This window comes from Dendronalium sp. ChiSLP03b, from assembly GCF_034531165.2.
GTDB lineage: Bacteria > Cyanobacteriota > Cyanobacteriia > Cyanobacteriales > Nostocaceae > Dendronalium > Dendronalium minutum.
The window spans coordinates 1-44,459 of record NZ_JAVRBR020000094.1 but is presented as its reverse complement, the minus strand read 5'-3'; the positions used below and the strand labels follow the sequence as shown (position 1 = coordinate 44,459).

Here is a 44,459-nt window from a genome sequence, read left to right as displayed (position 1 = left end):
CCGTCTCTTGGGCACTTATCCAATATAGCTAACCTAACCTTCAGTGTCAACTCTTTTTCCAATTTTCTTTGGAAAGTTTTTTTCGACCCCTCAAATAGCCCACTGTCCTGGGTTGTAAGCAACAATGGTGTATGCACTTTGCTGAGTTAGGAGGGGATAGCGTGAATTTTCAGTCGGTTATTGCCACACTCCATCTTTTCTGGGGCAACCAAGGTTGTTTTATCGCCCAGCCCTACGACATTGAAAAGGGAGCTGGCACCAAGAATCCTCATACCTTTTTAAGAGCATTAGGACCCGAACCTTGGGCTGTTGCTTATGTTGAACCGTGTCGTCGTCCTACGGATGGACGTTATGGCGAAAACCCAAATCGTTTTCAACACTATTATCAGTACCAAGTCCTGATTAAGCCATCACCAGATAATATTCAAGAAATTTATCTCAATTCTTTAAGAGCTTTAGGCATTCGTCCTGAAGACCATGATGTTCGCTTTGTGGAAGACAACTGGGAAGATGCGACGGTAGGCGCTTGGGGTACTGGTTGGGAAGTATGGTTGGATGGAATGGAAATTACTCAATTTACCTATTTCCAACAGTGTGGAGGAATCGATTGCCGTCCGGTATCTATTGAGATTACATACGGGTTAGAGCGCCTGACGATGTACCTCCAGCAAGTGGAAGCAATTACAAAAATTCATTGGACAGACAATATTACCTATGGAGATGTTTTCCTGCAAAATGAGATTGAGCAGAGTACCTACAACTTTGAAGCATCGAATCCTGAGTTACTGCTTACACTATTTAACTTGTATGAGCAAGAAGCCACGCAATTGACAGAGCGAGGATTGGTTTTACCAAGCCTAGATTATGTGATGAAGTGTTCGCACACGTTCAATTTACTGGATGCTAGAGGTGTAATTTCAGTGACAGAGAGAACTCGTTACATTGCTAGGATTCGTCATCTGGCACGAAAGGTGGCTCATTCATACGTTGAGCAAAGGGAAAAGTTAGGTTTTCCGTTGTTGAAGAAGGCAACAGTGTGAGTAGCGTTGTACGCTGCCAACACTAGAAAGGACAATGAGAAAGATAAGGGCTTTTTTACCTTATCTACTCTCTGTTTCCTAGGTTTTTGAACTTGAACACTATAAAAAGCTAATTGAGAATAGTATCAATAAGCTACAAGTTGATGATTAGCATTTAATGTTTGAGATGCGATCGCATCCCGAGATAAATGCCTAAAAGCCTTGCTATGCAATAATTTAAAAAATGTTGAAAAGTTTTTGTCTGCCTGCGGAATATGGACTAAGTACGATTATCTCAACGACTTAAGGTCATTAAAATTGAACTTGCTGCTTTGACTAAACTAAAAATTAGACCTCTTGCTATAAATATTTGTTTGCTTCACGCAAAGTCATAGAGGTGCAGAGAAAAAATTTAAAATCAGAAAGCCTGCTGATGCGGGCTTTTTTGTATAAACTCAATGAACTATACTTCACCACAAGCATGAAGATTTTTCTTTACTGCTCCCCCAACCATTCTTAAGTCAGCTGCAAATTCTTTTTGCCAGGTGCTTTTACCAGAAGTTTTATGATTCAAACGATTGGTGTGATTATTTGTCTTGGCTACATTCTAGGTTTACTTTTTACAGCAGTTCCTTGGGGCGGTGTGTGGATTTTGGTTTTAGGGATAGTGGGAGCTGTTCTGTTTAGAAGAAGCCATACTACATTACGGCAACTTCCACAGAAACCACCAGAAAACACTAGCAGTAAAACCAAGACAGTACCTAACACTAGGCAAATTATTCTCTATCCTCGAGTATGGATAGCTGCTGGTTTAGTTGGTTTGTTGGCAACTGTATATTTTCAATGGCGGATGCCACAGCCAGGAACAAAAGACATTAGTACATTCGTCCCCGCAGACAATAACACTAATCAAGAACAATTGGTGATTGTTCGTGGTGAAGTGGGTAGTAGTCCTCGCTTGACTCGCAGCCAACGGGGACAATTTTGGTTAGAAGCAACTCAACTGGATGAGGTGAAAAATGATAAAGATCCAGCAGATATCCCAAAGGGTGTAACGGGTAAATTGTATGTGACTGTGCCGATACTTCAGGCTACTGGGTTATATCCTGGTCAACAAATTGCTGTAACTGGGATTTTGTATAAACCGAAGACTGCGTCCAACCCTGGTGCTTTTGACTTTCAGAAGTTTCTCAAGCAACAAGGGTCATTTGCTGGTCTAAGTGGACGGCAAATCAATGTTCTGGATACGGATGAGAAACGTCAATGGGGATGGTGGCAAATTCGTGAGCGAATTGTGCAATCGCAAGTTCGGTGGTTGGGTATTCCTGAAGGACCGCTTGTCAGTGCAATGGTTTTGGGTAGCAAAGCTGTTGATTTACCCTATGATATCCGCGATTTATTTGTGCAAGCAGGATTGGCTCATGCTTTAGCAGCTTCTGGGTTTCAAACTTCCTTGATTTTGGGTGTGATATTACAGTTGGCAAGGCGGATAAAAAAGGGAACGCAATTTACTTTGGGTTTTTTGGCTTTAATTATTTTTCTGAGTTTAACAGGTTTTCAGCCTGCGGTTCTTAGAGCTGTAATTATGGGTGTTGCGGCTTTAATTGGCTTGGTTTTAGATAGAAAAGTCCAACAGTTGGGATCTCTGCTATTAGCAGCAACTTTGTTATTAATATTTAATCCTCTGTGGATTTGGGATTTAGGTTTTCAATTGAGTTTTTTAGCAACTCTGGGTTTAATCGTGACAGCATCTAGGATTGTGCAACTTTTAGCATGGCTGCCACCTGCGATCGCTTCTTTGATTGCTGTCCCTCTTGCTGCCACTATTTGGACTTTACCTTTACAACTTTTCGTTTTTGGAGTTGTGCCTGCTTACAGTTTATTCCTAAATATTATTACTACACCTTTAATTTCAATTATTAGTATAGGTGGGATTATTAGTGCCTTAGCAGCATTAATTTGGCCTGCCGCCGGAAGTGCTTTAGCTGGAGTATTGCATTACCCTACAGATTGGCTAATTAAGTTAGTTGAGTTTTTTAGCAATTTACCAGGAAATGCTGTAGCTTTAGGCAGTATATCTACTTGGCAGTTACTAGCAATTTATGTACTGATTATATTTACTTGGCTGGTGCGTTGGTGGAGAAAGCGCTGGTGGTTTGCGGGTTTAATAGCTTTCGGTATTGTACTTGTCCCAGTTTGGCATTCTGCAAATACATTATTTAGGATAACTTTATTAGAAGCTGGAGCAGAACCAGTGTTAGTTGTTCAAGACCGGGGAAAATTGACTTTGATTAATAGTGGAGATGAGGGTATAGGACGCTTTACAATTTTACCATTTTTACAACAGCAGGGTGTGAACAAAATAGATTGGGCGATCGCTAGTGGTTTCCAAAGTAAGGAAAGTGAGGCTTGGTTGGAAGTACTGCAACATTTACCAATTAAAAATTTTTATACCTATTCTAATAAAACAGAAAATACTATTATCGACCAAGCAATTCAACAGGTATTGCAAAAACAGCAAGGAATCTATCAGTCTTTAGCAATTGGTCAAACAGTAAATACTGGTGCAGTAGTCGCACAATTAGTTAATGACCAGCCAATTTTACAGTTGCAAATATTAGGTCAAAGTTGGTTAATCGTGGGAAATGTCAAGTCACAAGAGGCGTTAAAGCTAGTTAAAACGGTTGGTTTGTCTAATCCGCAGGTGCTGTGGTGTACTCCTGATTCTTTAAAAGATTTAGTCATAGCATTAAAACCACAGGTAGCGATCGCTTCTTCTAGCAACCTTGACTCCAAAACTTTATCCGATCTGAGTAAAAGTCAGACCAAACTATTTTTCACAGGGCGAGATGGGGCTATCCAATGGACACCCAACGGTCAGTTTGAGACTTTTATCCAAGCAACAGAAAACAAATCTTCAGTTTTGTGAAACAACTTATAAACCTGATTCAGCCAAAGCTACAGCACCCCACAGAGGTGCATCATCTCCCAGTGCAGCAGACACGATATCAAAATCAATTTCAGGTAATGCTGTCTCACGCGCTGTTTTTTGTACGACATTCCACCAATTTTCTCCTGATTTAGTGACGCTGCCACCTAAAATAAAACGTTGTGGATTAATTAGATTCGCAGCATTACCAATAGCTATACCTAAAGCCCAGGCACTACGCTGCAAAATAATTATTGCTCTTTCATCTCCTTTTGCCGCAGCTTCACTTACCACTTTGCCTGTAATTAAATCCAAATTATTATTCACCAACTCTCTCAATATTTTTCCTCGCTGTCCTCGAAGTTGATCTGGTTCCTTCAATAAATTTTCCCTAACCTCTTGTGCCATGTAAGGCCCTGAGGCGAAACGTTCCACACACCCCTGCTTACCACACAAACATATTGGGCCAGCAGGATCTACAACTATGTGTCCAATTTCACCAGCCATTCCTGACGCACCCCGCCAAGGTTTGCCATTGAGTATCCAACCACCACCTACGCCAGTGCTAATGGTGATATAAAACAGGCTATCGTATCCCTGCCCTGCACCAAAGCGATGTTCTCCTAAAGCCGCAACATTGGCATCGTTGTCTACACTAGCAAGAATACCAAACTCTTGCTCTAGCAACTTTTTGAGAGGAATATTTTCCCATCCGGCGACATGATGGGATAGTCGCACCGTCCCTGTTACAGCATCTACTGGTCCGCCAAAGCTGACACCAATAGCAGTGGGTTTTATGTTTTGCAGTAAAGAATAAATGAGCGATCGCATAATTTCTAAGTCAGTTTTAGCATCTGTATTTGCTGGTGAAAGGCGACGTTCATAACGCAACCATTCCCTAGAACCAAGATTTGCTATTGCTGCTGCCAACTTAGTTCCGCCAAAATCCAGTGCTAAGATTAATGCCATAATTTTTAATTAATACATACACATAAACCTAATTACCATTACTTAGTACCGATTCCACAAACTGTTGTAAACGTTCATAATGCGAACCTTTCCAATAAACTTGACCGCAGTCTTGACAACGATGAAATTCATCAATTTGCAATTGTACAGTTTCTGGTAGTTGGTGAACAATAAATTCTTTAGCTATAGGTTCTAATAATCCATTGCAACGCAAACATCGTTGAAACGGTGAGACTGCATTAAACAAATCAAAGCGCCGCAGAACTTCTACTATTTGCTGCTGGGGGTTCGTACTTCTGACATAATAGCCATGGGTAACTAAACTACGCATTAAAAGACCTTTATCGCGAGTCAAAAGAATCCTTGATTGCTCGTGTGAGATAATTGCTAATTCCTCATCCTCATAGTCATTGCGATATAAAGTATCAAAGCCTAGCAATCTTAAAGATGTCGCTAATTTTCCTAAATGAATATCTAGAACAAAAGAGATAATGTTGAGCCGTTTTGGTCGAAGGTTGATTTTTGATTGAATTAAATTTGTGGCAGAAATTGGATAGATATTGATATTGTCTTCATCTTGGACAATATAAGTAAAATCCACATTTTTACCGTTAACTTTAATGCAATCAACTTCTGTATGGGGGACACCAAAAGATTCAATCACATCTTTAATTGAGGCTCTTTCTGTAAAAGAATATGATATTTTTACCTGTTTTTTAGGTCTTGGTAGAAAATCATTTAACTCTGCATTAAATTGGAAATAAGCTACAGCCATAACCGTATCTAATTAAATAGTTAATAGTCTAAATGCATCAATATCCGCTACTCTCTTTAGATACCGATACCAAACTATACGCAACAATTGTAATTAATTGATAAAGCTTATCTATTATATTGAAAGTAGTAATGCCTACTCCCACAAGTTTTTTAGTGATTATCTACTTGGAAACTTTAATCTGATTAGCATCTAGGGGAAATATATATTAGCAAAAGTCATAAAAATTATCAAATACTTGCATTCCTTATTGACTTCAGTTAGAGTCAAAGCATGAACCTCAAGAACTCCTAATCTACCCTACAGGAGCTTAGATGAGGTCACAAGGTGGATACCAGATTTACTAATATTGGTGCATTATTGCTAATAGCTATGATTAGTTACTGACTTTGCTCATGAAATCCCCACACTGAAAATCTAGGGTATGAGAACAACTAACCTTGAGCTAGCTGTCCTGACTTTTGAACTAATTGAGAATAATTAGCAATATTCTTAAAAATCTATTATTGTAGTTATGGAAGTTTATCTCCAAAGATTGCCTGACTCCTTCTTAGAGATTTTATTAACCGGAAAGACGTTTATTGGAAATAATGTTATAAAGTGGCTACCTTGTTGTAACCAAGAAATGCAAAAGGATACTTTTTTACCTTTTTGAGTCGAAGATATTGTAGCCAAGAACACAACTACAATTTGTTATTCCCTTTGCCTAGAATATCAATTTCATGAGTACGCGCAATGAATACTTTTTTTTGTTCTGACTATGCAAAACAAGTAGGAGAGGATGTTATTGGTAGTGCTACTAATTATCAAGCTTATATTCTAGTGGAATGTCCTCCACCCTGGTTCTCAGAAACTTTTAATTCCAAATGGGTGCCAAAGAATTTACAGCTTTTGGTACAAGAAGTACATCATGCTAAATTACCAATAAGATTTCTTTTGATTGCAAATGATGCGTCACATAAGATAGACCAGACAACTTTGTTGATTTATCAAAGACAAGACGGATTAAGCAACGGATATCGCAAGCACGAGTTTAAACTACCAAATATTGAACTAGTAGCTACAGTAGTTAGAAAATGGTTATTGGGCAGAACTTCTGAGTATGAAATAGAAACAAGTGTAACCAGAGATATTTTAGTATGTACCCACGGTAGCCACGATCTTTGCTGTGCTAGATATGGTAATCCTTTTTATTTTTATGCTAACGCTACTATTGCTGATTTATGTTTGGGCAATATTCGGATTTGGAAATCTAGCCACTTCGGTGGACATCGATTTGCACCAACAGCTATAGACTTGCCAGAAGGAAGATATTATGGCATTCTCGACCAAAAGTCATTCCAGTCAATTTTGACTCGCACTGGTGACATTCAATGTTTAAATAAAGTTTATAGAGGCTGGGGAATTTTACCACCTGCGCTGCAAATTTTAGAAAGAGAACTAATTCTTGCTAACGGATGGAATTGGTTTGCTTACAAAGCAGTAGGTAAAATTATTGAGCAAAGTTTAGACAACAATACCATCCTAAGTGAGTTAACTTTTGAAGATAGTTCTGGTCTCTACACTTACCAGGCTAAACTTGTTAAAGATGCAACAAAAACGCTACAGGTGAAAAGTTCTTGCAATGCAACCAAAAAATCGGTATTCGTGAAATATGCTGTAGATAGTCTTTGGCTGGCTTCTCAAAAAGTCGTAACTTATAGTAATTAGAAGCAAAATAGCATATATAGTCAATGAAAGGGTTTGTCATCTACTACTAACCTGATTAGATAATTCTACAGACGTATTCTTAATTAATTTCTATTAACTTATACTAAAATATCTCCAGAAAAGCACAATCCTAAATTAACTAAGTTCCTAACATTTGCAAGTTGTGCAAAGTTGCATACATTCCCCCTTGTTGCAACAATTCCTCATGGCTTCCCTGTTCTATTAATTCACCTCGTTTTAACACAAAAATTCGATCCACATTACGAATTGTAGACAAACGGTGGGCGATGATTATAGCAGTACGTTCCGCCAAAAGCTGGTTTAATGCCTGCTGAATTAAAGCTTCTGTGCCCACATCCAAGCTAGCGGTTGCTTCATCAAGTACTAAAATTTGGGGATTGCGAATGGCTGCACGGGCAAAAGCTAAAAGTTGCTTTTCTCCACTAGAAAGATTTGTTCCTCGTTCTCGCAGTTGAGTATCGTAGCTTAAAGGCAATTGTTCAATAAATCGATCGATGTTTGTTTTCTGTGCTGCTTCTTGGATTTCCTCAAAGCTGTAGCGATCGCCTAGTGTAATATTGCTTTTAACGTTGCCAGCAAACAAAAAGCCTTCTTGTAAAATTACCGCCATATAGCGTCGCAGTTCTGCCTGGGGTAACTCGCGAATATCTACACCATCTACTAAAATGCGTCCTTGGGTAGGTTCGTAGAGACGGCACAAAAGACGAATAATGGAACTTTTACCCGCACCAGTGGGGCCTACTAGTGCTACTTTTTCACCCGGATGAATGATGAAATCCAAGTCTTTAATCACATAATCATCATCTTTGTAAGCAAACCAGACGTGTTCAAAGCGAATTTCTCCCAATTCAGGGGTAGTATTCTGGTCTTGCAATTCTAGATTTGCTTCAATCTCGTCTATGTAGCCGAATGTCGCATCATATATGGAAAAGCGTGGATTGGCGCGATCGCGTATTTCGATTGGTTCATCTAAAATATCACTTACGCGCTCCATAGCGGTGAACCCAGCTTGAATTACAGTAAATTTTTCAGCAAAATTCCGAAGAGGGTCGAATAATTGCTGGGCATATAAAATGAATGCTGATAAATTACCAAAAGTGAGATTTTTGCCCAAAAGTAATCCACTACCCATCCACAGCACACCTGCAATGGCAATTAAGCCAATCCATTCTAGAGTTGCTGAAACGGCTGAATCATAAAAAATGGTTTGATCCACCACTTGGGTATAGCGTTGGTTAGTGTTCCGAAATACTTCCGCGTTAAATTTTTCTCGTCGGAACAACTGCACTACATTAATACCGAGTATATTTTCTTGTAGCTGAGAATTCAAAATAGAAAGTTCTTCTCGGGCTTTGTAGTTTGCCTTACGATATTGCTGCTGAAAGTAAATAATCGTCCAGGTGACTGGTAACAGCATTAATAGCAGCAAGCAAGCAAGTTGCCATTGAATAGAAAACATCAAGCTAGCGATCGCTAGCATGGTGAACAAATCAGATATGATGCCAATAGCCCCAGTGGAAAAGACATCTCCTAAGACTTCCACATCACTGGTTAGTCTAGTAATTATTTTACCTACAGGTGTCCGATCAAAAAAACGTACTGCGAGAGATGTGACATGGTGAAATAAGTCTTGGCGAATTGCTGCTGTGATTTGTTGCCCTATTTTCTGAAGTAAATAACCTTGAAAACCAGTTAATACCAGTCTGATAATAATCGCGGTGAGCAATGCTGCTTGGAGTATATTTAGCCCTTGCCACAAGGAACGATTCTTGAGAAACTCGTATGTACTAGGTTCCTTGCGAATTAAAGAAATAACCTGTCCAATTAACAATGGTTGTACCGCATTAGCTAGTGCTAGCAGCACAAGTAGAAACACTGCTAGTGCTAATAGTCGTCCACTCTTGCGGGTATAAGGTACTAACCGCAGGAATAACCGCCAGTCATTGTTACGCCAACGGTCTTGTCTGTAAGATTTTTTGACGGATTGGTAAACGCTCATAGTAAGAGCATTATATTAATTTTTGCAATAGGAGAAACACGTTTTTTCAACGTAACATTCGCACCTTTGCTTTAATACCATGCCTGAGATAGAAACCGCAAGACTGCGACTAAGACATTTCACTCTAGAAGAGTTCGATGTACTATATCGCCTTTATAGCAATGCAGAAGTTATGAGGTATCTGTCACCCAGAACCAGAGAACAGACACAGGCAAGTTTACGCAAACATATTCAACATTGGCAAGAAAACAACTTTGGCATGTGGGCAGTTATACACAAAGATAGCGACAAAATGATTGGTCGCTGTGGACTGGGTTTCTTGGAAAATACACCAGAAGTTGAGCTTGGCTATGTTTTTGACAAATCTTATTGGCAAATGGGACTAGCTACAGAAGCTTCTATAGCTACTTTGAAATATGGGTTTTTAGAAGTAAAGCTGGATCGGATAGTAGCGATCGCTCATCCCCAAAACGTTGCTTCAGTGCGTGTGATTCAGAAAGTCGGGATGAAGTATCAGAAAAATGCCCGCTTTTATAACTCAGATGTAGTGTATTATGCTGTAACACGGAAAGAATGGCATCCGGACGATTCTCTGTATATTTTGCAAACTGAAATTGCCTAAAATAATATTAAGTTTGGATGATTAATTATTATTAAGTTGCCCTAGTTTTTCATCTTTAGTAATACTAAATTTTCTACTGATACTTGCGATCGCTAAATCTCTCATACTGTTGTATGACAAGTTTGCAAAATTCAACAGGCGAATGGAATTATGCTCCATTCGCCCAGCGTCTATGTTTTAGCTCGTCAAACCTATTAAATGTTTGCTTGCTGCCGTTGATAGAGCGACCAGTACAATCCTTTTTGTTGCAACAACTGTGCGTGAGTACCACGTTCAGCGATAATGCCTTGCTCTAAAACTAAAATTAAATCCGCACGTTTGAGGGGGGCAAAGCGGTGAGCAATCAGGAACACAGTGCGGTTAGTGGAGATTTGTTGCAAGTTTTGTAATACTTGCTGTTCAGTTTCACTATCCAAAGCGCTGGTAGCTTCATCTAACACTAAAATCGGTGCTTGGGTAAGAAACAACCGTGCAAGGGCAATGCGTTGCCGTTGTCCCCCAGATAAAGCTGTACCGCGTTCGCCAACATTGGTCTCGTAACCGTAGGGTAATTGACTGATGAAGTCATGTGCTACAGCTAGTCTTGCAGCTTGTACTACTTGCTCTGCTGTGATGTCTGGATTACCGAGAGTGATATTTTCCAAGACGGAACCGTTGAATAAAAAGTCTTCTTGGAGAACTACACCAGTTTGTTGTCGCAGTGAAGCTAAATCGGCGCTTTTAATATCAAAACCATCAATGAGGATACGTCCTGATTCTATTTGATAGAGGCGTTGCAATAGCTTCGAGAGGGTACTTTTACCAGAACCACTACGTCCGACAATGCCTACAAACTGCCCTGGTTCGACGTTAAAGGAAATGCCTCGCAGTACTGGTTCGGTATGCACTTGGTAGCGAAAAAAGACTTGCTCGAAGGTAACTTGACCTTTAAGGGGTGGTAAAACTAAACCAGTTCCCGATTCAGCTTCTGGGGCAACGTTAAGAATGTCTCCAATGCGGTCTACAGAAAGTAGGACTTGTTGCAGATTTTGCCACAACTGTACTAAACGCAGAAGTGGCCCTGTAACTCTTCCAGAGAGCATTTGAAATGCTACAAGCTGACCGATTGTGAGTTTCTGTTCTATAACTAACTTCGCACCAAACCATAGAATCAATAAGGCGGAAAGATTTGTGAGAAAGTCACCAATATTACTGCTAATGTTGGAGGTAGTAGAAGCTTTGAAGCCGGTACGGATGAAGCGAGCAAATAAGCCTTCCCAGCGATCGCGGGCTACTGGTTCTGCTGCATGGGCTTTGACTGAGTGAATGCCCGTGACTGTCTCAACTAGAAAAGATTGACTATCAGCACTACGGTTAAAAGTTTCGTTTAGCCAATTGCGAAGAATTGGTGTAGCAACTATTGTCAAGGTGGCAAACAGTGGTAGTACTGCCAAAGCCACAAAGGTGAGCGCAATATTATAGTAAAACATCAATGCCAGGTAAACCACGGCAAAGAAGCTGTCTAAAATTACGGTTAATGCTGTACCTGTAAGAAAGGAGCGGATTTGTTCGAGTTCTTGGACTCTGGCTACTGTGTCTCCAACGCGCCGTGACTCAAAATAAGCTAAAGGCAGACGCATCAGATGGCGAAATAGTTGTGCTGATAAGCTCAAATCCAAGCGCCGGGCTGTGTGGGTAAAGATGAATAGCCGCAGAATTCCGAGTATCGCTTCAAATAAAGCTACCAATAAAAGTGCGATCGCCATGACATCAAGAGTCGGCAAACTCTCTTGCACCATGACTTTGTCAATGACGACTTGTGTAATCAGCGGTGTACCTAACCCCAAAAGCTGCAACGTAAAAGATGCTAGCAATACTTCTCCTAGCAATTTTCGGTACTTCCAAACTGCTGGAGTAAACCAACTGAGGTTAAATTTTTCTTGCTTGGATATGAGTTCTATTTGCCAGAGATTGCCATCCCAAGACGCTTCAACTACCGACTGGGGAAGACTTTCGCAAGTGCGATCGGGATTTAGAGGGTTAGCGATAATTAGGCTAGAACCTTTAACTCCATAAGCCACTACCCAAGAAGGTGTCGAGCGAGAGTCAGATTTCCATTGGAGTAAAGCCGGAAATGATAACTGCCGCAAATCAACCCAACTCACTTGCAACTGCCGCAACACCAAGCCTAACTTTTCTGCTGCTTCTATAAGATGTTTCGGGCGTTCTCCCCTGAGTTGACGTTGCACCCATTCTAGTTTCACAGCATTTTCCAACTGTTGCGCCGCCATTGTTAAACAAGCAGCAGCTGTATTCCAGCTAGCAATAAAAGGATAACCTGATGTTACTGGGGAGGGAGCAGAAGACGCGGGGACGCAAAGAGAGGGAGACGCGGAGAATTTATCTAGTACGTTCTCCACGTTCTCTTGTCCCTGTTTTCCCACGTCCTCTTGTGTCCATCTCCTCGCGTCTCTATGTCCCCGCGTTCCCGCGTCTTCTTGTCCCTGCATCCCCACGTCTTCTTGGGAACCTTGCCAGAACTCTTCAATTTGTGGTGTGGAGATTTCTGCCCACAGTGCTGTATTCCAACAAACTACTACTACTTCTTTACTGGCAGCTACAGCCTTAAACTCTACAGAAAGCTTTTGTAAGTCCCCAAACCAATCTCCTGCTTGTAAGGCTGCTAAAGGTTTGCCAACATCTTGTTCTTTGAAGTTGCGAACCTCCGTCCGCAAGCGAACCTTACCAGCAACGATGAAGAACTGGTAACCTCCTGTTGCGGTTGTCCAAATTTTTTCTCCTATACGATATTGACGAATTTCTAACTGATTTTGTAATCGAGTTTGTTGTTCGGAAGTCAACCAGCACAGAGGCGGCTGATTCCACGGCACAGCAGCTAGCACGTTTACTTGTAGAGATTCATTATTTAGAAGTTTTAGCTCACTTGTAATTTGACTGTCAGCTTTTGAATTTTCTCTGCTAGCCATTTTTCAAATAATTCATTTTGTAATGCTTGCTTGAGTTGAGTATCTTCTAAAGACGCTGGCAGAAATTGTTCGACTCGAAACAAACTATAATTTCCTTCGAGTTCAATTGGCCCTACCAATTGTCCGGGGGTTGCTACATCAATAGCAGCCCTGAGTTTATCTGGCATTGTTCCGCGACTGATTGGTCCCATCATGCCGTTGACAATGCGATCCTCTGCCAGTGAATACTCTTTAGCTAATTGTTCAAAGCTACCTCCTTCTTCGATTTGGGTTTGTAGTTCTTCACTCAGTTCTCGGTTCTCAACAGCAATCCGCGAGAGGATCGCCCGATCTAAAAAAATCTTACGTTCTACGAAATATTCTGGGAGTTTTGGTTCTGTTACCAAAGCCTTGAGTTTTTCTAACTTAAAGCTAAAAGCAACTGATGTGTGAAAGGTAACGTAATCTGTGCCATTATTCTTTAACCATTCTTGAAAAGTTTGGGGGTCAGTTAGTTGATTTTTGAGGCGAAAATCAATGATTGCTTGTTCTGTTAAAGCTGGACTGATTTCAATATCGTCTCGTGTTTGTATTTCCTGCTCGATGACGTGCTGGCGGAGAATATCACCAATGAATTGTGCTAGTTTTCCAGAGGCTTGCAGATATTTTACTGCTTTGTCAATAGAAATTGGCTGGTCATCGACGGTTAAAAATGATAAAGATTCCATGAATTAAACCAGTAAAAACAGTTAAATTTTTATAAACTATCAAATATACAGCACTAACTTAGTCAGCAAGCAATTCTTAACATAAAACAATTTAGCATTGTAACTGACGTTCTCATGGCAAAAGCGCAATCGCTCATCTTATCTGTTGCATAGCAGCACAGCAACAACATCATATGTGTGTTGCTGAAAAATACTTTTAGATTCCAGAAAATCAGGAAAGTAATTTAGACGATGGTACTTGTCCAGAACCAAGCAAGTAGCATCGCTGCGATCGCACCGATTAATGTATTCAAAATATTGACTACTTCATTGGTTAGCCAAGTGTATTTAGATTGCAGTGTTGCGCCAATTACGCTTTCTAAATTAGTGGCAATAAAGGCTGCCAATACACACCAAACTATCCCCAAGAAATTTATCAAACCGACTCCCCAAGCTACTAAAGCGATCGCAATTGAACCCCCTACACCAGCTAAAGTTCCCTCAATACTAATTGCCCCTTCTGTACCACGGGGTACTGGTTGTAGTGTGGTAATCAAAAAGGTGCTTTTACCGTATGCTTTGCCCACTTCGCTAGCACAAGTGTCAGAAAGTTTGGTACTAAAACTTGCTACGTAGCCTAACAACAGTAGGGATTGGAAACTGTGGACTAGAGGCTGGGAATTGGGTAAAAGAAATCCTGAATTGATTATCCCTACCCCTAAAGCACACAACGCCCCAGTCAAAGCTGAACCCCAGACGTTTTCAGGGCCTCTTGCCCCAGAACGTTTCTCAGCTATTCCTTCTGCTTCCTTTTGTGCCATGCCGATGCGTGTCACCCCAGAACCAATCAAGAAATAGAACATTACCACTACATATCCTTGCCAACCTAAAGTTCCCCAAATCAGTATGCCTAGTAACCAAGCGTGAAATAATCCAGCTGGGGTGAGCAGCTTTTTAGGAGCAATCCCAACTAAACCCAATAAAATTGTGTTCAATCCCACCGCTACTAACCAAGGATTTGCAGAGTCAATTAAAGATAACATCAGCAATGAATCACGAGTAGTTTTGCCTGAATATCATCAGAATAACCAATTTTGGAACTTGGGTGTTTCACAGGGATTGAGGATTAGGGACTTAGGATTGGGAAAAGTGCTAAGGGCAAAAGCAAAGAACTATCCCTTGACCTTTTATCTTTAACTTGCTTCCTCTAACACAGCACTCAATTTTGGGCAATAAGTAGATTTTAATAAAGTTGCACAAAGATGTTGATTAGTCATTGCTTGAAAACCTGAGTAAATAAACACACGGTAGCCCTATGACTAGATGCAAACATCGTTAATAGGATATAAGCTGAGATTATATAAAACTGTATTCAGATTGACTACAAACAAAATTTAATTACAAATTACGTTAGCGCAGCGAAGCGCGAGTCCGCGAGCGTCATTAAGAATTACGAATTAATATTACATACCTGCCCAAATCCTTGATTTTTCGTCTCAGTATGTAAGTTCTAAAATTGTAAATACATCAACCACCGATCTCCTCTACACCAGCTATGAGCCAAACTTTATTTCATCTGGCTTTCCCGGTCACTGATATTGCCCAAACAAAAGCATATTATGTTGATGGATTGGGCTGTATCCCTGGTCGGGAAACCCCTCTAGCTTTGATTCTCAACCTCTACGGTCATCAATTAGTAGCTCACGTTACCAAAGAATCTTTGACACGCCAACGCACTATCTATCCTAGACACTTTGGACTAATTTTTACTCAAGAGCAAGACTGGGAGGATTTGCTAGAAAAGGCACAACAGCAACAGCTCTTTTTTCGTGAAGAACCGAAAAATCGCTTTGTGGGTTCTCCTTTAGAACATCGTACTTTCTTTTTAGAAGATCCTTTTTACAACTTGATCGAAATCAAATATTACCGCCACCCAGAGGCGATTTTTGGCAGCTATGAATATAGTCAAATTGGAGATAGGGCTTAATTGGTTCTGTCAAGGCTGCTGCTACTGTTGTCATACATCTTGAGTCTGTCAGCATCCAAGAGTGCAGCGCCACTGGTAATATTACTTCTTTTCCCACGGGCAATTGCGAACTTCTCGTCGGGACAATCATTAAATCGTAAGGTGTCCATATAGAAGTAAAATTCAGATGCCTTAACATCGCAGCATCAGAATTTAAATCCTGAATAAAAGCGCTGTTGGGGCGCATTTGCAAGCAACCAGGACGCTGGGAAGCATAGGCAATTATAGTTCCATGATGAGGCGAAGAGATAGTAATAAACCGTTGCACGCGGTTAATACCTCCCAGTCGCTGAACATAGTAACGACTGACAATTCCTCCCATGCTGAAGCCGATCAAATCTAACGGTTGGTCTATGGTAAAGTTGGCAGCAACATAATCGGCTACCTGCTTTGCCAATACATCAAGACCCACATCACCGTTATTAGGCATTAAATCTATAGTATGTACAGACCATCCCAGTTGCCTCAAGTAAGCAGTCATGTGATAGAAAACTGCTCCTGTATCGTCAATGCCATGTACCAGTAACACAGGGTTGCGCTGCTGATTTTCAGTGTTCATCTCCCAAACTCGCCTGCATCAAGTCTGTAGAAAATTTAACCGAGTACTGCGATCGCCTGTATTCAAGCTGTGACACTCCTCCTACTGGTTGAGTACAAACAAGTATTTGCTCAATAAAAAATGTTAATTTTTATTAAGCAAACTTTCAGAATCTTGCCCTGAGTTACAGTAAAATTTAATAATTAATTCTCGGTGTATACAGGTTGCAAGTGCTTGCAAAGTTGATAACATTTGCCCTGTAGTGTTACTACAATGTTGATTAGTACAAACCTATAAAGCTGGTCACCGCAATAGCGTGGCGTAAAAAAATGTGACATTCTGCTGTAGTTCTTAATATTACGGCAAACATTTACAGATATAAAAGGCAGGAGCAATTCTAATGTTCGATTCTATCAAGAAGTTAATTACCAATTTAATCAATGGGATTGTAGGTTTTGTTACTGGGCTGTTACCTGGTAAGAAAAAAGATAATGGCTACTACTTGGAATTAGACGAAGGCCGCGACGCGAATCTGCTAGATTCTGCTAAAGAGGCAGCTAAAGAGGTAGCATCGAACGCCCAAAAAGCAGCAGATACAGTTGCATCGAACGCCAAAAAAGCAGCAGAGACAGTTACATCAAGTGCGAAGAAAGTAGCAGATACAGTTACATCAGATGCACCAACTTCATCCCAGCCAGCTTCGTTAAACGGAACAAAAACTGCTGCAACTAAAGCTAAGGCAAAAGCAGGTAAAAAGACTAAACCAGCTGATGTTCAGCTAGTTCAGACTGCCGAAGGTCTGAAAGTTGAACCTGGGAAAAATGCCAAAGCTGCCAAAGCAGTCAAAGAGCAGCCCAAAGAAACTACCTTCGCACCTAAATATCTTGCTCCTTCGGCTGCTAGCTCTAATGGTCGTCGTCGTCCTGGGGCAAATATGAGTGCTTATCTTGACATGGCACGTCAGGCAAAAACCCCTGGTTAAGGAATGTGGATTAATTAATCTGTAAATCCTAATTTAGGGTACTTTAGGAACGTACCATTATGGGTAGTTTCTGTTCCTCACTCTATTGTGGTTCACGCTTTACCAAACAAAAGTTTTGCATTACTCCCAAGATTAAGAGACGCGAAGGTTTGCGTCTCTTCATTACTAACTAGTGAATACGCAAGCTTAAGACAACTTTGCCACTAGCAGATGGGGGAACTCTCCAAATCAAAAGCGCTCGCTTAATCATCTCCACTACAACTGTATCTTTCAGAGTTGAGGCTTCCTCATATAACATTACCCGTGCTACCCGGCCTTTGTTAATGGTGAACTCAAAGACGATTTCACCACTAAAGCCAGAAGGTAAGTTTAGTTTTTGTAGGTGTTGAGTTAGTTCAGCAATTGCTGATTCATCTAAACCAGTGGCACTGATAACTTCCAATTGATGCTGAATTGGTGCTGCTGAAATCTCACCAACTTCTTTAACTGTTGAAGGGGGTAGAGCAAATTTTTTAGTTTTGGGCGATGTCTGGCCATCGGCTGCTTCTCTTTGAGACGCTGCGCGATCGCATCTAGGCCTTTGCCGGAGAAAGTCTGGAGGTGCTGAGGCTGGTGCTGGTGGCATTAAAGGTGTCATTTGGTGCATGACACTACCGCCAAAAACTCCTTGATAACTAACTGCTTCGGGTATTTCTACTGGCACTTGCATGGATAAATATTCGTTTCCTGGTTCAACGCGCACATCATCACTGACAGCCACAAAAGCAGTGTATTGGGAAAGCAACTGATAAGTTAGGGCAGTTTCTGTCACTGCTTCTACGCCAGCTTTAGTTTCAAAACTCACCATTTGATTCATCAAGTCTTTGATGCAGGAACGTCCCCATAACTGCGCTACAGCAGAATTTCCCGTTTCCTCAAATATGAGGTGAAAAGTCTTTTCGTAGTGTTTACCGCCCGCAGCGATGCCAGAGATTTGCAGATTGCCACTAGCTCTATCTTGTTTGCGACCAAATAACACTAATGGTTGTTCGACGAATAAATCAGGCGCTGTACCTGGATAAACCACAGGCGATTCTCCACCACCTTGCCAAGAGATTTGAATATTCGTTAGCACGGGGTTGTTGATTTGTCTGTAAAACTTTTCCGCAACTGCTTGTGTCGGTTCATCATGGCGAATAATTGTGGATTTTCCCCGTCCAATCTCGGCGATGCGATTTAATAAGAAACGGTTAACAGAACTACCAGCACCGAAACTGTAAAGGCGATTTCCTGGTTGTAGGTGCTTTTGTACTTCTGCCAAAATCTCATTTTCGTTGCCGATGTAGCCATCGGTTAACAATATAACTGTCCGTAACCTTTCTATTGGGGTTGGGACATTTATGGCTGCACGAATGCCACTAAGCATTTCTGTGCCGCCAGCAGCTTGTAGATTGTTAATGTAAGCGATCGCCTTAGCACGATTTTGTGGTGTATTCGGTAGAGGTGTAGGCGACAACTGCCTGACATCATAAGAAAAATCGAGAATTGTGAAAGTATCGTCAGGATTTAACCCATTGATAAATCGCCGCATCAATTCTTGACACTGCTGCAACGGACTGCCAGATTGGGAACCGGAAGTATCCACTAAGAACACCACATCTTTGGGCACAATTTCATCAGTACGATATTCTAAAGCTGGAATCAGGTAAATTGCAAAATGTCCGCCGCGATCGTCGGCTTGGGTTAGTACTGTAGATTGAGTTGTTTGACTGGAAACTTGATAGCGAAGAATTAAATCTTTGTTGGGAATCGTGTCTTCGCCAGCTAATTGTACCCGCACGATTTGACCTGAGCGTTCAATTTTCAATTGATGTGAGGGAGAACCCACCTCAGAAATTGGCATACCTGCATCAATTTCTACTGTGACATTAATATCGTGACGCGAGCGGATTCCTTGTGGAACTACAGGTGGTGTAATTCGGGAAGCATCAGGAACTTTATCTGTGTCACCGCTATTATCTATCAGCATTCCGGGAATATATCTTGGCCCTACCACCATCGGGAAAACAAATTCGTAATTTCCGGCCTCAAATTTTAAACTATCAGTGTAACGAATTGTGACATCAATTTGTTCGCCAGGTTTGATGTTAGCGAGAGATTGGGTAAATATATTGTCTCGTTCCTGTTCTAGAAGTCCGGCAGTGCGTCCTACTTGTTTTGCTTGTTCATAGATTTTTTGCGCTTCTTCACGTTTTTTAATATTACCTTTGATGATGTTTACACCTATTTTTATTTCCATGTCATCTACCGCAGCCTCATCCGGTAACGGAAACACATAAATGGCTTCTAGAGGCTGCGTGAATATATTTTCAAAGGTTTGTATTACCTCTACTCGTGATAAGTTACCTGCAATTTTTGCTGTAACTTTCGTATGCTTTAGCGGAAAGATTAGCTGTTGTCCTTGAGGGGATTGGACATACAAACCTCCTAACTGCTGGTTTTGGGTAGTCATATTCATAGCTAAGATTTATCCTTTTTATTAAGCCCAAAACTAGACTAACTAAATTAACAATGACTGTAACCTAACCACTCTTAGGAGTTTTGTTAGGTAAAAATGTAGGAATCAGTAGTCATAATCCAGAATGATTAGAAAATTAAGCAGCTATACCACACTTGATTTTATTAAAATCATTAAGCTTGGATATCAAAGTCTTCTAAATTATGACTTCTGGATTCTGGATTCTGAATTTTTACTTTGTTAGGATTTGAAGAGAAACTCATACATCCGAAAATGACATCAATTCCACAACCGTTTGCAGAAGCTGAAAATGACTGGGATTTAGCAAACTTGTACCAAGATCTCACCTCTGCCAAGCAGCAAATTGCTAGTAAACCCAAACAACTGACACAATTGGAAAAGACTTGTTTGCGAGGATTACTTTGTGGTTATGGTCCTAATGAAATAGCTGCTGCAATCAATCGAGAGGTTAGGGGACTGAGAGTTGACTTGTCTAGAGGATTGTATCGCTATATCGAAGTACTAACTCAACGACCTTCTAATACTTTAAAAGACTGGAGAGAGGTTGCTGACTGGCTAGCCAAAGCTAACTATAAAACTAGTTTGTCTCACACTTCTTTGCTAACTAGTGATTCTTTAATCAAAATAGTTGATGTTTCCTTAGAAGGGTCGGCTAACTCTCCTGTAATTGACTTAAAAGTTCGTAATATTGGCAATCAAGTTGCTTTTTTAAAAAATACTAAATTTTTATTTTATAATTCCTGGTTGCTGAAAAGTTGGCTTTTACCTGAAGCTAAAAATATGGAAAATTTTGCTCTACCTGCTGCCGCGCCGATGCAGCGAAGTAGAGTTGTTCTACCTAGTTATGATTATCAAGTTCCTTTACCAGCACCTGCAAATTTTGATTTGTCTTTACCAATCAATCTTTTTGCAGAAAATTATTTAAATGCTAATCCAAAAATTGTGTATATTGAGGATTTTAAAATTTCTCAGTGTGTCAGTTGTAATGATGTAGATAGATTTACATTTACTTTTTCTTTACCAGAAAATTATCACCAATTATCTAGGAATATAAAAACACAATATTTGCTGTATACATCCTATATTTATCATCTTAAACTAGAACTAATTTATGATGAAGATGATAAAAGTGTTCAAAGTACCGATTTAGTTATTTTGTTAGAATCTGAATTTGCAGAGAATCTAGATAAGCGAGTTTTTTTTGCAGAATCAGATTCTAAATTACCCGCAGAAATTCAAGAAATTAGTCAGCATAATCAACAATTGGTGACGGAAATAGCCCAGATTAAGGGTATTAGGAGTTCATTACTAAATTCCCTGTTGAAAAAAATTACTTTTTAATGAATCCCTAAGAACGCCAAGACAAGAAAGGATTTTATTAATCGTTTAGGGTTGCTCTAGCAGCATTGACAAATACCAGTCCACTATATAAATGAAAAGCTGGGTCCCAATTAGTCTGTTCCCTACGAAACAGATGAATGTGAGACTGGATATGACTGAGCATTTCTGTTTGATCCAATACTGTCTCTGCAAAAGGAGTAAAATCAGACCAAAGTTTAATTTTAGGCAATTGTTGGTCAATCCAGCTTAGTAAGCCATTCCAATTGATTCTGATTGTATTTTGGCTAGCTTGGGGAGTAATCTCCATACCTTGCTGGAATTCATAACCGTTGTCATAAAGTCGCAAAATGCAACGTCTGCTAGGTAGATGTAAATCATAAAATTGCATATAATCTTGGGTTTTGGTTTTGCGTTCTAGTTTATGATGGGCATCGACATCTACAACTTCCTCAAAAATTGGCAGTAGTCCTAAAACTCGCGCTTTGACTTCTGACCATTCAAAAGTAAGGGAACCAAGTTGATTTGCTTCGTTGCAGCAAATAACAGTTGCTTTGAGGTCAGATTCTGAGAAATATTGGACTTGAAAAACTTGAATTTGCTGAATTGCTGTTATCGTCGTCCAGAAGCAAGGAATTCCAGCTTTCTGTAGCTGCGTGCCATAAAATTTGAGTTCTCCTACTTGTCCGGTGCGGTATAGTCTCCAGCCACGACTTGGTAGCACTAGCCTTGCAGTATAAGGATCTAGCTGCATAATCTGAGCAAATTTAGGTGCAGCGATGGCTTTAAGTTCGTTACTCAGAGGTTCTAAGACTAGTACCCCAACTTCAATATCGCTGGGTTCAACTGTTGCTTTGGCAATGGCTCTTTGTCTTTCTTCTTGCTCAATTTCTTGCAGTCGTTGCAATCCTTGCCGTGCTTGTGTCAATATCTTGGCATTAGTCGTACTTTGCAGCAATTGCCGATATATTTTTTCCGCGTCCTCATGCTTTTGGGATACTTCATGCAGCCTTCCCAGATAAAATTGCACCCAAGGATTGTCTGGCGATTCATTTAGTAGCTGTTTGAGTAATTTAGCAGCTGTGTAATAGTCTTTACGCTCAAAAGCGGTGGCAACTTGTTCAATCATCGCTTACTTTCAACGCAGGCTAGTAGAATATCTCATGCTGCATCTTTGCGTGAGATATAAATCATTTATACTTCACAACCTGCGGAAATTAGGGTTAATGCTACTACTGGTGCTGTAACTGCGCGCAGGATACGACGGCCCAGAGAAACTGGTTGGAATCCAGTGGCGATCGCATTCTCAATTTCTTTTTCTGTCCATCCCCCCTCCGGCCCGGTAGCAATAATCATCTCTGTAGAGGCAGGATTAATCACATTCTTCAAATGGGGATACTCACCACGAGCCTGACAAATATAGCGCTGAGTTGTGACGTTAGCAGTCACAGCATTAAAAGCAACAGGTTCTAAAATTGTTGGTACGAAAGAACGTTCTGATTGCTCGGCGGCTTCTGTGGCAATGCGTCGCCAACGTTCGAGTTTTTGGGGACTGGGCTTAAGTAAGGTGCGATCGCTCAACACTGGCGCAATACAAGCTACACCTAATTCGGTACAACACCTGACTACTTCATCAAATGCGTTGCCTTTGGGCAATGCTACCATCAACGTAATTGATACAGGTAATTCGGTTTCTACTGTAAGTGTTTCTAAAACCCGCGCTTGTTCTGTTGCTAACTGTGCCAACCACCATTTTCCTTTACCATCCATCGCAATAAAGCGATCGCCTTCACGCAAACGCAACACGTGCCCTAGATAATGTTGTTGCTCTTTTGTGAGCAAAATTTGCTGATTTTGCAGTTGGGAGGGTGCGATCGCAATTCTTTGCAGTTGAGACATGGGATTTTCCGTCCTATTGCAGGTTGGAATGATTTTTTGCTGTCTAAATTGGCTTTAATCAAGATGAAATATTCTTATATTTTTCTAAAAACATTAGAATTATATAAAACCACTTAAGTAGTTTCTCGTAAGTATACTGAACTAGTTTTATAGTAATAAATCACGCTAGTAATTTATGGAGCTTGGGGAACAATTTTTGGATGTGCAACGATAACCAAATTAGAATTCTGTTTTTGACGGCTGAACCAAGTGATACTGCTAGGCTGCGTTTAGGACGCGAACTAAGAGATATTCGAGAAAAGCTACAGCTCTCCGAACAACGAGAAAATTTTCTGATAGAGTCCAGGGAATGTGTACGTCCTGGGGATGTGACTCAAGCAATATTTGACGTTAAGCCTCAAATTGTACATTTTTCTGGGCATGGCACAAATACTGGTGATATCTGCCTTGAAAATGAGTTGGGTACAATACAGCCAGTACCACCTGGGGCATTAGCTGCACTGTTTAGATTAGTAGCAGTTCATGTTAATTGCGTAGTGCTGAACGCTTGTTATTCAGATATTCAAGCAGAGGCTATTGTTCAGCATATATCTTTTGTCATCGGCATGAAAACAGCGATAGGTGAGCTGGTATAGAGTTAGCTAATTATGCCTTAAAAGAGGGTATTAAGCGAGTAGTTATTTTCTATAAAGCCCAAGATATATATAGTGAAAGCTTAATGCAAGCGTTTACAAAAGCATTTAAAAATAAAGGTGGAAAAGTTGTCAGATCTAGAAATTTAGCAGATCCAAAATTGGATGCATCTTATGAAGTGTATCTTAGTGTAGTTCAAGATGAAGCCCATGCGGCTGTGTTTTTTCCAAATATAGAGCTAATTTCCACTGTAATTAATATGGCTCGCGCTCGTGAGCAACAAAAAATTCCAAAGTATTTAGGCAAAAATCTCCGTTTGCTGGGAGGAGATGCTTTGTATGGTGTAGATACTTTAAAGCTAGGTAACGAAGCTCTTGAAGGCTTAGTTTTAGCTATTCCCTGGTCTCCTGAAGCATCCTATTCAAAAAAGTTTGCACAAAGAGCCTGTAACCAATGGGGACAGGGGATTAGTTGGCGTACTGCTGCTAGTTATGATGCAACTTTGGCTTTTATTCAAGCTATTTTAGAGTCAAAAAATCCCTCTCGACAAAGTGTACTGGAAAAGCTTAAGTCTATTAAGCTGCCAGCTGATAAAACATCGGGAGATGCACTTGCTTTTCAAGATGGTGAGCCGCGCAATAAAACACCAGTCCTCGTTAAAATAGTTCCTGGTAGTGGTGATAAGTGCAGTGATAGCGAAAGAAGCAGATATCACTTTCAAAAAGTCGATTAAAACTAATCACTATAGTCTTTTATTAACGTGAGTTAAACGGATTAAAAAACCCCTCCCTTTGGCAAGAAGAGGATGCTGCAAAGTGGGTGGGGTAATTTATTTGATTATGGGCAATTAACTGAACTTAGTATTAATCCATTTTCAAGTAGATTCTCAGTGCTTCATTCACCAATTCGCTCATGGGTTTACTTTGGCTGCCAGCAGTTTCCTTCAATTTGTTGTAAACATCATCGTGAATACTGATGCGATGCCGTCCTCTACTGGGAGCAGTAATAATTTTGGCTACCAAAGCCGTCACCTGAGTTTGAGTATCTTCGGTAATTGCTGAGGCAGTTTCCGGCTCGTACTGAGCTGCGAATTCACGGATGGCATCAAAACCAACGCGATCGCAAAAATCACCAAAGCTTTCCCCCGGTTTTCTCGACTTTTTAAAGTAGACAAAAATCGGCTCCAAGAAGCTATCTAAGTCATTGTGATGCAGCCGTTCTACGTAAGGTTGCGCCAGCCGTGTCTGATCTGGCGAACCCCCCAGCCAAACTTGGTAAGATTCGGGAGCGCTACCCACAAAGCCCAGTTCTGCCATGTAAGGACGAGCGCAGCCATTGGGGCAACCTGTCATTCTTACCACAAAACGTTCGTCTTGTAAACCAACTTTATCTAAAAGTGTGCGAATTTGCTCTAAAATCCCCGGTATTGCTCGTTCTGATTCAGTGATTGCCAAGCCGCAAGTAGGCAAAGCTGGGCAAGCCATTGCATAGCGCACTAAAGGTTCGATTTTATTTGGGTCGCAAACAACGCCGCGAAGGTTCAGAATTTCTTGAATGGCTTGTTTATTGTCTGGTTCGATGTCGTAAAAAATGACGTTGTGGTGGGGTGTCAGGCGGATAGGCAAATTGAATTTCTCGACAATTTCCCGCAAGGCGGTTTTCAGCTGAAATGAGCCTTCGTCCTTGACTCGACCATTATCAACAGAAATGCCCAAAAACAGCTTGCCATCGCCTTGTTCGTACCAGCCCAAAAAATCTTGATATTTAAACTCTGGTAATGGTTGGAAGGGTGCGACTGGTTTGCCAAAATATTCTTCGACTTTGGCGCGGAACTTATCAACACCCCAATCATTGATTAAATATTTTAATCTGGCATGACGGCGGTCAGTGCGATCGCCATAATCTCTCTGAGTGGCAACAATCGCTTTTACTAGGTCGTAAATATCTTCCTTCGCTACATAGCAAATTGGATCTGCCAGTCTGGCAAAGGTTTCTTCTTTATTGTGTGTTCTACCTAAGCCACCACCAGCAAAAATGTTAAATCCTTCGAGTTGCCCTTGATTGTTCGTATTTACTACCAAAGTGAGGTCTTGGGAATACAAATCAATTGAATTATCCCCTGGCACTGTCACACAAACTTTGAATTTGCGGGGCATATAATGAGTGCCATAAAGCGGTTCTTCAATGTCATGGATGACTGTGCCATTGTCATTGCGCTGTCTTGCTGCTTTCACCTCTGGGTTTTCTTCACCGCTAATGGCTTTTTCTCCATCCAGCCAAATTTCGTAATAAGCACCTGTTTGTGGTGACAGCAAATCAGCGATATTCTGGGCATATTCCCAGGCATATTGATAATCTGAGCGATTCTTAAAGGGAACTGGTGGTGCCATCACGTTGCGGTTGATATCGCCGCAAGCACCCAAGGTTGAACCTAAATTTTTAATGATGGTAGCAATTGCTGTCTTGAGATTTTTCTTTAAAATCCCGTGCAGTTGGAAACCTTGGCGAGTGGTTGCTCGCAACGTGTGGTTGCCATATTCATCAGCCAGCTTGTCCAAAGCCAAGTACAATTGTGGCGGTACAAATCCACCAGGATTTTTTGTCCGTAGCATGAACTGGTAATCTTTCTCCTGCCCCTTAACGCGATTGTCGCGATTATCCTGTTGGTAGGAGCCATGAAACTTGAGAATCTGTATTGCATCTTCGCTAAAGTGAGTAGTATCCTCAAGAATCTGTGTTGCTACAGGTTCACGTAAAAAATTACTATTTTCTTTGATTCCTTCTACTTTGGAAGGCTTACGGCTGGCGATTGGAGGAGGAGCAGATTTAACCATTAGAGTTGTATAGTATTCTCAATAAGGCATCGGTAACCGCCGAAGCACCCTTTCGGCTGATTGATTCCCGGTAATCCGGTCGGAAATATGAGGAATTATTTAATTTTAACATGGCAAAAAGCTGGCTTTGTCCATGATGTAACATTTAACAAAACCAGCCTTTGATAGTAAAGAATTCTGAGTGCTGAGTAATCAGTATAGAGGAATTTAGGACTTAGTTAAGGTCAGGAGTCAGCAGGTTATTGAATTCTGACTCCTTAGCCTATCTATTTAAAGCGATAACCTAGACCGCCATTGATGCTGATAGCAGAAGCAGGGCTATTTTGGTAAGCACGAAGTCCGACTTTGGCATTAGTATAAACGAGGAAGTTTTTAGCAACTTCTGATTCCACACCAGCACCTACCACTACAGCATCTCTATTACCAAGGGGACTTGATGAGCCATCTTTATCCAAAAAAGAGTAACCACCAGTTACAAAAGCGTTAGTATTTTTAGCAATTGGCACATCTACGGAAACTTCTGGGATGATAGTACTCGTCTCATCGTTCCAAAGGACATTACCGCGTGCTGAAAATGGTGTACTTCCTAATTTCACGCGACCGGTGAGATTACCACCAAAGTTTGCAGCATCGTTATTTTGTCCGCCATTGGTAACGCCAGCTGCAACACCAGCACCAATATAACTAGCATCAGTACCCTTTTTTGTTTCAGCAGAAGCTTGACCAGCACTGAGAAGAAAAGGCGCAATAACACATGAAGACAATGCAGAGATTGTCACCAAAGACTTCAGTAATCTTTTCATAATCTGGAAAAAAATTGTAGGTTTTACTTTATATTCAAAGTCGGAAAACGTATAAAAATGTTCCAGATATTTTTTTAAAACTGTTAAATACTTATCGTTATTGATGCATGAGAATTATAGGTATATCAGCTATATATTATCCAAATAAACTTTAATCTTTACATGCTTATATCTTGCTATTTGGGATATTTAACTGAAAGTAGTCACTTTGTTTACTGGCATAATCTTCTAATGACAACCCAACTCGGATAAGTGTATCGATAGAAATTTTTTGAATAGTCTTAAAGTTAGTACTTTTAATCTAAAATCCAAAATCTAAAATTCAAAATTAATTGGGGTGTAACAGATATGGCAACAAACTCCAGAAGAAATATATAAAGTTAAGTTTTAGCAATTTTCATGGAGAATGAATAATGCTAACCGCTACAAAAACGTTATCTGGTTTGATGGGTTTATGTGTCGGTGATGCGTTGGGTGTGCCAGTAGAGTTTACTAGCCGTGCTGAACGAATTAAATCTCCAGTGACAAAGATGCTGGGCTATGGCACATGGAATCAACCGCCGGGAACTTGGTCAGATGACAGTTCGTTAACTTTCTGCTTGGCACAAAGTCTTTGTAGAGGCTATTCTTTGGATGTCATAGCTAATTCTTTTTGGCGCTGGTACAAGACAGCTTACTGGACTCCCCGTGGGGAAATATTTGGCATAGGGAAGAGTACTTATGCAGTAATTATGTGCCTTAACCAGGGGGTTCCACCCTCACAGGCAGGGGGAACTAGTGAAATGAGCAACGGCAATGGTTCTTTGATGAGAATTTTGCCGATGGCTTACTGTCATAAAAGCTTAACTTTTAGCGAATTAATTTCGCGGGTGCATGATGTTTCTGCAATTACCCATGCTCATGCGCGATCGCAAATGGCCTGTGGCATTTATATTAGTATCGCAGTTGCTCTGCTGGAAGGGTTTGACCCCCAAGAAGCTTATTTCCAGGGGTTAAAAAACATCCAGAAAATTTATTCAATTCCTCACTTCGTTTCCGAAACGCCGCATTTTGCCAGAGTTTTCAGCGGTGAAATTGCCCAGTTGCCGGTTGCAGAGATTAATTCTGAGGGCTATGTAATTGATACGCTAGAAGCATCCTTATGGTGTTTATTAAATAGCTCATCTTACGCCGAAGCCGTACTGAAAGCTGTAAATTTAGGCGGACATACAGATACAACCGCCGCCGTTACAGGTGGGTTAGCCGGAATTTACTACGGCGTAGAAGGTATTCCCCAACAATGGATGAATCAAATTGCCCGCAAGCAGGACATTATTAACTTAGCAAGACGTTTTGCGGCTGCTGTTTATTGTTAATGATGATAGCAAGCGGTTAATAGCGGCTTTTCAACAGTAAAATTACTTATAGAAAAGTTCCATGCTGATTGAATAATGCTAACCACTACAAAGGTGTTGTCTGGTTTGATGGGTTTATGTGTCGGTGATGCTTTGGGTGTGCCAGTGGAGTTTACTAGCCGCGCTGAACGAGTTAAATCTCCAGTTACATCGATGCTGGGTTATGGAACTTGGGATGTTCCTGCTGGCACTTGGTCGGATGATAGTTCGCTGACTTTTTGCCTAGCAGACAGTCTTTGTGAGGGATTTTCACTGGATGCTATAGCAAGTTCCTTTTGGCGCTGGTACAACGACGGTTACTGGACAGCTCATGGCGAAGTATTTGACATCGGTAACACTACATTTCTGGCAATTGTAAATTGGAAACAAGGAACTCCGCCCTTGAAAGCAGGGGGTACTGGTGAAAACAGTAATGGTAATGGTTCTTTGATGAGAATTTTGCCAATGGCTTACTGTCACAAAACTTTGGCTTTTCCAGAATTGATTTCGCGGGTGCATCAAGTTTCTTGCATTACCCACGCTCATCTCCGCTCCCAAATGGCCTGTGGTATTTATATTAGTATTGCTGAGGAACTGCTAAAAGGAGCTAATCCCCAAGCAGCTTACATACAAGGTCTAAATAAAATCCAATCCCTTTATTCTGCTGTTGAATATATTTTAGAAAAGCCCTATTTCAGCAGAGTATTCAATGGTGAAATTTCCAAGCTGCCAGTTGAGGAGATTAATTCTGGCGGTTATGTGATTGATACCCTGGAGACATCTCTTTGGTGTTTGTTAACTAGCTCATCCTACTCTGAGGCAGTACTGAAGGCTGTAAATTTAGGTGGAGATACAGATACCACCGCAGCGGTTACTGGTGGGTTAGCCGGAATTTACTACGGTGTAGAAAGTATTCCCCAAGAATGGATTAACCAAATTGCCCGCAAACAAGACATTGTTAATTTAGCAACACGTTTTGTAACTGCTGTTTACAAATAAGGGACTGGGAACTAGGAAGAAATTCAGTTAACTAAATTAGTTTTTCTTCCTAATACCTAATCTTCAGTCCCCAATCTTAGACTGTAGACAGCGAGTAGACCTGACCATCAATTAACAGCCGCGTAATGCCCTTGGCTTGCAGATGAGTACGAGCCTTATGCAGCATTTTACTATCGGGAACTTTAATTACGCGATCGCGCTTGGTAGAAAAGCGCTTTGCCACTCGGTGGTTATCAAACACTGGCAAAGTTCTCTGCTGGGTTTCGAGGTTAGGAATTTGCCCTAAGTCCCCAAAATCCCTGAGTGGTCGGGTAATTAATTCCGAGGCACGGTCGATGACCAAATAGCAAGTCTTGGGCAAAGAGGCTGCTGACAATGGCAAGACTTGTACTGGTATTTCACCTAGTCTGCGTCTTGTAACTAAAGGTCTTGGCTCCTCTAAATAGTCGTCATCGTCTTCTTCCTCATCATAGTCCTCGTCTAAATCGTCTAAATCGTCCTCTTCTAAATCGTCCAAATCCTCTGACTCGTCTAGCAAGTCTTCACCTACTAGCATTTGGGCAACCACGGTTGCCTCTGAACGTTCGTCTTCTAAGATTGGACTGGGGATACTAACTATTTCCGGCGGCTTTTCTTCTACGATTTCTAATCGCTTTACTGGTCTGAGCTTTGGTTTTTCTGTCGCCGAAGAACGCCGCTTCACCCGTCTATTTGCAGGTGTTAAATCTTCCTCAGCCTCTTCTGGTTGGGTTTGTACCTCTACTACTGGTTCCTGCGGCTTCACTGGCAACTTCAAGCGAGGGCTTTCGCTGCTGGGAAGTTCTGGGCTTGGCTCTGGCTGAGTTAGTAAAGGTAACTGCTCGTAGCTTACCTGTGCCCTGCCTTCAGGAGTTCTGGCAGCACGCTTTAAAGAAACGAGGTATTCGTACTCGTCTTCTGGTAAAGTACTTTTGAGCAGGCGGCTAATCGTCGAGTTACTCACATCGTAGCGTTCTGCCAAAGTTGAGGTAGTTTCAGCAGTCTCTCGATATAACTTAAGAATTTCTTGCTTGTCAGAATCTGTTAGTTTTCTCACGGTAGATACCAAAAAACTTTTTTATGCTCGTTTTCGTCCACGCTCCCGCCGACTTCGGCTCAATGATGCGTCATGTTCTAGGACAGCGCCCATCCCGAATAACACTCCACTAAATACCCAAAACACTTCTAGTATCTCTCCACTTTGATAATTGGGCCCTTGGGCATATTTAAACCACATATCTGCAATGTAGAGCGAAAACGCGGCCGCTGCAATCATTCGCCAAGACTGAGCGACTCGTCCACCCCAAAAGGCTAGCAGTAGAGTGGTAGCAATAATCAACAGAACTACATCGCTAACTACGTAAAACCAATTCAAAATAGTGACTAAAAGTTCTGTGGATGTTGCCTGTTGCATGGAAATCCACCATGCCAACAAACTACCGAATAGTCCAATTGCCAACACAATTAGCCATTGCCATTTTTCTAGATTGATTCGTCTGGAAGCCACTGCTAAAATCATGCCTGCGCCAAGGGATAAATAAGTCAGTACAAAAAATACATCGCCAATAGACACATCTGGTTCTTCTTTTAAAACAATTTCCGTATAGCCGAAAAATATCCCTCCCAGGAAATAAGACAGCATACCTACGGCAATTGCAAGCCAAACATTCCGGCTACTGACAATTTGTGGGCTACGCCAATTCCTCAAGCATAAAATACCGGCACCCAGATAAGCTAACGCTTCAAAAATATTTGTACCAATTACATACCACTCGGCACGGCTTTCTACGCCATCTGCCCCTGGAACTTTGGCACTAAATAACAAAAAGTATAACAGCGCTAGCACTCCCCAGCCAATGCTAGCCAGTATGATGTTCTGATTTGTGAACAGAGATTTAGAACGGTATGAACTGTTGGACGAGCTACTCATAGGAATTGACTATGTAAATGCACTCTGGCGGTTTTTTGAGGTGCAGGACTGTGTGGTCAGCGGTTTATTTGTCCAGCGCTACACAATTAAACGCCAAAAGCAACTACCATTAGCCGCTATTTTTCCAACACTTTCCATGCTATTGCCACAGTTTACTCAGTGAAGATTGATTTAGCCAAGTCATAAACAGCGATCGCTCTGCTTCTGCCATATCTTGTAATCTATCAGTGACTTGATGGGCAAAGTTGACATTACCAAAATACGTTTTCCCTAGTTTATGCAGTTCTTGCAAGAGGCTAACCACATGGTTTTCTTGCCAAGGAGGAAGTTTGGCTGCATCTAAGGGGTTTATTGTGGTCACCAAGTGCTTAACTGCTTCTGGGGTCGATGCTTCCGGAAATTTCTGTTGCCGTAATACTTCTGCAATATCTTTCTGAAATAATGACGCTTGCCGAGTGCCTAAAAACTCTTCAATGTCCATATAAATCGCTTGCAGCAGCAAAAGACTGGCTTGAACATAAATGCCATTTTTGCTATGACCACCCGTGTCACTACCTAGTTGGTCTAAGCGGACTTTACCCCAAACGCTAAAGCGGTCTGGTTCCTCCAGCAAGACACAGGCTTTACCTCGGTTATCGGTTAATTCTCTCCACAAAGCTCTAGCTTCTTCTTCTTGGCCAGCTTTGAAGACGCTAATCAAGCGAAAGGTTTGCCCCTGATAATGGAGGATCGGCACTTGCTGATCCCTTTTTGGGTGCTGAATGCTCGATATTTCAACATCCTGCCGTTTGAGAATAAACATGGCACTAGCAAATAACTCCTCACAGGGGCTTTATGATATGCGATCTATAATCTGATTTGGCTGTATCGCCAAGAGTGCGATTACCTAGCGTGTCATGAGAGTAAGCCTGGCGATCGCTCTATATCGCTACCCTATAGTAAGCCACAATATGCAAATAACCACCCATTGGCTACATAATATAGCTAATGAATAGCCCATTTGCTTCGTTTTTAGCGTACATCGACTAACTAGCGACTTGGATCTTAGCCTTGCTTTTGAGGAATCTGCAATTTTCGTTTGCTTCTTGGTAAGGGAAAACGGTATAATTGTACGGATGACTCCTTTGGGAGCCACTGTTTTAACTTGGGCGCGTAGCTCAGTGGATAGAGCCACGGATTTCTAATCCGTTGGTCGCAGGTTCGAATCCTGCCGCGCTCGTTTTAACTAAAGACAAACCCTCAAGCGCTGCAAAGCGATATGATAATGGTTTATTATTTAGGGTTCGTTAGTGCTGCATCATACCAAGAATAAAGGTGATATAGCTGCTACAAAAGCGATCGCACCTGCGGAATGTGAGTATTATCGGACTAAATTCTGAATAAAAGTAAAACTATTTAATCATGAAGCAATTTACTGACAAAGTTGTTCTGATTACAGGAGGTAATTCTGGTATTGGCAAAGCTACAGCATTAGCTTTTGCTGAGGAAGGAGCAAAAGTAGCGATCGCTGGCAGGAGAATTAAAGAAGGTGAAGAGACTGTTAATTTAATCGAAAAAGCAGGTAGTTCAAGTATTTTTATCCCTACAGATATTACTCAAGAAACAGAAGTTAAAAATTTAATAAACCAAACAGTTAAAACTTTTGGTCGTTTAGATTATGCTTTTAATAATGCTGGAACTCCTGGAATTCTAAAAGCCAATATAGATGAATCGGAAGAGAATTGGAATCAAATTATTAATACTAATTTGAAAGGAGTTTGGCTATGTATGAAATATCAAATTCCGGAAATGTGTAAGAATGGTGGTGGTGCAATTGTGAATAATGCTTCTATTAGAGGATTAATTGCTGCTAATTCAACAAACTATCAAGAAAATAAACCACAACATAATATTCATTTTTATTGTACTAGCAAACACGCAGTTTTAGGACTTACTAAATCTTTAGCTGTACAATACGCTAAAGATGGTATTAGAATTAATGCTGTTTGCCCAGGAACTATTATAACTCCTATGGTAATGTCAGCTTTAAGTGAGGAAATAATAAATAATTATGGCAATCAATATCCGATAAAACGATTAGGTACACCAGAAGAAATTGCTCAAGCAGTATTATGGTTATGTTCAGATTCATCTAATTTTGTTATTGGACATTCATTAGTTTTAGATGGTGGTTTAACTATTCAACATTAGACATCTCCAAAATAGTATATTTTGTGGTAAAAGAACATCATGAGAAGTTTTTTAACACTAAAATATGAGTGACATACTGAATCACATTGAGGAGAATCCGAAAGAAACAAAGCGGTTAATTGGTGTGGAGTATGAACAGTTACAACAATTAATCCAAAATGCGGAGCAGTTACACCATAAGAAACAAGCGTTGTTAGAATCCAATCAAGTTAGAATTATTACTGGTGGTGGAGGTCGTAAACCAAAACTATCTATAACTGAACAAATAATTTTAACCTTAGTATATCTGAGGCATATGACAACCTTTCAACTTTGGGGTATCCAGTTTGGAGTGAGCGAGTCTACAGCAAATGACACATTTAACTATTGGTTGCCACTCTTGAGAGAATTGTTACCATCCAGTTTAATTGAACAAGTAAAAAAAAAGAATCTGACTATCAAGTAGTTAAAGAGATACTCACAGATTATGAATTAATTGTAGATAGCTATGAGCAAGTGAGAGAAAGACCTGGAGATAATAAAAAGCAAGAGGAATATTACTCAGGTAAAGCAAGTAAACATACATTTAAAAGTCAGATAATTATCTTGCCTAATGGCAGCGATATCGTTGATGTTGTGGCAGGAGAACCGGGACCAAAAAGTGATATAACTTTATTCCGAGAAAACCGTGATAACTTTGACCCACAACAAAAATTTCAGGGAGACTTAGGATATCTAGGAGAAGATTTAATTGATACTCCAATTAAAACACCGAGAAAAGGAAAGTTAACAATTGACCAGAAAAAACAAAATCAGGAGTTTTCGTCCAAACGAGTATTTTTTGAACACCGAATCCGTTCAGTAAAAATATTTCGAGTTGTTCAAGAAAGATTTCGGTTAAATCCGAAAAAGTATGAACAAGTAATTTTGACAATTTGTGGACTCGTAAGATTCCGAATTGGGGCACTTATATTACCACCAGAAATCCACGCGTTCGCCTGAGCTAAAATTAATGCACATCACCATATATTTTGGTCTTGTTCTCTACAATAAATATCTCAAACCCTTATTTGCTCATATAGACTAGTTGATTCGCAATGCTTGCATTTGCACCCTAAAAGCTAGTCACATAAAGGCTTTGATAGTTATTGGAAATGTCTCTTGTACTCCACAGTTTCGACTCAATGCAGAGATTCAACGTACAGTCAGGCGGTACTGGGAAAATGTACCAGGGGCGTAGACGCTCTGCTTCAGCTTGTCGCAGACATCGCGTATTTGAAGGAGGCACTCCGAACTTGGAAGGAGGTTAAATCACCGGAAGCTGTATTTGTGGCGGCTTGCAAAGTGGCCTATGACAATTCTCACTTTACGAGCGTAAGGCGATCGCTGCGTGTAGTATAAGATTCGCACCATATCGCTGCTATAAATTCAGTGTTGCGATTTCCTATTTTAAATCTAATTGTGAATTGATGAAGTCAAACGAGCGATTACAAGTGTAACCAGTGGTGAGCCACTTAATAGTGTTAAAGCTGTAGCCTACAATCACTAACTTTTACGAAAAATTAGATAGCTAGTAAAGCAAACCACAACTTTAACACGCTCATCCAATTACGTTCCGAATATTAATGTTAAAGCTGTTATTCGGACAAAGATTTGCCAGTTCTAGATAATAACTTACCTAGTCTCTGAAGCGGGCCTTTAAAGCCTCTTTTTGCTTCTTGCCCTACAGTAGTTGTTTGTTCTCCTAGCTTTTCTAAGATAGGGCTAATATCAGAAGATTTAGGATTTTTGTGCTTTAAGACCTGCTTGAGTTGTTTCAACCCATTAGCAATCTCTTGCAAACTTTCGTTATCTGATTTGTGCAGCAAATTGTACCACTTATCGATAGAGCCTAATGCTACATCAGTCTCAACTTGAGTTAAATCTTCTTCAAAAGTCTCGATTACAGAGTCGATTTCTTCAATCTCTTCATGTTCTTCGGCTTTACCTAAAGAGTTGCCAACTTTAGTTAATTGTTTGCCCAATCTCCGTACAGGAGTTCTGATATCTTTTTCTGCATCAGATGCAAAGTTAGCTGTTTGCTCACCAATTTCTATCAACACTTCGCTAATGTCATGCCCAGTAGCTTTATTACTCTTGAGATGCTGTTTAAGTTGTTTTAATTGATTAGCAATTTCTTTGACTTCTGGTTCTTTAGCCTTGTGCAAGAAGTTATACCATTCATCAATTAAGCCGGTAGCATCTTCACTTGATAAGGTAGATAAATCACCACTGAGCGTAGATTGTAATTCTTCTAGCTTTTGCTGCCAATTATCATTGATTGTTTGAGATGCTTCATTGGTAGCTTCTTGATTGCTTTGATTTTCTGTTTTGGTTGCCATAAGAGAATCCGATTTCTGTACCTTAACAAAAATACAAGTATCAGTTTAGAAACCTAGCTCTGTAATTCCCTCAGTCTTAAGTACCATAAAAAATACTAAACATTTAAATCATTTGACAGAGGGTTTTTAGGCATTAATTAACTATTAGTTTTTAAAGCTAATTCACTAGCTTCAATTCTTCGCGCTTGGTGTTTGAACTAACCATTTTCATCAACTGCTGATTCAGGTAGCTTTGCGCTGAAACATAAAGGTTATCCCAAATCACAGGATTGCGGCAGATTTTACTTCCAACTGTGTTTCCGGCCAGTTTCTCCGACACCAAGTACTTCTTGTAATAGTTATTCCACAGGTGTTGCAGAAAATCTTGGGCAAACTCATCAAAAGGAATTATCCAGTTGTAGTTCTCATCTAAAAACACCCGATAAGCGGCGACAATTGGCATGGCAATATCCGCAGGTGCAGCAAAACCAAATGAATACCTGCTATCGGGTAGCAACGTATTCTTGCGCGGGTCGATTGATGCGAGGTCAACTACTCCCTTTTTTTTGGGCTTGGTGATATGTTCTTCTATTATCTGAAACAGCCTTTGTTCAATCCACAAACCTTTGGGCAGTAGTGGCAACAGTTTCGACAACCTTTGCCTTTCCGCCTCACTCAAGGACGGTGTGTTGCTCACCGGGGGGCAGGGCAAACGCATCTAAAGTATAAGAATCCTTTAATGGCAAGGGTTTGGGCGTTTTATAATTGAGTCTCTTTTTTCATCAATATCCTTGTCCCGCAAGGGTTTCAGGTTTTACGTGCGTTTGCCCTGCACCGGGGGGTGCTTGGTTCTGCTTTTAGAGTCTGGGTTGTATTTATTCCTGTCCAGGCAGTTCATCAACTTAATCAAATGGTTGACATTGCACTGGGGGCTTTTTGGCGCACCGCTTTGGTTTTGGTAATAGGCAATGCGGAATTTTGTTTCTTGTTCGCGCTCTCTTTGTGCTAAAAACTGTTTGATGAATTTGTAGTCACCCCTGGCGTTAACTTTAGAACGCGCATCCACCGGGGCAGATGTATTGGAAGCCAGGGCGATGTCTAGAGCGTCATCCTCACTTAGCCCAATGTGAATTGTAACTTGGACTCTGGCTTCACTTAAGTCGTACTTGTATTCTCTGGCCTGTTGAAAAGCTAAAACCGTATGCCCACCGTTAATGATGCCATCGCTACCGCCCTCCTGTGCCTCAAGTATTTCTAGTTCTAGCTGCGTCTTTTTGCTGTTGGGCTTGACCTTATTAGCACACAGTACGATTCCACTATGCCTTGAGAAGAATTTTTCGGGTTCGGTTGTCAATGAGTCGAAGATTTGTCTGTACGTTGAGCTTTTGCGGTTCGGCTCCCGAATATTCGGCTCTAGCGGCAGGTCGGCGGGGAAGCTATCTACGTGAACGGTAGCGATAATGCAGTTGGGATTTGCATTGAAAAACTGGTCTACTTTCAAAGCCCAATTTTTTGGCATAGTTTTCTTAGCCCAGGAGTGCAGTGCATATTGATCCAGAGTACAGAATCCTGAACCGAATCACACGCTTGGAAAACGTAAAGCTGTATTAAGTAAGTTTTCAGCGTTTGAAAATAATATCGTACAGTGACAGCAGAATTTCCACCACAATCAAAATCACGACATACCACTCTACTCGTTGGCTACTACTATGCTGCATGAACTCCAGTACCGTTTGTGCGGTTTGGGTAATTAGCTCTAGTTTGCGTTCCAAGGCATTGTGACGCTCACGAATTTCGTATTCATCCTCCAAGCGCAGATATAAGTTTTCTAACTGTGGGGATTCCCAGAGCAACTCTGGCTTATCGATAATCTCGACTCGACCGACTATCTTATGTTGAACTAACAACGTAGTTCCTAGTTGACGCAGTAATTCCCGACTCTGCCGCCGACTTCTGTTTTCACGCTGGAGACTAGCAGCAAACGGTTCAATTTGATCGAATACTGCGGCGATACTAATTTCATAATGAGACAGCACAACACTTTTGGCTAGAATATCAGCCACAATCTGCAAGCGTTCTACACTCAATTCACGCAGAAAAATTTTTCCTTCCTTGACTCGCTCACTCTCAACAACGTTGAGATGAACTTCGACTTCTTCTGTCTCAGGGTGGCTAAATGAGTCATGAACTAGAGACGATAGCCCCCTCAAGAAGGCTGTCTTTTCTACAGGCTCAAGGTTAAACAGAACCACTACACCATAGCCCAGCAGTACAGCACAACCGCACTCACCTACTTTCACCATTACGGGCATAGTTGCCAAGCAATCATAATTTTCCAATTTCTGTAGATCAATCTTCTTACCAAGAAATAGGGCTTGTGCTTGAAAACTATCTCGATCACTAAAAAGGAGTTTCTGCATTGTTGCCCTATGCTATGTTTTGCCTATTAATCTTTAGTGGTGGCAGCGCAATTGATCCGGTATTGGTTGAGATTGCTACAATCTCAGTCTACCAATAGATGTGCCTGTATTCTTGTGACTTAGCTGGAGTGCGATTACATACTAAAATTTTAGAAAAACAAAGCGATGGGTAAAAACCACATCGCTTTGCTCTCATTACACAAGAATCCCGATCACCGCCGCTAGTACACCAGCAGAGCGATCGCCGGTTGGCACAAAGACTCGCTTGCGCCAGTCGATGATCTCAGTAAAGCAGCCGACAGCCACCAGCTTGTCAACCAACGAGAGGGCATTGACAAGTTCTAGACGAGCTTCACCAGCAACTCTAGACCGCCGTAAGGTTATGCCACCGGGTAATTGCTGTGTATATCTCTCGTTCAGCACCAGCGAAACAAGTTCTGTGGGACTTAACAACTGGTTCTTCAGACCGAGTTGCTCTCGCACAGTTTGGATGTTACAAGCATGAACTACCCGACCGAGAATCTTCTGCCCATCCGAAGTTTGCAATCGGAAGACCCGACTGCTGGACTGCGGCAGGATTTTCCAGATTGGCAGCAGTATCCCACTAACTAAGTGCAAATAGTCAGTGGTGAATCTGGGCAAATCCGAGATTTCCTTTGACCACGCTGCAACAAACGTATCAGGCGAAACCTGTCGCCAAGTTGATGACTCCAGATCCTTGACTGGTACACGGGTTTCTTTCTGTGGTCGAATTAGCAAAACTCTTGCTACAACACCACCCTCAGAGTCGAACGTGCTATGAGTAGGGATTGATACCGCCGCATTCTGTGACTTGGTATTTACCATGAATCTCCCCTGATGTTGACTAGCAAACTCAACCATCTCATCAGCCGATCTAATGTTGTTCTTCTGAATGCGCTCAATCTTCAGATAATTGGTCACGCTACCAGTGCCAGGGTGAGTGTAAACTGCCTCACAACTTGCAACCGTGAACCGTTCTGCCCGAAGTGTTTCAACACCCACTTCAAACACCCCAGCCGCGATCGCAGTCTCAATCTGTTGACTTAGAAGCAACTCAAAACGCTCGAAGATTACATTCTGCATTCCAATTTTCAGAGCCAGCAGACGATTGAGGAACTGCCGCAGTGGTGGGAGGTCGATTTTCATACCACCCTCATGGGAAGTCAGCGATAAACCAGTCATTTGCTCAAATGTCCCTAAAGGAACTTCAGCAAACCTCCCTTGGAAAATCTGCCTGAATAATTCATAAAGAGCGTGTTCGGCATACTGAGATTCTAAGTTATCCTTAGTATCAAATATGCCATTACCACCCGTTTGCCGTTGTCCCCGTGTGAGAGCGCCAAGACTATCCAATCTTCGAGCAATGGTAGAGATAAATCGACGCTCACCTCTGACGTTGGTAGTGACAGGTCTGAAAATGGGTGCAGAAGCCTGATTAGTTCTGTGAGAGCGCCCAAGCGCTTGTATTGCATTATCTGCTTGCCACCCGGCCTCTAAAAGGTAGTGCGATCGCCTTCTACGGTTGACCGCATTCAAATCAGCATGGTAACTTCTACCCGTGCCGCCTGCATCGCTAAAGATGAGGATTTGCTTGTCTGAGTTCATAAATGCAGCAGTTTCAGCAATATTCGCCCCACTACTCCGTGAATCAACAAACAAGCGACCATCATCATCCTTCAAGACCCGCTTGCTACGACCTGTTACCTCAGCTACTTGCTTATGACCAAAATGCCACAAGAGTTGCTCCAAAGCTCCAGGGATTGGGTCAAGGCTTGCCAAGCGGTCAACTAACGCCGAACGTAAAGCCACAGCTTCGGTTGAAACAATGGGAGAACCATCGGCATCAAAGACTGGGAGGGAGCGTTCTTCACCGTCTTCACCTGAGTGAATTTCATGGAGATAAATGGGGAATGCACTCATGAGGTAGTCCATCAAATATTCTCGTGGTGTTAAATCAAGGTTTAAGTTCTTCCACTCGTCTTGTGGAACTTCATTGAGCCGCCGCTTGAGTAACTCTTCATTTGTGGAGACTATCTGGACTACAACAGCTTGACCTTGGGCGATGTCCTGCTCAATCGCCTTAATTAACTGTGGGCATTTCATTCCCGTAAGCAGATGATTGAAGAAACGTTGTTTGTGGCTCTCGAACTGAGACATCGCTGACATTTTAGCAGCCCTGTTATAAGTCTTTGAGCCAGTGATATTACAAGCCTCTAACGCTTTGTGTAAGTTGCAGTGGATAATACTGAAAGCATCAGCGTAATTGTCATATACTCGTTCTTGAGTAAATGTGAGTTCAATTTCTAACGTGTCGTATTCTACTCCATCGAAGGAAAGCGATCGCGCCAGATACAGTCCCAATGCCTTAAGATCCCTAGCAACAACTTCCATTGCCGCAATACCACCAACAGAGATGGACTCAACGAAATCCTCACGCGAACTAAACGGGAAATCCCCAGTCTGCCAGAGTCCCAAACGGTTCGCATAGGACAAGTTGGAGACTTTAGTGGCTCCGGTAGCAGAGACATAGACAACCCTGGCTCTTGGAAGTGCGTTTTGTAGCCTCAGCCCGACAATACCCTGCTGGGATGCTTTGACCATGCCAAGTGTACCCTCAACTGCCATCGCGTTGCCCATCGAGTGACACTCGTCAAAGGCGACTGCCCCCTCAAAGTTCTTGCCAGCCCAATCAATGATTTGCTTGAGTCGGCTTTTACCGCTCTTTTGCGATCGTAAAGTTGAGTAGGTGCAGAATAAAATTCCTTGGGTGAAAGGTATAGGATCGCCAAGCTTGATATTACTTAGGTCAATAATGTCCTTTTCACTACCACCTAGCGCACACCAATCTCTACGGGCATCCTCAATTAGAGCAGAACTTTTTGATACCCAGATTGCTTTTCGCCGCCCCTGACACCAATTGTCTAGAACGATTCCCGCAATTTGTCTACCCTTCCCACAACCAGTACCATCACCGAGAAACCATCCGCGACGGAACCTGACGGCATTTTCTGAGTTGTTTGCTGCGACTGTTACATTGTTAAAAGAGTCATCTACTAAATAAGAACCAGACAGAAATTCTGAGTGTGCCTGTCCGGCGTAAATCACGCTTTCAAGTTGTGCTGATGACAACAAGCCCTGTGTAACGATGTTTCGAGGGAGATGCGGTTTGTAAGTTGGGGCTGGTGGTGACACCAAAGCCAAAGCCGCACTTTCACAAAGCAATGAGGGATGAGGTAAGGCATCCTTGATGCGGATTCGTTGTGGTCTGTAACTTTCATAGAGCGCATCCTTTAGCCCTTCAGTCGCAGTCCACGCGATTACCTCATATTTCAAAATGACAACATCTAGAATCTCGGAAACTGGTTCTGGTTCAGTTACTATGGTACGTTTGGGCAATTTAACAACCTCCGCCGCCGCAGCTTTGACAGGTGCGGATTGCCACTGCGATGCCTGCGGCAACGTCAAAGACGAACGCCCCGGCAACTTCTCAATCAGTGCTAGTATTTCATGCAAATCCAAAGTTTCCGCAATACAAGGGATAACGCTCCTGTTATCAGCCAGAACCTTGTCAATCACCGTAATCCTGGTTTCCATCGTTGTCCCATGCTTGGCGTAAGCTTGACCACTGACCCCAACCGAAAGCACCACACTGGCAAATTCCTGCCACTTAACAAAAGTGTCTCGCCAAGTGGGATTATTGGGAGAGAACCAGTTAGCACTGATTGTTACCAGCCGTCCACCATCGCACAACCTTTGCAATGCCGAGTTGATGTGCCGGGGTGTTGCGTAGGGATTGCGATGGCTTACCTTCGGGGACGACGAGAATGGCGGGTTCATCAACACCACCGAGGGCTTGGTTTGCCCTGCCAAATAATCGTTAATTTGTTCCGCGTTCACAGAAAATAGTGGAACACCACCGAAGAGCCGACGCAGAATCTTGCTTCTATCTGATGCCAATTCGTTCAGCATGAGATTTGCACCTCCTAGCTTGGCAAATTGGGCTAATATTCCAGTTCCCGCACTAGGCTCAAGCACCAAATCGTTGCTGTTGACTTGTCCTGCTTTTGACACTAAATAAGCTAGCGCTAACGGTGTTGAGAACTGTTGAAGTTGAATCTGCTCCTCGCTTCTTCGGGTATGGGTAGGACAAAGTGACTCTAGCTGTTGCAGTTCTTTGAGGGGATTTTGTGGTAATCCTGTATGTCGCAGATATAGGATAAGTGAAACTTCCACTGCTTCGTAAGCATCCTTCCAAGACCAAGCACCCTCTGCCGCAGTACCAAGGAAATAGCGATTCATCTGCGACTGAATTGTTTTTGTAGACAGAGGTCGATGAGCAATAAGTGATTTGGCTAGTTCCTGGGCAACATTGACTATCGATTGCCCGTAATCCAGAACTGTTTGCAGGTCAAATAGCGTTCCTTGTGTAGCGATAAGGCTTACCATGACTAATATATATTGATTGTTCATCGAAAACTTGGCGTAGCCTTAACTGTTCTCCAAATGCCAAATGAGCGCGATCGCCATCCAGTAGTGCGATCGCGCTCATTTGGTTCTTCATAAAAGAATAAAAGATTAGGTTTAAGCAGCGGCTTTCTTGCGAAACTTGCGAGGAGGTTCAGTCAGGGCTTGTTTGGCTTGCTTATTAGTTTTGGTAGTTTTGGTGGATTTGGTTTTGGTGGTTTCAGTCTTGGGCAGTTTCGGTTGTACTTCGGCTGCTGATGGGAACAGCCTTAATGTAGGGAATGGCAGTACAACTGATTGGGTTTCGACAGTCAAAGGTTGTGGTTTTGGCTCCAGTTCCCAAGGGTCAGGCAATTGCTCAAATTGTGGCGACAGAGCAATCTGCTCTTGTTCTTTAGATACAGGCTCGAAGTGCGGTATTGCTCCCCCTGGTCTAGTCTGATTGCGCCAGAGTTTAAAAAGTCCATCGATAAAATCAAATACGATCAATGTTACAAATGCCCAGACAATAGTTTCAATTGCCAAGTTGCTAAGAGAATTTAGTTCCATGACAGTTTGCTCCTTTCGTGTATATTTTTCACAGAATTACCGCTTTGCGGTATCAGGAGTTTTAATAATAAGTCAACAGCCAGAACAGAAAAACTCGTTAAGCTTGAAATATAAAATGCTTGAAGAAGTATTTGACTATTGTGAATTCAAGAGTAAGAACAGGAAAGTTATTTTGGCGTAGCCACTGTGAAAATTATTTGACCAAAAACAATGTGATTAGTTGTACTTAAGCACTTGAAAATACTGTGTTCAAGGCTAAGATTCAAGAGAGAACGATAAATACAACCCGATTAATGTAGACAATGCCAAGTAAGGTAATCAACGTCAAAGAGTACACAGTCAGAGCGCATCAGCGGCAGATTCACACTCGCACCTTCAACTTTATCTGCAAGCAGTGTGAGCAACCTACACAACGCGAAACTTTTGGTCCCCGACCGCTTTACTGTGAAACATGCCGCGCTCCTCAACCTCCCAAGAAATCTGCAAAGGCACTTAACAAAAGGAAACCTAGACCTATGACCTACAAAAGCGGTAAAGACATCGCTGGTTAATTTTGTCGTTTTAATCATTAGAAGAGCGAACTGATTTTTTAACTAAACTACACCAATAAGCCGGCGTTGTGTAGCGCGACTATATATTGATGTAACGAATGGCGATTGCAAAAGCGATCGCCATACATATACTAGCGGTTGTGTACCTTGATTTAACTGTCTGCGTAGGCAAAGCCCGCCGAAGGCATCGCCTAATCGGCGTTGCATAATGAGAATATGAATGAGGGTGAATCTCCATGAAATGTCCACGTTGTGATTCCAATCATATCCGTAAAAATGGTAAGCAGCGAGGTAAACAGAACTACATTTGTGCTGAGTGCGGTCGTCAATTCATCGAA

Annotated in this window: 38 protein-coding genes, 1 tRNA gene and 2 pseudogenes; 18 read left to right on the top strand and 23 right to left on the bottom strand. The window is 41.6% G+C overall.

Annotated elements, in window-relative coordinates; genetic code table 11:
- Positions 1 to 161 precede the first annotated feature (161 nt).
- Together glyQ and RMY31_RS22055 are read left to right on the top strand one after the other, a co-directional pair.
- Positions 162 to 1,040 carry a glycine--tRNA ligase subunit alpha gene (glyQ, locus tag RMY31_RS22060; RefSeq protein ID WP_409878183.1) on the top strand — a complete coding sequence of 293 codons (879 nt, stop codon included), beginning with the start codon at positions 162 to 164 and terminating at the stop codon, positions 1,038 to 1,040.
- A gap of 544 nt (positions 1,041 to 1,584) precedes the next feature.
- Positions 1,585 to 3,948, top strand: a complete 2,364-nt coding sequence (locus RMY31_RS22055) for a ComEC/Rec2 family competence protein (protein WP_322665410.1) — start codon at positions 1,585 to 1,587, stop codon at positions 3,946 to 3,948.
- A gap of 6 nt (positions 3,949 to 3,954) precedes the next feature.
- On the opposite strand, the gene RMY31_RS22050 is transcribed toward RMY31_RS22055, so the two are convergent.
- Positions 3,955 to 4,917 (bottom strand): ROK family protein, encoded by a 963-nt coding sequence (locus RMY31_RS22050; RefSeq protein ID WP_322665408.1) that lies wholly within the window; start codon positions 4,915 to 4,917, stop codon positions 3,955 to 3,957.
- A 28-nt stretch (positions 4,918 to 4,945) separates the two neighbouring features.
- Positions 4,946 to 5,692 (bottom strand): Mut7-C RNAse domain-containing protein, encoded by a 747-nt coding sequence (locus RMY31_RS22045; RefSeq protein WP_322665406.1) that lies wholly within the window; start codon positions 5,690 to 5,692, stop codon positions 4,946 to 4,948.
- 735 nt (positions 5,693 to 6,427) lie between these two features.
- Here RMY31_RS22045 and RMY31_RS22040 point away from each other — a divergent pair.
- Entirely contained in the window at positions 6,428 to 7,402 is a 975-nt protein-coding gene (locus RMY31_RS22040) for a sucrase ferredoxin (protein WP_322665403.1), read from the top strand.
- 139 nt (positions 7,403 to 7,541) lie between these two features.
- Here RMY31_RS22040 and RMY31_RS22035 read toward each other — a convergent pair whose 3' ends face one another.
- Positions 7,542 to 9,422, bottom strand: a complete 1,881-nt coding sequence (locus RMY31_RS22035) for an ABC transporter ATP-binding protein (protein WP_322665401.1) — start codon at positions 9,420 to 9,422, stop codon at positions 7,542 to 7,544.
- Positions 9,423 to 9,501: 79 nt separating this feature from the next.
- On the opposite strand from RMY31_RS22035, the gene RMY31_RS22030 reads away from it, so the two are divergent.
- Positions 9,502 to 10,044: a GNAT family N-acetyltransferase gene (locus RMY31_RS22030; RefSeq protein WP_322665399.1), complete on the top strand. Its 543-nt coding sequence runs from the start codon at positions 9,502 to 9,504 to the stop codon at positions 10,042 to 10,044.
- A gap of 194 nt (positions 10,045 to 10,238) precedes the next feature.
- On the opposite strand, the gene RMY31_RS22025 is transcribed toward RMY31_RS22030, so the two are convergent.
- From RMY31_RS22025 to RMY31_RS22015, 3 genes are all read right to left on the bottom strand, one after another.
- Positions 10,239 to 13,010 carry a peptidase domain-containing ABC transporter gene (locus RMY31_RS22025; RefSeq protein WP_322665397.1) on the bottom strand — a complete coding sequence of 924 codons (2,772 nt, stop codon included), beginning with the start codon at positions 13,008 to 13,010 and terminating at the stop codon, positions 10,239 to 10,241.
- A complete protein-coding gene (locus RMY31_RS22020; protein ID WP_322665395.1) occupies positions 12,959 to 13,717 on the bottom strand; it encodes a peptidylprolyl isomerase in 759 nt (252 codons plus the stop codon). Before RMY31_RS22020 ends, RMY31_RS22025 begins: the two co-directional genes overlap by 52 nt.
- 224 nt (positions 13,718 to 13,941) lie before the next feature.
- Positions 13,942 to 14,739, bottom strand: coding sequence for a TIGR00297 family protein (locus RMY31_RS22015; RefSeq protein WP_322665392.1), 798 nt, complete (start codon positions 14,737 to 14,739; stop codon positions 13,942 to 13,944).
- A 512-nt stretch (positions 14,740 to 15,251) separates the two neighbouring features.
- On the opposite strand from RMY31_RS22015, the gene RMY31_RS22010 reads away from it, so the two are divergent.
- Positions 15,252 to 15,683, top strand: a complete 432-nt coding sequence (locus RMY31_RS22010; RefSeq protein ID WP_322665390.1) for a VOC family protein — start codon at positions 15,252 to 15,254, stop codon at positions 15,681 to 15,683.
- Here the strand turns inward: RMY31_RS22010 and RMY31_RS22005 are convergent.
- Positions 15,613 to 16,281, bottom strand: a complete 669-nt coding sequence (locus RMY31_RS22005; RefSeq protein ID WP_322665388.1) for a triacylglycerol lipase — start codon at positions 16,279 to 16,281, stop codon at positions 15,613 to 15,615. The genes RMY31_RS22010 and RMY31_RS22005 overlap by 71 nt on opposite strands.
- 379 nt (positions 16,282 to 16,660) lie before the next feature.
- Here RMY31_RS22005 and RMY31_RS22000 point away from each other — a divergent pair, with 379 nt between their 5' ends.
- Positions 16,661 to 17,242, top strand: a complete 582-nt coding sequence (locus RMY31_RS22000; protein ID WP_322665386.1) for a hypothetical protein — start codon at positions 16,661 to 16,663, stop codon at positions 17,240 to 17,242.
- Positions 17,243 to 17,411: 169 nt separating this feature from the next.
- Here the strand turns inward: RMY31_RS22000 and RMY31_RS21995 are convergent, their stop codons facing one another.
- Positions 17,412 to 19,739, bottom strand: a complete 2,328-nt coding sequence (locus tag RMY31_RS21995) for a VIT domain-containing protein (RefSeq protein ID WP_409878182.1) — start codon at positions 19,737 to 19,739, stop codon at positions 17,412 to 17,414.
- Between the two features lie 273 nt (positions 19,740 to 20,012).
- Here RMY31_RS21995 and RMY31_RS21990 point away from each other — a divergent pair, with 273 nt between their 5' ends.
- Positions 20,013 to 21,101, top strand: coding sequence for a hypothetical protein (locus tag RMY31_RS21990; RefSeq protein WP_322665381.1), 1,089 nt, complete (start codon positions 20,013 to 20,015; stop codon positions 21,099 to 21,101).
- Between the two features lie 37 nt (positions 21,102 to 21,138).
- Here RMY31_RS21990 and RMY31_RS21985 read toward each other — a convergent pair whose 3' ends face one another.
- Both RMY31_RS21985 and RMY31_RS21980 read right to left on the bottom strand, forming a co-directional pair.
- Positions 21,139 to 22,227: a tetratricopeptide repeat protein gene (locus tag RMY31_RS21985; RefSeq protein WP_322665379.1), complete on the bottom strand. Its 1,089-nt coding sequence runs from the start codon at positions 22,225 to 22,227 to the stop codon at positions 21,139 to 21,141.
- 65 nt (positions 22,228 to 22,292) lie between these two features.
- Positions 22,293 to 22,997 carry a 16S rRNA (uracil(1498)-N(3))-methyltransferase gene (locus tag RMY31_RS21980; protein ID WP_322665377.1) on the bottom strand — a complete coding sequence of 235 codons (705 nt, stop codon included), beginning with the start codon at positions 22,995 to 22,997 and terminating at the stop codon, positions 22,293 to 22,295.
- Between the two features lie 200 nt (positions 22,998 to 23,197).
- Between RMY31_RS21980 and RMY31_RS21975 the strand changes: the two genes are divergently transcribed.
- Both RMY31_RS21975 and RMY31_RS21970 read left to right on the top strand, forming a co-directional pair.
- On the top strand, positions 23,198 to 23,632 hold the full coding sequence (locus RMY31_RS21975; protein WP_322665375.1) for a hypothetical protein: 435 nt from the start codon (positions 23,198 to 23,200) through the stop codon (positions 23,630 to 23,632).
- Complete coding sequence (locus RMY31_RS21970; protein WP_322665416.1) at positions 23,629 to 24,363, top strand: ABC transporter substrate-binding protein; 735 nt, start codon at positions 23,629 to 23,631, stop codon at positions 24,361 to 24,363. The genes RMY31_RS21975 and RMY31_RS21970 overlap by 4 nt, the downstream gene beginning before the upstream one ends.
- Positions 24,364 to 24,493: 130 nt before the next feature.
- On the opposite strand, the gene sir is transcribed toward RMY31_RS21970, so the two are convergent.
- Both sir and RMY31_RS21960 read right to left on the bottom strand, forming a co-directional pair.
- A complete protein-coding gene (gene sir / locus RMY31_RS21965; RefSeq protein ID WP_322665374.1) occupies positions 24,494 to 26,464 on the bottom strand; it encodes a sulfite reductase, ferredoxin dependent in 1,971 nt (656 codons plus the stop codon).
- Between the two features lie 266 nt (positions 26,465 to 26,730).
- The gene (locus RMY31_RS21960) at positions 26,731 to 27,267 is read right to left on the bottom strand and encodes a hypothetical protein (RefSeq protein WP_322665372.1); all 537 of its coding nucleotides are present in this window, start codon (positions 27,265 to 27,267) and stop codon (positions 26,731 to 26,733) included.
- 413 nt (positions 27,268 to 27,680) lie between these two features.
- Here RMY31_RS21960 and RMY31_RS21955 point away from each other — a divergent pair, with 413 nt between their 5' ends.
- Both RMY31_RS21955 and RMY31_RS21950 read left to right on the top strand, forming a co-directional pair.
- A complete protein-coding gene (locus tag RMY31_RS21955; RefSeq protein ID WP_322665370.1) occupies positions 27,681 to 28,622 on the top strand; it encodes an ADP-ribosylglycohydrolase family protein in 942 nt (313 codons plus the stop codon).
- A 75-nt stretch (positions 28,623 to 28,697) separates the two neighbouring features.
- Positions 28,698 to 29,639: an ADP-ribosylglycohydrolase family protein gene (locus RMY31_RS21950; protein WP_322665368.1), complete on the top strand. Its 942-nt coding sequence runs from the start codon at positions 28,698 to 28,700 to the stop codon at positions 29,637 to 29,639.
- 76 nt (positions 29,640 to 29,715) lie between these two features.
- Here RMY31_RS21950 and RMY31_RS21945 read toward each other — a convergent pair whose 3' ends face one another.
- Together RMY31_RS21945 and RMY31_RS21940 are read right to left on the bottom strand one after the other, a co-directional pair.
- The gene (locus tag RMY31_RS21945; protein ID WP_322665366.1) at positions 29,716 to 30,714 is read right to left on the bottom strand and encodes a transposase; all 999 of its coding nucleotides are present in this window, start codon (positions 30,712 to 30,714) and stop codon (positions 29,716 to 29,718) included.
- 21 nt (positions 30,715 to 30,735) lie between these two features.
- Positions 30,736 to 31,587 carry a hypothetical protein gene (locus RMY31_RS21940; protein WP_322665364.1) on the bottom strand — a complete coding sequence of 284 codons (852 nt, stop codon included), beginning with the start codon at positions 31,585 to 31,587 and terminating at the stop codon, positions 30,736 to 30,738.
- Between RMY31_RS21940 and RMY31_RS21935 the strand changes: the two genes are divergently transcribed.
- Entirely contained in the window at positions 31,571 to 31,750 is a 180-nt protein-coding gene (locus RMY31_RS21935) for a hypothetical protein (RefSeq protein WP_409878181.1), read from the top strand. The two genes, RMY31_RS21940 and RMY31_RS21935, sit on opposite strands and share 17 nt — an antisense overlap.
- On the opposite strand, the gene RMY31_RS21930 is transcribed toward RMY31_RS21935, so the two are convergent.
- Complete coding sequence (locus tag RMY31_RS21930) at positions 31,727 to 32,389, bottom strand: Npun_F0813 family protein (protein ID WP_322665414.1); 663 nt, start codon at positions 32,387 to 32,389, stop codon at positions 31,727 to 31,729. The two genes, RMY31_RS21935 and RMY31_RS21930, sit on opposite strands and share 24 nt — an antisense overlap.
- A 344-nt stretch (positions 32,390 to 32,733) precedes the next feature.
- Between RMY31_RS21930 and RMY31_RS21925 the strand changes: the two genes are divergently transcribed.
- The 4 genes from RMY31_RS21925 (at position 32,734) to RMY31_RS21910 (ending at position 34,758) form a co-directional block, all read left to right on the top strand.
- Positions 32,734 to 32,806, top strand: a tRNA-Arg gene (locus tag RMY31_RS21925).
- A 182-nt stretch (positions 32,807 to 32,988) separates the two neighbouring features.
- Positions 32,989 to 33,777, top strand: a complete 789-nt coding sequence (locus RMY31_RS21920) for an SDR family oxidoreductase (RefSeq protein ID WP_409878180.1) — start codon at positions 32,989 to 32,991, stop codon at positions 33,775 to 33,777.
- A 64-nt stretch (positions 33,778 to 33,841) separates the two neighbouring features.
- Positions 33,842 to 34,222, top strand: a complete 381-nt coding sequence (locus RMY31_RS21915; RefSeq protein WP_409878179.1) for a helix-turn-helix domain-containing protein — start codon at positions 33,842 to 33,844, stop codon at positions 34,220 to 34,222.
- 50 nt (positions 34,223 to 34,272) lie between these two features.
- Positions 34,273 to 34,758, top strand: a complete 486-nt coding sequence (locus RMY31_RS21910; RefSeq protein ID WP_409878178.1) for a transposase family protein — start codon at positions 34,273 to 34,275, stop codon at positions 34,756 to 34,758.
- Between the two features lie 635 nt (positions 34,759 to 35,393).
- On the opposite strand, the gene RMY31_RS21905 is transcribed toward RMY31_RS21910, so the two are convergent.
- From RMY31_RS21905 to RMY31_RS21875, 7 genes and pseudogenes are all read right to left on the bottom strand, one after another.
- A complete protein-coding gene (locus tag RMY31_RS21905; RefSeq protein ID WP_322666992.1) occupies positions 35,394 to 36,137 on the bottom strand; it encodes a hypothetical protein in 744 nt (247 codons plus the stop codon).
- Between the two features lie 157 nt (positions 36,138 to 36,294).
- Positions 36,295 to 36,813 carry a hypothetical protein gene (locus tag RMY31_RS21900; protein ID WP_409878177.1) on the bottom strand — a complete coding sequence of 173 codons (519 nt, stop codon included), beginning with the start codon at positions 36,811 to 36,813 and terminating at the stop codon, positions 36,295 to 36,297.
- 144 nt (positions 36,814 to 36,957) lie between these two features.
- Positions 36,958 to 37,635, bottom strand: a pseudogene (locus tag RMY31_RS21895) (AIPR family protein); the annotation flags it as partial.
- Between the two features lie 100 nt (positions 37,636 to 37,735).
- Positions 37,736 to 38,536 carry an RMD1 family protein gene (locus tag RMY31_RS21890; RefSeq protein ID WP_322666991.1) on the bottom strand — a complete coding sequence of 267 codons (801 nt, stop codon included), beginning with the start codon at positions 38,534 to 38,536 and terminating at the stop codon, positions 37,736 to 37,738.
- Between the two features lie 195 nt (positions 38,537 to 38,731).
- Positions 38,732 to 43,003, bottom strand: coding sequence for a strawberry notch-like NTP hydrolase domain-containing protein (locus tag RMY31_RS21885; RefSeq protein WP_322666989.1), 4,272 nt, complete (start codon positions 43,001 to 43,003; stop codon positions 38,732 to 38,734).
- Positions 42,966 to 43,118, bottom strand: a complete 153-nt coding sequence (locus RMY31_RS21880) for a hypothetical protein (RefSeq protein ID WP_322666987.1) — start codon at positions 43,116 to 43,118, stop codon at positions 42,966 to 42,968. Before RMY31_RS21880 ends, RMY31_RS21885 begins: the two co-directional genes overlap by 38 nt.
- Positions 43,119 to 43,138: 20 nt before the next feature.
- The gene (locus RMY31_RS21875) at positions 43,139 to 43,570 is read right to left on the bottom strand and encodes a hypothetical protein (protein ID WP_322666985.1); all 432 of its coding nucleotides are present in this window, start codon (positions 43,568 to 43,570) and stop codon (positions 43,139 to 43,141) included.
- A gap of 302 nt (positions 43,571 to 43,872) precedes the next feature.
- On the opposite strand from RMY31_RS21875, the gene RMY31_RS21870 reads away from it, so the two are divergent.
- Positions 43,873 to 44,121, top strand: coding sequence for a hypothetical protein (locus RMY31_RS21870; RefSeq protein ID WP_322666983.1), 249 nt, complete (start codon positions 43,873 to 43,875; stop codon positions 44,119 to 44,121).
- 42 nt (positions 44,122 to 44,163) lie between these two features.
- Here the strand turns inward: RMY31_RS21870 and RMY31_RS21865 are convergent, their stop codons facing one another.
- Complete coding sequence (locus RMY31_RS21865; protein ID WP_322666980.1) at positions 44,164 to 44,328, bottom strand: hypothetical protein; 165 nt, start codon at positions 44,326 to 44,328, stop codon at positions 44,164 to 44,166.
- Between the two features lie 29 nt (positions 44,329 to 44,357).
- Here RMY31_RS21865 and RMY31_RS21860 point away from each other — a divergent pair.
- Positions 44,358 to 44,459: pseudogene (locus RMY31_RS21860) on the top strand (IS1 family transposase); the annotation flags it as partial.

Excerpts from the sequence above, each read along its gene's own strand:
- RMY31_RS21960 (WP_322665372.1), bottom strand. The coding sequence starts at position 27,267 with ATGAAAAGATTACTGAAGTCTTTGGTGACAATCTCTGCATTGTCTTCA.
- RMY31_RS22030 (WP_322665399.1), top strand. The coding sequence starts at position 9,502 with ATGCCTGAGATAGAAACCGCAAGACTGCGACTAAGACATTTCACTCTA.
- RMY31_RS21940 (WP_322665364.1), bottom strand. The coding sequence starts at position 31,587 with ATGAGTAGCTCGTCCAACAGTTCATACCGTTCTAAATCTCTGTTCACA.
- RMY31_RS22010 (WP_322665390.1), top strand. The coding sequence starts at position 15,252 with ATGAGCCAAACTTTATTTCATCTGGCTTTCCCGGTCACTGATATTGCC.
- RMY31_RS21885 (WP_322666989.1), bottom strand. The coding sequence starts at position 43,003 with ATGGTAAGCCTTATCGCTACACAAGGAACGCTATTTGACCTGCAAACA.
- RMY31_RS22040 (WP_322665403.1), top strand. The coding sequence starts at position 6,428 with ATGAATACTTTTTTTTGTTCTGACTATGCAAAACAAGTAGGAGAGGAT.
- RMY31_RS22000 (WP_322665386.1), top strand. The coding sequence starts at position 16,661 with ATGTTCGATTCTATCAAGAAGTTAATTACCAATTTAATCAATGGGATT.
- RMY31_RS21880 (WP_322666987.1), bottom strand. The coding sequence starts at position 43,118 with ATGAAGAACCAAATGAGCGCGATCGCACTACTGGATGGCGATCGCGCT.
- RMY31_RS22005 (WP_322665388.1), bottom strand. The coding sequence starts at position 16,281 with ATGAACACTGAAAATCAGCAGCGCAACCCTGTGTTACTGGTACATGGC.
- RMY31_RS21955 (WP_322665370.1), top strand. The coding sequence starts at position 27,681 with ATGCTAACCGCTACAAAAACGTTATCTGGTTTGATGGGTTTATGTGTC.
- RMY31_RS22035 (WP_322665401.1), bottom strand. The coding sequence starts at position 9,422 with ATGAGCGTTTACCAATCCGTCAAAAAATCTTACAGACAAGACCGTTGG.
- RMY31_RS22015 (WP_322665392.1), bottom strand. The coding sequence starts at position 14,739 with ATGTTATCTTTAATTGACTCTGCAAATCCTTGGTTAGTAGCGGTGGGA.
- RMY31_RS21870 (WP_322666983.1), top strand. The coding sequence starts at position 43,873 with ATGCCAAGTAAGGTAATCAACGTCAAAGAGTACACAGTCAGAGCGCAT.
- RMY31_RS22050 (WP_322665408.1), bottom strand. The coding sequence starts at position 4,917 with ATGGCATTAATCTTAGCACTGGATTTTGGCGGAACTAAGTTGGCAGCA.
- RMY31_RS21905 (WP_322666992.1), bottom strand. The coding sequence starts at position 36,137 with ATGGCAACCAAAACAGAAAATCAAAGCAATCAAGAAGCTACCAATGAA.
- RMY31_RS21975 (WP_322665375.1), top strand. The coding sequence starts at position 23,198 with ATGTGCAACGATAACCAAATTAGAATTCTGTTTTTGACGGCTGAACCA.
- RMY31_RS22055 (WP_322665410.1), top strand. The coding sequence starts at position 1,585 with ATGATTCAAACGATTGGTGTGATTATTTGTCTTGGCTACATTCTAGGT.
- RMY31_RS21865 (WP_322666980.1), bottom strand. The coding sequence starts at position 44,328 with ATGCAACGCCGATTAGGCGATGCCTTCGGCGGGCTTTGCCTACGCAGA.
- RMY31_RS21985 (WP_322665379.1), bottom strand. The coding sequence starts at position 22,227 with ATGATTGAACAAGTTGCCACCGCTTTTGAGCGTAAAGACTATTACACA.
- sir (WP_322665374.1), bottom strand. The coding sequence starts at position 26,464 with ATGGTTAAATCTGCTCCTCCTCCAATCGCCAGCCGTAAGCCTTCCAAA.
- RMY31_RS21995 (WP_409878182.1), bottom strand. The coding sequence starts at position 19,739 with ATGAATATGACTACCCAAAACCAGCAGTTAGGAGGTTTGTATGTCCAA.
- RMY31_RS21950 (WP_322665368.1), top strand. The coding sequence starts at position 28,698 with ATGCTAACCACTACAAAGGTGTTGTCTGGTTTGATGGGTTTATGTGTC.
- RMY31_RS22020 (WP_322665395.1), bottom strand. The coding sequence starts at position 13,717 with ATGGAATCTTTATCATTTTTAACCGTCGATGACCAGCCAATTTCTATT.
- RMY31_RS22045 (WP_322665406.1), bottom strand. The coding sequence starts at position 5,692 with ATGGCTGTAGCTTATTTCCAATTTAATGCAGAGTTAAATGATTTTCTA.
- RMY31_RS22025 (WP_322665397.1), bottom strand. The coding sequence starts at position 13,010 with ATGGCTAGCAGAGAAAATTCAAAAGCTGACAGTCAAATTACAAGTGAG.
- RMY31_RS21930 (WP_322665414.1), bottom strand. The coding sequence starts at position 32,389 with ATGTTTATTCTCAAACGGCAGGATGTTGAAATATCGAGCATTCAGCAC.
- RMY31_RS21920 (WP_409878180.1), top strand. The coding sequence starts at position 32,989 with ATGAAGCAATTTACTGACAAAGTTGTTCTGATTACAGGAGGTAATTCT.
- RMY31_RS21915 (WP_409878179.1), top strand. The coding sequence starts at position 33,842 with ATGAGTGACATACTGAATCACATTGAGGAGAATCCGAAAGAAACAAAG.
- RMY31_RS21980 (WP_322665377.1), bottom strand. The coding sequence starts at position 22,997 with ATGTCTCAACTGCAAAGAATTGCGATCGCACCCTCCCAACTGCAAAAT.
- RMY31_RS21875 (WP_322666985.1), bottom strand. The coding sequence starts at position 43,570 with ATGGAACTAAATTCTCTTAGCAACTTGGCAATTGAAACTATTGTCTGG.
- RMY31_RS21890 (WP_322666991.1), bottom strand. The coding sequence starts at position 38,536 with ATGCAGAAACTCCTTTTTAGTGATCGAGATAGTTTTCAAGCACAAGCC.
- RMY31_RS21990 (WP_322665381.1), top strand. The coding sequence starts at position 20,013 with ATGACATCAATTCCACAACCGTTTGCAGAAGCTGAAAATGACTGGGAT.